Source organism: Micromonospora sp. NPDC049081 (assembly GCF_040648835.1).
GTDB lineage: Bacteria > Actinomycetota > Actinomycetes > Mycobacteriales > Micromonosporaceae > Micromonospora > Micromonospora antibiotica.
Map to the genome: position 1 here is coordinate 165,473 of NZ_JBEZEK010000011.1, position 54,040 is coordinate 219,512.

Below are 54,040 nucleotides of genomic sequence, written 5' to 3' on the forward strand. Positions count from 1 at the left end.
CGCCCATCACGTTGACCTTGTCCTCGGGGATGCCGAGCTGCCGGTACGACGGGATCACCTGGGCGGCGAACGCCTCGTTGATCTCGACCAGGTCGACGTCGTCGACGGTCATCCCGGCCCGGCGCAGCGCCTGCCGGGACGCCTCGACCGGGCCGAGGCCCATGATCTCCGGCGACAGGGCGGTGACGCCGGTGGAGACGATCCGGGCCAGCGGGGTCAGCCCCAGCTCGTCGGCCCGCTGGGCGCTCATCACCACCACGGCGGCGGCCCCGTCGTTGAGCGGGCAGCAGTTGCCGGCGGTGATCCGGCCGTCCGGGCGGAAGACCGGCTTCAGCCCGGCCACCGCCTCCAGGGTGACCCCGGCGCGCGGGCCGTCGTCGGTGTCGACCACGCTGCCGTCGGGGGTGGTGACCGGGGTGATCTCGCGGGCCCAGAAGCCGTCGGCGATGGCCTTCTCGGCGAGGTTCTGGCTGCGGACGCCGAACGCGTCCATCTCCTCCCGGGTGACGTCGTACACCTGGGCCAGGTTCTCCGCCGTCTGCCCCATCGCCAGGTAGATGTCGGGGAGCTGCCCGGCGTCGCGCGGGTCGGTCCACACCTCGGCGTCGCCCTGCGCGCGGGCCACCGACCGCTGCCGGGCCTCGGCGAAGCGCGGGTTCTCCCAGCCACCGCCGACCAGCGCCTGCGCCTCGGGTGGCAGGGTGTCGGAGTTGCCCCGGGCGTACCGGGAGACCATCTCGACCCCGGCGGAGACGAAGGCGTCGCCCTCACCGGCCCGGATCGCGTGCATCGCCATCCGGGTGGTCTGCAACGACGACGCGCAGTAGCGGGTGAGGGTGGCACCGGGCAGCCCGTCCAGGCCCATCAGGGTGGCGACCACCCGGGCCAGGTTGAAGCCCTGCTCGCCGCCGGGCAGCCCGCACCCGAGGTAGAGGTCGTCGATGGTGGTCGGGTCGAGCCCGGGAACCTTGTCCAGCGCGGCCTGGACGATGGTGGCGGCGAGGTCGTCCGGGCGGACCTCGCGCAGCGAACCCTTGAACGCGCGGCCGATGGGGGACCGGGCGGTGGCGACGATGACGGCGTCGCGGGACGACTCAATCGGCATGAACCAACGTTAACTTGACGGTAACTTGGCGCGGAAGCAGCCCCACCAGCGGGAAATGTCACCCGGGCGGTACGCCGGCGGCGGCGTCGACCCCGCCGGCAGCCCGGACCCGCCGGCCCCGGGCCACGCCGGCCGGGGTAAGCCGGACCGCCGGGGCACGCCGGACCGCCGGGGCACGCCCGGCCGCCGGGCGGGTACGCCGGACCGTCGGGCCGGGTCCGGGGCCGGTCAGTGCCGGGAGGCGACGTTCGCGGCGGCGACCACCGCCGGCAGCAGGGCGTGCGCCCACACCCGGTAACCGTCGGCGGACGGGTGGAAGCCGTCGTGACACAGCGTCCCGGCGTCGGCCCGGAACACCGGCCCGGTCTCCGTACCCAGGTCGACGACCGTGCCCCCGGCGTCCAGCACGGCGGCGGTCTGTGCCCTCGCGACCCGCCGGCCCGACCACCCGATCACCTGCCGCAGCGGCGGGGCCACCGCGCGCACCGCCCCCAGGTCCGGGCAGGTGCCGACGACGACCTCGACCCGGGCCTCCCGCAGCCGGCGCACCGCCGAGGCGAGGTACGCCGCCGCCTCCAACGGCCGGCTCATCGCCGTGGCGTCGTTCGCCCCGATCAGCACCACCGCCACGTCCGGCCGGTCCCCGAGCAGCGCCCGCGCCACCTGGGTGGACAGATCGGTGGAGCGGGAGCCGGAGACCCCCACGCTGGACAGGTGCACCCGACGACCGGTCGGCCCCTCGGCCAGCAGGTGGGCGAGTTGACCGCCGACCGTCTCGTCGAAGCGGCCCACCCCGACACCGAGCGCCGAGGAGTCCCCGAGCAGCACCAGCCGCAGCGGTGGGGCACCGGCCCGGCCGACCGTGGCCCGCAGCGCCAGGCCCAGTTCGGGCTGGGCGTAGTCGCGGTTGCGGGCCGCCACCGCCTGGCCGGCGAGCACCGCCGCCCCGCCGATCGTCCCGGCGACCAGGGAGACCGCCGCGGCCTTACCGAGGCGTACGGCGAGCTCGCCGCCCACGGACCGGCCGGTCATGGCGTCACCGTCGGCAGGTGCACGTCGATGCCGACCGGCGCGGCGTGGCATTCGTGGCACCCGGTGGTTCGCTCGCTGTGCTCGCTCATGCCAGTTCCTCCAGTTGGGGTGAGTCGGCGGCGGCACCGGACTGCGGCACCGCGCCGACGCCGAAGAAGGCCCGCCGCCGCAGTTGCGCCCAGCGGCCGGCGGGGCCGCGCTCCCGACCCCGGACCTGCGCGCCGCTGACCTCCGTGCCGGCGTGCCGGGCTGCTTCCTGGGCGGCCTCGGGCAGCGACCGCACGCCGTCGCTCCGGCCCGGGGCGGGTCGGCGTTCCCCGCCGCCGAGCGCCGACAGTACGGTCGGCAGGAGCGCGGCGGCGGCCATCGCGTACCCCTCGGCGGACGGGTGGAACCGGTCCGAGGCGAACATCCGGGTCGGTTCGGCGGAGAACCGGGGGCCGAGCAGGTCACCGAGGGAGACCGTCCAGCCGCCCGCCTCGACCACCGCGACCGTCTGGGCGGCGGCGAGCTGCCGGCTCCACCGGCGGGCCAACCAGCGCAGCGGGGGTTGGATCGGCTGGATCGCGCCCAGGTCGGGGCAGGTCCCGACGACCACCTCGCAGCCGGCGGCGCGCAGCGCGCGGACCGCGTCGACCAGGTGCCGGACCGCCACGGAGTATGGCGACCGGTTGGTGACGTCGTTGCCGCCGACCATGATCACCGCGATGTCCGGCGCGCATTCCAGGGCGGCCTCGACCTGCGGCCGGAGCCCGGCGGAGAGCGCGCCGACCACGGCGAAGCGGTGCACCCGTACGGCCCGGTGCAGTCGCCGGGACAGCCCGGTGGCCAGCAGCGAACCCAGGGTCTCCCGCCGCCGCAGCACCCCGTAACTGGCGGCGGAGGAGTCGCCGAGGATCACCATGGTCAGCGGTGTCCCGGGGATCTTGGCGCCGTAGACGCCGTCGCAGCGCGGCGGTGGGGCCTGCGCCATCGGGATGGTGCGTCGGGCCTGCCGCGCCTGGCCGAGCAGCACCCCGCCGGTCGCGGCGACGGCCGCCGCGGTGGCGCCCGTGCCGATCGCCGCCAGCCGGGCGACCTGTCGGGCGCGATGCCAGCGCGGAACCACCGGTACGACGGAACCAGCCACCCCCATACAGCGACATTATCGCGCCGCGACGGCCCCCCGCTTCCGTCGGGACGGTCGGTTTCCCGGCTGGGCCGCGACGATTCTGGGTACCTGATCCGGTGGCGGGGCCCACCTGCGGTCGCCCCGCCGCAGGTGGCGACGGCTTGCGCCGGACAGTCACGCTGGTCGGTGGAGAGGGGCTGGATGAGATGGGTAGGACATTGAAGCGGACCGCGGCCTTCACGGCGTTGGCCCGGTCGCTGGCGGCGGGTGCCCGGGGTGGCCCGTCGTTGGGCGCCCGGCTGGCGGCGCTGCCGCGGATGATCCGGGCGACCGCCCGGGGCGAGTACGACGGCGGGCTGCGGCTGGCGATGATGACGGCGGCGACGGTCTACGTCGTGTCGCCTGTCGACCTGGTGCCGGAGCTGTTCCTGACCGTGCTCGGTCTGGTGGACGACGCCGTGATGGTCACCTGGCTGGCCGGCAGCGTGCTGTCGGAGACCGAGCGCTTCCTGGAGTGGGAGGCGCGTCGGGCCTCCGTCATCCCCGGTCATGTGACGCTCTGAGGGCACGTACCCTGAGCGACGAAGGACCGTCTGCCAGGCCGCCGTCGCCGGCGCCGCAACGAAGGGCACAACGAGGTGCAGTACTACGACAACGTCGTCGACCTGATCGGCAACACCCCGCTGGTACGACTGCGCAACGTCACCGAGGGCATCAGCGCGACCGTGCTGGCGAAGGTGGAATACCTCAACCCCGGCGGCTCGGTCAAGGACCGGATCGCGCTGCGGATGGTGGAGGACGCCGAGGCTGCCGGACTGCTCAGGCCCGGTGGCACCATCGTCGAGCCGACCAGCGGCAACACCGGTGTCGGGCTGGCCCTGGTGGCCCAGCTCAAGGGCTACCACTGCGTCTTCGTCTGCCCCGACAAGGTCAGCCAGGACAAGCAGGACGTGCTGCGCGCGTACGGGGCGGAGGTGGTGGTCTGCCCGACCGCCGTCGCCCCGGAGGACCCCCGCTCCTACTACAACGTCTCCGACCGGCTGGCCCGGGAGATCCCCGGCGCGTGGAAGCCCGACCAGTACAGCAACCCGGCCAACCCGCGCTCGCACTACGAGACCACCGGTCCGGAGCTGTGGAAGCAGACCGGGGGCGGGCTCACCCACTTCGTCACCGGGGTCGGCACCGGCGGCACCATCACCGGCATCGGGCGTTACCTCAAGGAGGCGTCCGAGGGGCGGGTCAGGGTGATCGGGGCGGACCCGGAGGGCTCGGTCTACTCCGGGGGCACCGGCCGGCCGTACCTGGTCGAGGGTGTCGGTGAGGACTTCTGGCCGGCGACGTACGACCGGGAGGTCGCCGACGAGATCATCGAGGTGTCCGACAAGGCGTCCTTCGAGATGACCCGGCGGCTGGCCCGCGAGGAGGGGCTGCTCGTCGGCGGCTCCTGCGGGATGGCCGTGGTGGCGGCGCTGGAGGTGGCCCGTGCCGCCGGCCCGGACGACGTGGTCGTGGTGCTGCTGCCGGACAGCGGCAAGGGCTACCTGTCCAAGATTTTCAACGACCGGTGGATGGCCCGGTACGGCTTCCTCGACCACCCCGGCACCGAGCCGACCGTCGCCGACGCGCTGGCCGGTAAGCCGGGTGGCCTGCCCGAACTGGTGCACGTCCACCCGACCGAGACGGTCCGCGACGCCATCGACTACATGCGTGAGTACGGCGTCTCCCAGCTCCCGGTGCTCAAGGCCGAGCCGCCGGTGGTCACCGGCGAGGTGGCCGGCTCGATCGCCGAGCGGGACCTGCTGGACGCCCTGTTCACCGGTCAGGCCCACCTGCACGACACCATCGAGCGGCACATGGGTGACCCGCTGCCGATGGTCGGTGGCGGTCAGCCGGTGAGCGAGGCGGTGGGCCTGCTGGAGAAGTCCGATGCGGCGTTGGTGCTGGTCGACGGCAAGCCCAAGGGCGTGCTGACCCGTCAGGACCTGCTCGCTCACCTCGGCGCACGCTGATCCGACGCCGCTGCGGGGCCCCTTCCGACGGGAGGGGCCCCGCAGCGTGTCCGGGCCGGGTCGCCGTGGGGGCGACCATTCACAGCACGGGCACAGGGGCAGCACAGAGGGCATCCGAGCAGCCTCCCTACGGTCGGGGTGAGCCGAGAGGCACCGACCACGGGAGGAACGACATGCGACACGACCTGGACCACCACGAGGGGCAGCGGGTCAGCCGTCGGCGGCTGATCGCGGGGGTCGGCTCGATCGGGTTGGCCGGCCTGCTCGCGGCCTGCGGCCGGGATAGCGGCACGGTCACCACGTCGACCGGCCAGACCGTGTCCCCCCAGGCGACCGCCAGCACGTCGGCCGACCTGGCCGCGCTGTTCGGCGCGGCGAACACCTGCACGTTGACCGCGAGCACCACGCAGGGCCCGTACTACTTCGACGCCGACAAGATCCGCAACGACATCCGGGAGGACCGGGCGGGCACCCGGCTGCGGGTGGCGATCCGGGTGCAGGACAGCGAGCAGTGCGGACCGTTGGCCAACGCCGTCGTGGAGATCTGGCACTGTGACGCGGCCGGCCTCTACTCGGGGGCCGAGGCCCAGTCGTCCGGGGCCTCGGGCGGCGGCGCTGCGCCCGGCGGCAATCCGCCCGGCGGCGCGTCGGGTGGCACCCCGCCCACCGGCACCCCGCCAGGCGGTGGGGCGGCCCCGGGTGGCGGCGGCGCGGGGTCGGCGGCGGACCTGACGCCGACCGACGACAAGCGCTACCTGCGCGGCGCCCAGGTCACCAACGCCGACGGGATCGTCGAGTTCACCACCATCTGGCCGGGCTGGTACCGGGGCCGCACCACGCACATCCACGCGATGGTGCACCTGGGCGACGACCGGGTGCTCACCACCCAGATGATGTTCGACGAGGCGCTCAACACCCGGGTGTACGCCGACGCGCCGTACGCCGCGCACACCGGGCGGGACACCTTCAACGACAACGACAACATCTTTGCCGAGAGCATGCTGATGAAGGTGGTCGAGGACGGCGACGGGTATCTATCGGTGATCAACTTCTCGGTCGACGCGGACCAGGACGGCACCTGACGGTCAGCAGCCGGGCAGCTGCCGGGCGTAGCGCAGCTGCGGGGTGCGGGCGGGGCCGATCCGTTCCTCCCGACGATCGCCGGTGGCCCGCCAGCCGCCGCGCTCGTAGAAGTGCCGGGCCGCGGCGTTGCTCTCCAGCACCCACAGCACCGCCCGCCGCCAGCCCCGGGCCCGCATGGTGTCCAACGCGTCCACCATCAGCGCCCGGCCGGTGCCCCGGCCCCGCTCGGCCGGGTCGAGGTGGATGGCGTTGAGCAGCCCGGTCGCCGGGTCGCCCCCGTCGTCGGGGCCGAGGTAGCTGAACCCGACCAGCCGGCCGTCCCGCTCGGCCACGGTCATCAGGTGCTCGTCGCGTTCCCACGTCCACCGCTCGACCCAGTACGCCCCCATCGCCTCGGGCGTCGGGTCGGCCAACGCCTCGGGCGGCAGGAACGACGAGTAGGCCGCGATCCGGGACCGCTGGTGCAGGGCGCCCACCGGCACCAGGTCGTCGGCGACGGCGGGACGGAGCGTGACGGTCACCCGGCCGAGGCTACCCGCCGGGGCGGGACCGGCACGGTGGTCAGGTCCTCGGCGATCACCAGTTCCCCGGTGAAGTGCTCGCGGGCCTCGTCGTGGAAGCGGCGCGGGTCGGCGTACCGCTGGGAGAAGTGGGTGAGCACCAGGGTGCGTACCCCGGACTCGGTGGCGACCCGGGCGGCCTGGCCGGCGGTCAGGTGGCCGACCTCGGCGGCGAGCGCGGCCTCCGACGCCAGGAACGTCGACTCGATGACCAGCAGGTCGGCGTGTTCGGCGAGGGCGTACACCCCGTCGCAGAGACCGGTGTCCATCACGAAGGCGAACCGCTGCCCCGGCCGGACCACGCTCACCTCGTCCCGGGTGACGCGGCGTCCGCCGACGTCCAGGTGCCCGACGCGCAGCAGCTCGCCGACCGCCGGCCCACCGATGCCGTACGCGGACAGCCGCTCCGGCAGCATCCGGCAGCCGTCCGGCTCGACCAGCCGGTAGCCGTACGTCTCGACGGGGTGCCGCAGCCGGCGGGCCTCCAGCGTGCCGACGCCCAGGGTGATCCGTTGCCCGTCGGCGGTGATCGGCTCGACGGCCAGCTCGGCGGTCTCGTGGAAGCTGCTGGCGTGCCGCAACCGGGCGAAGTATTCCGCGCCTCCGGCGGGGAAGTGCACCGCCACCGGGTGCGGTACCCGGTCGAGGGAGAGCCGTTGGATGGTGCCGGGCAGGCCGAGGCAGTGGTCGCCGTGGAAGTGGGTGACGCAGATCCGGGTGAGGTCGGTGGCGGTGACCCCGGTGTGCAGGAGTTGGCGCTGGCTGCCCTCGCCCGGGTCGAAGAGGATCACCTCGTCGTCCCAGCGCAGCACGTAGCCGTTGTGGTTGCGCAGCCGGGTGGGGGTCTGGCTGGCCGTGCCGAGCACCGTCAGCTCGCGCATGGACACCGCCGGCCTCCTCCGGAGACGAAGCGACCCCCGGGGCTTCCGTGCTCGCGCACGGGCCGACTGGACTGGGTCGGCACCCCGGGGGTCGGGTGGCTGTCGTGGTTTCGCCGCACCGCTGCCACACGGTCTCGACGATCATGCTTGGTCGTTCACTGTCGAGGACAGCGGCTAGCGGACAGCCACCTCACGAGTCCGATTGCTATACAAGTCTGGACCACCTCCTTTCCCGTGTACCGCCACGCTACCCACTGCACCCCGGGTGTCGGTAGTGATTTTTTGCGCGATCCCGCAGACGGCGTCATGCCGGCCGGGGAGGGTCGTCGGCCGGCGACTTTTGCTCAATTCGGCGAAAGTTCGTGCTCGTCTGGCCTATCTTTCGCCTGAAGTGAGCATTACTCTCTGCCCCACAGTGGCCACGTCACGCCGCTGCCGCCCGAGTCGTCCCCTCGGTCGCTCCCCCCGTGAGGTGAACCATGCCCGTTTCGTCCACCACCCGCAGGAACACCCGACGATGTCTCACCCTCGGCCTGGTCGGTGCGCTGGCCGTCGCCACCGGCCCGGTCCACCCGGCGACCGCAGCCGCCCCGACCACGCCCCGGCCGTCCACCGCCACCGGCGCGACCGTGGCGAACCCGGTGGTCGCCGGGCCGATCGCCCGGACCACCCCGGTCGGCGACCCCGGCCACGGCTACCCGTTCCTCGCCACCGACGTCAACCTGGCCGCCGCCGGCTACGTCGAGGAGGAGTTCTTCCTCTTCGGCACCGCCACCCGGTACGCCGTGCAGGGCACCCAGAACGCGACCACCCTCGGCACCGACCAGCCGTACGGCACCCGGCTGGTGGTCCGCCGGCCGGCCAACACCACGAAGTTCAACGGTGTCGTCATCGCCGAGTGGAACAACGTCAGCAACCAGTGGGACCAGGAGGTCGACTGGTTCCAGTCGCACGAACACCTGATCCGCTCCGGCTACGCCTGGGTCGGGGTCTCCGCCCAGCGGGCCGGGCTGCACTCCGCCACCGGGCTCAAGGCGTGGAGCCCCACCCGGTACGGCCCCCTGGACGTCACCGTCGGCGGCACCGTCACCGACGACAGCCTCTCGTACGACATCTTCAGCCAGGCGGTGAAGGCGGTCCGCAACCCGACCGGCGTCGACCCGCTGGGCAAGCTGCCCGCCCCGCAGTACGTGATCGCCACCGGCCACTCGCAGTCGGCCGGCCGCCTCGCCAACTACTACAACGGCGTCCAGCAGTCGGCGAACGTCCTCGACGCGGTCGTCCTGCACGGCGGTGGCGGGGTGTTGCGCACCGACCTGACCACACCGGTGTTCCGGATCAACTCCGAGGGGGACGTGGCCAGCGGCATCCTGCCCGCGGCGGCCCGCGCCCAGGCCGACTCGCCCGTCCTGCGCTCCTGGGAGGTGGCCGGCGCGTCGCACGGCGACTGGAAGCTGATCACCGACTACGGGCCGCTGCGCAAGCGGGACATCGGCAGCTACCCGGGCGGCTACCCGGGCGAACCGCAGACCTGCACGCTGCCCTCGCTGTCGCGCGTCCCGCAGCACATGGTGCAGAACGCCGTCTACGACCACACCGTCGCCTGGGTCGCCCGGCAGGTGGCCCCGCCGAGCGCCCCGCCGATCCAGACGACCACCACGACCCCGCCGGCCATCGCCCGCGACGACCTAGGGCTCGCCCTCGGCGGCATCCGGCTCGCCCAGCACCAGGTGCCGCTGCGGGTCAACAGCGGCAGCAACACCGGACCCGGCTTCTGCTTCCTCGACGGCAGTTCGGTGCCGCTGACCGACGCGCAACTCGCCACCCGCTACCCGACCGTCGGGTCGTACGTGGACGCCAGCGTCGCGGCCACCCTCGCCGCCGCCGACGCCGGTTACCTGCCGGCGTCGTTCACCCGCGACCCCGCCTGGTACTCCGACCTGCGGTACCTGATCGCGGAGTACGTCGCCGCCGGCCGGATCACCGAGTACGTGGCGGCCCGGCTGACCGACCGGCTCCAGCGGGCCGAGCAGGCCGGCACCGCCGGCAACGCGGCCCGCGCCGGTGAACTGCTGGCGCAGCTGGCCGACCGGGCGCGGCAGCGGATCACCGGTGACCCGGCAGCCCGGGACGCGGTGCTGCGACCGACCGAGGCGCTGATCGCGCTCCTGCACGCGGCGGACCGCCGCAACCGGTGACCCGGCCGGGGTGGCCGGTGCGAAGGCGTCGGCCACCCGCCGGGGAACGATCGACCCGGCCGGTGGGTGGCGGGCGCGACGCGGGGCGTCGGCCCGCCACCCACCGGCGACGTGACCGCCGGCCGGGCCGGTGGTCAGGGCTGCGCGGAGCCGGTCAGTCGATGCCGATCGGGCCCTCACGAGGGCCGTCCTCGTTGGCCGGCTGCACCGCCAGCGACGGGAAGTCGGCCAGGTCGCCCTCCGGCTCGGCGTCCCACTCGGGAAAGACCAGGTCGCTCTGGAGGTAGAGGCAGAGCAACTGGGTCAGGTGGGCCAGGCCGTCCAGATGGGTGCGCTCGTGGCCGTGGGTGGCGTCCACCCCGAAACCGAGCAGCGCCACCCGGGCGTGCGCGCCCGCCTCGACCGCCGCCGCCACGTCCGAGCGGTAGTAGTCGAAGACGTCGCGGACCAGGTCCACCCCGTGTTCCCGGGCGATGGTGGCCAGGTTGCGGGTCAGGTGGTAGTCGAACGGGCCGACCCCGTCGCCCATCGCCAGGGTCGCCGCGTTCTCCCGGGACTGCTGGCCCGGCGCGACCACCGCCGCGTCCACCGAGACGATCTCGGCGACGTCCGGGTCCAGGCCGTGGCTGGCCCCGTGGCCGATCTCCTCGGTGACGGTGACCAGCAGGTGGGCGGTGACGGTGGGGGTGATGCCGGCGTCCACCACCGCCTTGAACGCGGTCAGCACCGCCGCCACCCCGGCCTTGTCGTCCAGGTGCCGGGACTTCACGTACCCGGACGGGGTGACCATCGGGTTCGGCAGGAACGCCACGAAGTCGCCCGCGTCGATGCCCAGCGCCCGCAGGCCGGCGATGTCCTCGACCGGCTCGTCAACGCGTACCTCGACGTGCTGCCAACCGACGCCCTGCAGGTCGACGTCGTCGTTGTAGCGGTGCCCGCTGGCCTTCAACGGCAACACCTGCCCGGTGACCACCCGGTCCAGGTCGTCGGTGAAGATCCGCACGTGCGCGCCCTCGGCGAACCGGGCCGAGTGGGTGCCGATGGTCTTCAGCTCCAGCCGACCGTTCTCCTTGAGCCGCTTGACCATCCCGCCGATGGTGTCGGTGTGCACCACGATCGCCCGGTCGGCGCCGGTCTGCCGGGGGCCGGGCAGGCAGGCGCTGAGCGCCCCCCGCCGGGTCAGCGTGGACGGGATGCCCAGCGCGGACAGGCGTTCCCCCACGTACTGCTGCACGTGGTCGGTACGCCCCGACGGGCTGGGGATGTCCAGCAACTCCACCAGCACCTGGCGGAGGTAGTCCAGGTCGATCTCCAGGGGCTTGAGGCTCACGCGACCCCTCCGGGCCCGGCCGGGCTCCAGAGGCGCTGCGGGGCCCGGGTGCCCGGGAAGAGCAGGTCCACGAAGCGCTCGGCGGTCGGCTGGGGCTCGTGGTTGGCCAGCCCCGGCCGCTCGTTCGCCTCGATGAACACGTGCTCGGGCTGGTCGGGGGCGGGGACCAGCAGGTCCAGCCCGGTCACCGGGATGTCCAGGGCCCGGCTCGCCGCCACGCAGGCGGTGGCGATCGTCGGGTGCAGTTCGGCCGTCACGTCGTGGATTGTGCCACCGGTGTGGAGGTTCGCCGTCCGGCGCACCGCCAGCACCCGCCCCTCGGGCAGCACGTCGTCCATCCGGTGCCCGGCCTCGGCCACCACCTCGCGGGTCATCTCGTCGACCGGGATGCGGGACTCCCCGCCGGTGGCGGCGGCCCGGCGTCGGCTCTGCCGCTCGATCAGCGCGGTGACGTCGTGCACGCCGTCACCGGTGATCTGCGCCGGTCGACGTACGGCGGCGGCCACCACCTCGTGGTCGATCACGATCACCCGCAGGTCCTCGCCCGCGCGCAGCTCCTCGATCAGCACGTCGGGGCAGAACCGGCGGGCCAGCTCGACGGCCGTGGCCAACGCCTCGGCGGTGCGTACCCCGACGGTGATGCCGTTGCCCTGCTCGCCCCGGGCCGGCTTGACCACCACCGGCCCGACGTCGGTGAGGAAGGCCAGGTCGTCGGCGTCGCCGGTGGCGGTCCGGCCGCGCGGCACCGACAGGCCCGCCTCGGTGAGGATGCGCCGGGTGACCCGCTTGTCGTCGCAGCGGCTCATCGCCACCGCCGAGGTCAGCTCGGACAGCGACTCGCGGGTGACGATCGTCCGGCCGCCGTTGGTCAGCCGCAGCTCACCCCAGTGCGCGTCGGTGACCTCCACCCGGATGCCGCGTCGCATCGCCTCGTCGGCGACGATCCTCGCGTACGGGTTCAGTTCGTCGTAGCCCGCCGGGGTGGCCGGTAGGAACAGCCGTTCGTTGATCGGGTTCTTCCGCTTGACGCAGAGCGTGCCGGTGCGGTGGAAACCCAACCGCTCGTAGAGCCGGATCGCGCCGGAGTTCTCGGCCAGCACCGACAGGTCGACGAACGCCCGGCCCCGCTCGTCGAGCCGGTCGGCCAGCTCGGTGAGCAGGGCCTGACCGGTGCCGGGCGGGGCGGTGTTGAAGTCCACGGTCAGGCACCACAGGCTCGCGCCGTTCTCCCGGTCGCCGAAGACCGCCACGTGGTCGACGCCGGTGATGGTGCCGACGATCTCCCCGGTGCTCGCCTCGGCCACCAGGTGCAGGAACCGGTCGGTGCCGGCGTTGTCGACGAGCACCTCCACCGGCGCGGTGACCATGCCGTTGCGGGCGTAGATCCGGTTCACCGCGTCCGCGTCGTCGGCGTCGCGCAGCGGCCGGACGACCAGCCCCGGGATCTCCATCCGCCCGGTGGCCTCCGGACGGCGCTCACCCAGCGGCAGCCGGTAGGTCAGCGACGGGTCGATGAACAGCTCGTCGGGCAGCCGGGACACCAGCACGTGCGGGTCGCGCAGGTAGATGCAGATGTCCCGGGCGCCGGCCGCCTCGGACCGCAGCACATGGGCCACCGCCACCTGCTCGTGGAAGGTCTGGCCGAACACCAGCCGCCCCCAGCCGCAGTCCAGGACCACGTCGGACGGCCCGGCCGGTTCCCGGCGCGGCTCCGGTGCGGTGGCCGGCGCGACCGGGTCACCGCCGGGGCCGATGCGTTCCCGGCGGCGGCCGAGCACCCGCTCCCGGTCGGTTCGGGCCGTGCCGGTCGCGAGGGTCTCGTTCACGGTCAGTCGATTCCGTGGCTCTGGAGCCACATTTCCAGGAGTCCCAGTTGCCACAGTTTGTTTCCGTTCAACGGGGTCAGTTCGGCGTTCGGGTCGGCGAGCAGCGCATTGACGTAGTCGGCACGGAACAGGTCGCGGCGGCGGGCCTGCGGCGCGGTGAGCGCGTCGCGGACCCGGTCGAGGAGCTTGCCCTCCAGGTGGGTCAAGCCGGGCACCGGGAAGTAGCCCTTGGGGCGGTCGATCACCTCGTGCGGCAGGACCCGGCGGCCGATCTCCTTGAGCACACCCTTGCCGCCCTGGGCCAGCTTCAGCTCGGGCGGGCAGCTCGCCGCCAGCTCCACGAACTCGTGGTCGAGGAACGGCACCCGGGCCTCCAGGCCGTGCGCCATGGTCATGTTGTCGACCCGCTTCACCGGGTCGTCGGTGAGCATGACCTGGGTGTCGATCCGCAGGCCGGCGTCGACGGCGGTCTGCGCCCCGGCCCGGCCCAGGTGGGCGGCGACGAACTCGCGCGCCGGGTCGCCGTCGGCCAGCCACGTCGGGTTGAGCACCCGGGCCAGCCCGGCCGCGTCCCGGTCGAAGAACGCCTTCGCGTACGAGTCGAGGGCCTGCTCCCGGTCGATGCCGGCCAGCGGCGGGTACCAGTGGTAGCCGCCGAGGATCTCGTCCGCGCCCTGACCGGACTGGACCACCTTGACGTGCTTGGAGACCTCCTGGCTCAGCAGGTAGAAGGCGACGCAGTCGTGGCTGACCATCGGCTCGCTCATCGCGGCCACCGCCGCCTCCAGCGGCGGCACCAGGTCACCGGCGGCCACCTTGAGCTGGTGGTGGTCGGTGCCGAACGTCTTGGCCACCAGGTCGGAATAGACGAACTCGTCGCCCTCCCGCCCGCCGACGGCGTCGAAGCCGATCGAGAAGGTGGACAGCCCGGAGCGGGTCTGCCCCTCGCCGGCCAGCAGCGCCACCACCAGGCTGGAGTCCAGGCCGCCGGAGAGCAGCACGCCCACCGGCACGTCGGCGACCATCCGCCGGCGTACGGCGGTGGTCAGCGACTCCAGCAGGGCGTCCTCCCAGTCCCGGGCCGACCAGTCGGCGCGCGACGCGTCCCGGGTGAACGACGGGTCCCAGTAGACCCGCTCGTGGGTGCGGCCGTCGGGCTCGTAGACCCGGACGGTGGCCGGGGGGAGCTTGGCCACGCCACGCAGGATGGTGCGCGGCGGCGGCACGATGCTGTGGAAGCTGAGATAGTGCGACAGCGCCACCGGGTCGATGGTGGTGTCGATCCCGCCGCCGGCCAGCAGGGCGGGCAGGGTGCTGGCGAACCGCACCACGCCCGGCGTCTCGGCCAGATAGAGCGGCTTGATGCCGAGCCGGTCCCGGGCCAGCACCAGCCGGCCGGTGTCCCGCTCGGTGATCGCGACGGCGAACATGCCGATCAGGTGGTCGACGAAGTCGAGCCCCCACTCGGCGTACGCCTTGACCACCACCTCGCTGTCGCCGGAGGAGAAGAAGTGGTGTCCCTTGCCCTGCAACTCCTGCCGCAGCTCGCGGTAGTTGTAGATGCAACCGTTGAACACTCCGGTGAGCCCGGCGGCCGGGTCGACGATCGGTTGCCCGCTGGCGGCGGAGAGGTCGATGATCTTCAAGCGGCGGTGCCCGAGAGCGGTGGCCCCCTGTGACCACACTCCGCTGTCGTCGGGCCCCCGGTCACTCATCGTGGCCGCCATGCGTTCCACCGCCGACACATCGGCCCGGGAACCGTCACGCCGGAACTCTCCCGCAAGTCCGCACATGCCAGCCAATGCTGCCAGAGGTTGTTGCACTTCGCCTGTTGAGCTGATGTCGATGGTGTTACGCCGTTGCTACGATGCGCACCGCACGCCGTCGTACGCCGGGTGGGTGAGGTTTTCCTACCCCCGACCACCGTGCTGCCCGGATGCGGCCGGGCCTGCAGTGTGACAATTCCCGCAGGCCGTCGCTGATCCGGGTTGGGCGGGTCGCTGCTGATCGGCCAAACGGCCACGTACGAGCGGCGCTGGCGTGACCACGCCTGGCTGCGCGCGGAGGTCACCCGGCTGAGCTGACCGTTTATGACCATAAAGTTCTCTCACTGAGCGTGCTGATGCAGTTTCTTTAAGCGAAAATTGATCGACGACAACTGTTGTTCAATGGCATCGAAGGTTGTTACATTCTGCGGCGGCACCCACGGGGGGCGCTGAACCGACTCATTCCCAGAGCCTTGGTCGCGGTGTCTGGCGCGCAGTTGCGCGCCGATTCTCCATCTCGCGGCGTCACGAGCGGCACGTCACGTGCCGGGATCCATCGCGCCCATTTTTCGTGCTCTCCGCGTGGAGGACTACGCATGCACTCACGCCATACCCGCCATCTGCTCGCGGCGGCGATCGCTGCCGTTCTGGTGGTCTCCGGCGCACCGGCCCAAGCCCGGCCGCCGAGCGACGGCAAACCCACACCCCGCCCCGGCACGGTGCTCCGCCCGCCCTCGGCCAAGGGCCGCGATGTGTCGACGACCCCGCCCGGCCCGGCCCAGGTGCTGCCGTCGGTGGCCCGGCCGGTGGCGGCCACCGCGATGCCCGCGCCCCGGCGGGTCCGCGAGTTGACCGACCGCCGCACCGCGACCACGAAGGTCTTCCAACTCGCGGACGGCCGGACCCAGGCCGAGGTCAGCCGCGAGCCGGTGCACTACCGCGACGGTAAGGGACGCTGGCAGGACATCCAGCCTGCGGTCAGCGCCGCGACCACCGCGGGTTTTCCGTACGCCGCCACCCGCAATTCGTTCGTCGGCCGGTTCGGTGACCGCAGCGACCGGGTCCTGTCGTACTCGACCGGCGGCCACGGGCTGACCCTGGGGTTGGCCGGTGCGCCACGTTCCCTGCAGCCGACGGTGCGCGGCACCCGGGTCACCTACCCGCGCGCGGCCGGCGACGCCGACCTCGTCTACGAGGTGACGCGCTCGGCGGTCAAGGAGCAGATCGTGCTCGCCGCCCCGCCGAGCGGACCGGCGACGTGGTCGTTCACGCTCGACGCCGACAAGGTGCGGCCGGTTCCGCAGACCGACGGCTCGGTGTCGTTCTACGCCACGGACCGCGAGGGCCCGGCGCTGTTCACCATGCCGCGTCCGTACATGTACGACAGCGCGGACGACCCGGACTCGGTGGTCGGCAAGAAGGTGAGCTACCAGGTCAGCCAGCGGGTCGGCCAGCAGGACGGCCGGACCACGGTGACGGTGACCGCCGACGGTGACTGGCTGCGCAGCCCGGACCGGAAGTACCCGGTGGTCATCGACCCGACGATCAAGGTCCAGCCGACGCTGAGCCAGGCCCAGGACGTCATGCTCGCCTCCGGCGGCCCGGACGAGAACTTCGACAGCACGTGGAAGCTCTCCGCGGGCGCGTCGACGGGTGGCACGTTCCGGTCGCTGACCAAGTTCGACCTGTCGAAGGTGCCGGCGAACACGACGCTCGACTCGGCCCAGCTGGAGATGTACTTCGACCAGACCCACGGTGGCGCGGACGACGCGTCGATGAACTTCGAGGCGCGTCGGGTCACCTCGGCGTGGACCGAGAGCACCGCGACGTGGAACAGCATGAGCGGCAAGTTCGCCGAGGTGGGCGAGAACCGCGAGCAGGTCGACGAGGCGGACGCCGCGAAGGTCACCGCCTCCGGCGAGTGGGTGGGCGCCACCGGCACGGATCGCAGCCAGGCGCTCAACGGCGCGTACCGCTACAACGCCGACGCCACCACCGGGCAGACGTTCACCTGGGTGCCGAGGCTGACCGAGACCGGCCAGTACGAGGTGTTCGTGCACTACGTGCCGGGTAGCAATCGGGCGACGAACGCGCCGTACACCGTCTACTACGACGGCGGGTCAGTGGTGAAGCCGGTCAACCAGACCACCGGCTCCGGCAACGGCTCCTGGGTGTCGATCGGCTCGTACGCCTTCAAGGCCGGCACCACGCACAAGGTGGTCCTCGGCGACGTGGCCAACAAGACCGTCGTCGCGGACGGGGTGCGCTTCGTCAAGCGTGCCGAGGTGACCAAGCCGCTGCACCAGACCAACGCCTGGCACAGCTACAGCGTCCGGTCGATCGTGCAGGGCTGGCTGGCCGACCAGAGCACCAACCACGGCTTCATGATCAAGGGCAAGGACGAGTCGAACAAGAACGGCGGCCCGCGCTATGAGTCGGGCGACTTCTCCTACGGCGGCGAGGACGACCACGGCCCGAAGCTGGTGCTGACCTGGGGACGCCCCGGGGTCGCGCTGAAACCGGTGGACACCATCCGGGCGACCGGTGCCGACCTGTCCTGGTCGACCTACGCGGACCCGTCCTCGTCACCCGACGACGACCTGCTCGAGTACCAGGTGCACGCCAGCCGGACACAGGACTTCATGCCGAGCGCGGCGACGCTCGTCGCGCCGGTCCGTCCGGGGCGCACCACCTATTCGGATACCCACGCCACGCCGACCCCGGCGAACTCGACGAGCCAGTTCGGCGACGCCTTCTTCTACATGGTCGCCGCGCGGCTGCGGGACGGGACGGTCCTGCCGGCGCAGACGCAGATGGTGCGGCTGCCCAAGGCCGGCCAGGTGATCAAGTTCTTCACCGGTGCCGACGACAACACGCTGACCAGTGCAAAGCCGACGAGCAACTGGGACACGCTGGATGCCGGCGGTGAACTCCAGGTCGGCAACAAGGGCTCGATCTACGGCACCAGCCGGGCCGTGCTCAAGTTCCCCACGGTGACCGGGCTGCCGGCGAAGACCAAGGTGATCAACGCTCAGGTCGGGCTCTGGGGCTGGTACACCGAGGGCACCGGCATCGGCCAGCAGCAGTTCCAGCTACGCGGGCTGACCCGCGACTTCAATGAGACCACCTCGACCTGGAACAGCGCCCAGTCCGGCGTCGCCTGGACCACGCCGGGCGGGGACGCCGAGTCGACCGTGCAGTCCACGGTCGGTTCCCTCAACGGCGACCCGGGCTGGACCAACTGGGAGGCCGGGCCACTGGTGCAGCGGTGGATCGACACCCCCAACACCAACAAGGGCGTGCTGATCCGGCAGGCCGACGAGGCCGGCGCGGAGCAGCGCATGTTGTTCCTCTCCGCCGAGGCGGCGGAGCCGTCGCTGCGCCCCCGGCTGCGGGTCATCTTCACCGCGCCGACCAGCGAGAGCACCTACTACGCGCCGAACACGCCGGGCCGGATGGTCCCCGGTGACCAGTACCTGGTCCCGGTGACCGTCACGAACACGACAGCGTCGGTGTGGTCGCCGTCGGACTGGGTGCTGTCCTACCACTGGACGCGTCGGGACGGCACCGACGTCACCACCGCAGGCAACCCGATCGAGACGCCCCTGCCGTCCGCGCAGGCGCCGGGTGGCGTGGTCACGATCAACGGCACGGTCAAGGCGCCGACGTCCGGCAGCGACGGTGACCGCCGGGAACCGTACGTGCTGAAGTGGGAGCTGCGGAACAAGACCACCGGCCAGTGGCTGTCGCAGAGCGCGCAGATCGAGCCGCTGGACCAGTCGGTCGCGGTCGAGGACCCCACCTCCGACCAGCTCGGCCTGGAGAAGTTCTACCAGTACACCGGCGGCAGCGTCGGTTCCGGCGCCTCGCTGATGGTCAACCAGTTCTCCGGCAACGCGGTCGTGGGCTACAACCCGCTGTCCAACCCGAGCCGCGGTGTGTCGACCTTCGTGAGGCTGACCTACAACAGCCAGGACACGTCCACCTCGTCGATGGGTCAGGGCTGGTCGCTGTCCACGTCGAGCGCGGTGCGGCTCGGCTCGCCGCTGCAGTTCCGGGGCGGCGACGCGACCTGGCCGCAGCAGGTGGCGATGACCGACGGGGACGGCACCACCCACCTGTTCAACCTGGACAAGCACGGCAGCGGCAATCCGGCCGACTGGCGGTACGTGCAGCCCGCCGGGGTCCACTTGTACCTGCAACGCACCAACAGCGGTGACACCAGTCAGTCCTGGACGATGACCCGGCCGGACCGCAGCCAGTTCGTCTTCGACGAGCAGGGCTACCAGAGCGCCGTGCGGGACCGGAACGGCAACCAGTTGCTGTTCACGTACGAGCGGATGCGGGTCGACAACCGGGACACCTCGGTCCTGCGCTACCTGACCGACCCGGACAACCGGCGGACGCTGAGCCTGGACTACTACGCCGCCGGTGACAGCTATACCGCGTTCGTCAACGGCACGAAGCAGTCCCTGACAAACCTGCAGAACCCGCGCATCATCGACCAGGTCCGGTCGATCACGGACGTGAGCGGCCGGGTGCTGTCCCTGGTGTACAGCGACAGCGGTCTGCTGCGCGAGGTGACCGACGGGTCCGGCACCGCCGAGGCCAAGGTGTTCGGCTTCGCCTACGACGAGACGCAGGGCCCGCAGAACGCCCGTCTGAATCGGATCACCGACCCCCGCACCCCCGCCGGCAGCACGAAGGTCGCCTACAACGATCTCGGTGACGCCTTCCTGCAGGGCAAGGTGAACACGGTCACCGATCGGCTGAACAAGGTCACCTACGTCGACTACCAGAACCCGGACGGCGACGACAGCAACGCGGTGATCACGACGGTGACCGACCCCAAGGGGCGAGCCACCGAGAGCATGATCGACGGCTTCGGCCGGGCCACCCGGATCACCAACGCCAAGAACCAGGCGACCATTCTCGGTTGGGACGCCGACAACAACGTCGCCCGGCTGGAGGAGGCCGGCGGCGCGGTCAGCACCTGGCGGTTCGACCAGGTGACCGGCTACCCCCTGGAGATCAAGGATCCGGAGGCCAACAAGAACAACACCGCCGGTCTGCGGATGGACTACCGGTACGGGCTGTCCGGGCACACCGCCGAGCTGACCGACAAGTACTCGCCGGAGGGCCGGCACTGGAGCTTCGGCTACGACGCGGTCGGCAACCTGACCTCGGTGACCGACCCGAAGGGCACCGCCACGACCGCCGTCGGTGACTACATGTCGAGCTACGCGTACGACACGGTCGGGCGGATGACCACGGCGACGGACGCCAACGACCACGTCACCCGCTACGCCGACTACGACCCCGTCGGCTACCCGAGGACGATCACCGACGCGCGGACCAAGGTCACGACGTACACGTACTCGGCGATCGGCGGCGTGCTCACCGTCACCGACCCGAACCAGCACACCGCGACCTACACGTACGACAGCCTCGGGCGGCCGTTGACCCAACGGGTGCCGAAGGACGCGGCGAACGGCGTCTACATCACCACCCCGGCGCCGGTCTACGACAAGAACGACAACGTCACCCAGCAGACCACGCCCACCGGGGCGGTGACCACCGCGGTCTACGACGCGCTGGACCGGCCGAGCACGGTCACCACCGCGAAGGACACGACGAACGCCGACGCGTCGACCACGAAGTACGAGTACGACCAGGTCGGCAACGTCGTCAAGGTGACCGAGCCGAAGGGCATGCTGACCCCGGGCGACATCACCGACTACACGACCGTCTACGTCTACGACGAGCTGAACCGGCCGACCGAGGCCACCGACGCGCTCACCGGCCGGGTCACCATCGACTACGACCTGGCCGGCAACGTCAGGCAGCAGACCGACCAGCGCAAGAACGCGACCCCGCAGACCAACGACTGGACCGCCCAGTTCCTCTACGACCTCAACCACCGGATCAAGACGAGCATCGACGCCAAGAACAACACCACAGGCGTCGAGTACGACCGGGACGGCAACCCGACCGTCTCGATCGACCAGGACGGCAACCGGGCGGTGATGACGTACGACGAGCGGTCGGCGCTGACCGAGGAGAAGGTGCCGTACCGGTCGGTCAGCGGCACGATCACCCACCGCACCACCAAGTACGAGTACGACGAGGTCGGCAACCTCTCCCGGCAGATCAGCCCGCGGGGTGTGGACACCACCGACGATCCGGACGACTTCGCGACCGTCACGCTCTACGACGAGCTGAACCGGGTCCGTGAGGTCCAGCAGCCGTACGACCGGGACGACGAGCGGTTCACCACGCCGCCGGTTACCACGTACACCTACGACGCGGTGGGCAACCTCGAACGCATCTCCGCCCCGCCGTCGAAGGACCAGTCGACCCGCAACGACACGGTGCAGACGTTCTTCGACAACGGCTGGATCCGCACCTCGAAGGATGTCGGCTGGAACATCACCACCAGCTACGGCTACGACGACAACGGCGCCCAGACGTCACGGTCGGTCGTCGGCGCCAGCGGCACGCCCCGCCAGATGAACTGGACGTACTTCCCGGACGGGAAGAAGAAGAGCCAGACCGACAACGGCGCCGGCTCCGGCACGCCCAGCAAGAACTTCGCCTACGAGTACGACGTCAACGCCAACCTCACCAAGATGCTGGACACCAGCACCGGGGCGGCCATCGACAACTACGTCGTGTCCTACGACCTGCTCAACCGCGTCGCCAGCGTGGAGGAGAAGAAGAGCACGACGGTCAAGAACACCACGACGTTCGAGTACGAGCCGAACGACCTGCTCAAGAAGCGCACCCACGACACGCAGATCTCGGAGTACACGTACGAGGCCGAACGGGACCTGGCGACCGAGATCAAGAACATGACGTCGCCGACCGACCCGAAGCCCAAGTACACCCGCTACAGCTACACCAAGCGCGGGCAGACGGCTACGGAGACCAAGGGCAACGGCAACGTCGTCACCACCGACTACTTCCTCAACGGCTCGACCCAGAGCCAGGTGGAGAAGAAATCCGGCGGCGCGGTGGTCAACCAGCACACCTACGAGTACACGGCCAACGGGCAGAAGTCGAAGGACGTCTCGCACAAGCAGAACGCGGACAACCGCACCGCGTACGTCGACACCACGAGAACCTTCGTCTACGACCCGCAGGACCGCGTCCGGTCGGTGACCAAGACCGGCAGCGGCGCCGGCACCGAGAGCTACGTGCACGACGCCAACAGCAACGTGGTCGACCAGACCGTCGGGGGGGTCCAAACCACCTTCGAGTACGACAAGAACCGGCTGACGACGGCCACCGCCACCACAGCCGGGGTGTCGGCGAGTTCGAGCTATGCCTACGACCCGTACGGCCGGCTCAAGACGGTCACCTCGGCCGGCACCACGTTGGAGAGCTACACCTACGACGGCTTCGACCACGTCGTCAGCAACACCAAGAATCCGGGCAGCAAGACCACCACCTACACGTACGACCCGCTGGATCGCCAGGCGACCCGCACCTACGGCGGCAAGACCACCACGTACGCGTACCTCGGGCTGACCGGTGACATCTCCGCCGAGTTGGAGGGCACCAAGGTCGTCAAGTCCTACCAGCGGGGCCCGGGCGGTGATCTGTTATCCCAGGTCAAGACCAACACCGACAACACCCAGGAGGACTCGTACGCCGGTTACGACGGTTCCTCCGACATCGGGCAGATCACCGACGACAAGGGCGACGGCCGGGCCACCTACGGGTACACCGCCTACGGCAAGAACGACGCCGGTCAGTTCACCGGTGTGGACAAGCCGGACGCGGGCAACCCGGAGAACCCGGACAAGGTCCCGTACAACTCCTACCGGTTCCAGTCCAAGCGGTTCGACCAGGCCACCGGCGACTACGACATGGGCTTCCGCGACTACGACCCGGGGATCAACCAGTTCCTGTCCCGAGACTCGTACAACGGGGCGCTGGACGACCTGGGACTGGCCGTCGACCCGTACACGGGCAACCGGTACGCGTTCGCCGGCGGTAATCCGATCAGCAACGTGGAGCTGGACGGTCACAACTGGCTCTCGGACGCCGCCGACGAGGTCGGTGACTTCGTCAAGGACGCCGCCTCGGCGATCGGCTCGGACGCCAAGGGGGCTGCCGAGACCATCGCGCAAGTCGGCTACGACACCGCGGTCGGCGGCAACCCGCTGGTCGACAAGGACACCAGCGAGGCGGCCAAGAGCCGAGGCAAGGCCCGCGGCGACGCCGCGAAGAAGACGTTCAGCAACCCCGGCCAGGCCGTCAAGGACTGGTCGGACGGGTTGACCAACGACGTCAAGTCCGGGCATCCCGGCAAGGCCACCGGTCACCTGCTGTTCGACGCCTTCAGCATCGCCGCCGGCGGTCGTGGGGCCGGCGGGGCGAAGGGCGCCACCGGAGCGGGTGCCGCGAAGGAAGCAGGGCAAGCGGGGCCGAAGAGCGGAGCGAATACCGGGGCCAGCGGTGCCGGGAAGCCCGGTTCGGGTGCTACGGGTGGAGGCTGGAGCCCCGACGCTGGCGGGAAGATCCCTGAGGCATGGGGCGCCGGCAGGGCGAACAAGAAGGGCGTGGGTTTCCGCTGGCAGGATCCGAAGAATCAGGGCAATGGAGTTAGGATCGACCAAGGCAATCCGAACTCTCCCTTCCCGAGTCAGCAGGTCGACCATGTCATCGTTCGCTCCGAGGGCAAAGTTGTTGGACGAGATGGCAAGCAAATCTCTGGTGCCATCGATCAAGATCCTACGAACGCCCACATCCCTCTCAGTGAGTGGCGAGGCTGGTCATCCTGGAACAAGCCATGAGTGAGGTTCGGTTCCCCGACCTGAGGAACGAGATAGTTCGGGCCGTCAGAGCCTTGTCAGACCCGGCTTATCAGTGGTCAGCGTGGGTTCGAAGGGAACTGCCGCCCGGTGGGTACGACGAGTTCACCCATCGTGTCCATATCCTTTACGACGACACGCAGGTCCTGGAGGATCCGGACGCCGCGATCGGCATCTACCTGAGGTCTCAGGAGGAAGCTGATGCCATGCGGGGATTGGCGCAGGCCCTCGACTCGCTCTTCGAGGAGAGTGGCACCGAGCTTCCTGACGAAGCCTATCTGCGGGCGCCTGGTTGGCCCGCGGTGGTGGAGGCCGCGAACAGGACGCTGTCCAGCCTCGAGAGTTAGCGCGTAGTCAGGAGAATTCGCGGTCACCGAACAGGCTGTCGAACCGGGTGTGGCCCGGGCGGGGAACGATCCCGGCCCGGGCCGATCCGTTCGCCTCACCTGATCGGCGAACCACCGTCGACCGGGATGATGTGGCCGTGGATGAACGAGGCGTCGGCACTGCGCCGAGCAGGCCATCCGGGTGTAGCGAATTCGATGATTGGAGGGTTTGTGGAGAGAGATGCGAATCTGAAGGAACTGTTGCATCGTCTGGACGATCCCGAATCTCCAGAAATGCCAGCTGATTACGATGCGGCCGATGCCGCAGCTTCGTTCAGCCGTCTGGCTGTGCAGGTTGGTTCTCGCTTCTCTACGCCTTGTGAAATCGACCGAGACATCCAGGATTCCGCGCAGTACGGACGAATCGAAGTGCCGGGGGAAGCTACAGTCTGTGGGACTGGGATTGTTGCCCTGGTGAGCAGGTTCAAGCCCTTGGCAATGGTGGCGGCCGACAACCCTGGAGCGTTCTTGGGTACGGATGAAGCGCAGGCTGAAGGTGAGCTCGACGCGAATGACCTTGAGAAGGTGGAGCAAGTTCTCGCTGAATCGGGGTACATCACGATTCCGGAAGAACTTCTTGCAAGAAGCTATGATGGGCCCACTCGCTTGCGTTTCCACGCTTCTGAGGAGCCGAGTTGGTGGGACCGGTTCTTCGGTTCTTTCTGATGGGTCTCAAGCATCGGGTTCCGTAACGTCGGCTCTCATGAGCCGCATGGGTTTCGTTACTTGATTCGACCAAGCGGCGCCATGAGAAGGGCCATGCAGTGGCAAAGATCGGCACCGCCGAGCGGTGCTTGGCGGGGCTGATCTGGCGTTTGACGGCAGTAGTTGACGGCAACGTCGGCGGACGGGGGCGGCGCAGGGTGGCGGTTCATCGCCGCCGGAGCGGGGCGCCTCTGTGGTCTCCCGGCTGCCGAGAGCGGTGTGGCAAGTTGCCGCATGGCTTCAGCGCTGGACAGGGCCTCCAGAGTCTCCTCCAAAGCCGCGCATCGTCGGCATAGATGAGCACCGCGGCCGTGCTTGGTGATCTCTATCCGCTCGTGGGTCGAGGTCACCTCGTCGATGAGTTCCGAGAGGCGGTTGCGGGCATCGGTGAACGGCACGACAGCCATGTTCGAATGTAGGCAGTAACTGGCGCGAAGTCTGTCCAGAATCTTGAGGATCGGCGGCGCAGGCCACCGGGCCGTAAGCCCGGTGGCCTGCGGTTCTAGGCGGTCTTGGCCACGCCAACGGGACAAGTCATGCCATTGGGGCCGTGGTTGCAGTAGCCGTTCGGGTTCTTCGTCGGGGCCAAATACTGCTGGTGATAGTCCTCGGCGAAGTAGTAGTCGCCCAGCGGGGCGATCTCGGTGGTGATCTCACCCTTGCCGGCCCGCGCCACGATCGGCGCGAACGCGTCCCGGGACGCCTGCGCGGTGGCCAGCTGCTCGTCGCTGGTGGTGTAGATCGTCGAGCGGTACTGGCTGCCGACGTCGTTGCCCTGACGCATGCCCTGGGTCGGGTCGTGGTTCTCCCAGAACACCTTGAGCAGGTCCTCGTAGCTGATCACGGTGGGCTCGTAGACCACCTGGACCACCTCGGCGTGCCCGGTCATCCCCGAACACACCTCCTCGTACGTCGGGTTGGCGCTGTAGCCGCCCGCGTAGCCGGCCGACGTGGTCAGCACCCCCGGGAGGGTCCAGAACAGCCGCTCGGCGCCCCAGAAGCAGCCCATGCCGAAGACGGCGACCTGGGCACCCTCCGGGAACGGGCCCTTCAGCGACGACGGCAGCACCTCGTGCCGGTCCCCGATCGGCATCGCGATCGGGCGGCCGGGCAGGGCCTGGTCGGGGCTGATCATCTCGGCCTTCATGCGGCGAAGGAACACGGTGGAACTCCTCTCGTACCTCTCCCCGCATGCAACACCGGCGGGCCCGGCTTCCTTACCCGCTGCGTCCCGGCTCTCGCCCTCGGGCCCCGCCGAATGTCGGCGGGTCTCAGGCCAGGGCGGCGGCGACCCGCCCGGCGTAGGAGTCGGCCTCGGCGTCGTCTGCGTAGCGGGTACGCGGCCAGAAGAAGCCGCGCAGGCCGTCGCCCTTGGTCCTCGGCACCACGTGGGTGTGCAGGTGCGGCACCGACTGGGACACCCGGTTGTTCATCGCCACGAAGGTCCCACCGGCCCCCAGACCGGATTCCACGGCCGCCGCCAGGCGCTGCACCAGCCCGAAGTAGCCGGGCAGGTCGGCCGCCGGCAGATCGGTCAGGGTGACCAGGTGGGTGCGGGGCACCACCAGGACGTGCCCCTTGAACACGGGCCGGGTGTCCAGGAACGCCACCCCGTCCGGCTCGTCGGCCACCCGGAACGCCGGCACCTCCCCGGTCACGATCTGACAGAACACACACCCGCTCACCCGCGCAGCCTAAAGCCCTGCGCGCCCGCCCACCACGCGGAGCGGACGCCGCCGGGGCGCGGCGCGGGATGAGCGGGGGTGGGTTCCGCCCGGCGGGCGGGGCGGAGCGGACTAACGTCTGCGGGATGAGTCACGGCTTCGAGACGCTCGCCATCCACGCCGGCCAGGACCCGGAGGCCCGCACCGGCGCGGTGATCCCCCCGATCTACCAGACCAGCACGTACGCCCAGGACGCCGTCGGAGCGCCCCGGCAGGGCTACGAGTACAGCCGCTCCGGCAACCCCACCCGCGACGCCCTCCAGGAGTGCCTGGCCGCGCTGGAGGGGGGTCGGGTCGGGCTCGCCTTCGCCAGCGGCCTGGCCGCCGAGGACACCCTGCTGCGGACGGTCTGCTCGCCCGGCGACCACGTGGTGATCCCCGACGACGCGTACGGCGGCACCTACCGGCTGTTCGCCCGGGTCGCCGAGCGGTGGGGGCTGACGTACACGCCGGCGAAGGTCTCCGACGTCGACGCGGTCCGGGCCGCGATCCGCCCCGAGACGAAGATCGTCTGGGTGGAGACGCCGACGAACCCGCTGCTCGGCATCGCCGACATCGCCGCCCTGGCCGGGATCGCGCACGAGGCCGGGGCGCTGCTGGCGGTCGACAACACGTTCGCCTCGCCGTACCTGCAGCAGCCGCTCGCGCACGGCGCGGACGTGGTGGTGCACTCCACCACCAAGTACGTCGGCGGGCACTCCGACGTGGTCGGTGGCGCGTTGATCGTCGCCGATCCGACCCTCGGCGACGAGCTGCGTTACCACCAGAACGCGATGGGCGCGATCAACGGCCCGTTCGACGCCTGGCTGACCCTGCGCGGCATCAAGACCCTCGGGGTACGGATGGACCGGCACTGCGACAACGCCGAACGGATCGCCGCCTTCCTCGACGGGCACGCCAAGGTCGCCCAGGTCATCTACCCGGGCCTGCCGTCGCACCCCGGACACGAGGTGGCCGCCAAGCAGATGCGCCGGTTCGGCGGGATGATCTCCTTCCGGGCCGCCGGGGGCGAGGAACACGCCGTGCAGGTCTGCAACCGGGCCCGGCTGTTCGTCCTCGCCGAGTCGCTCGGCGGGGTGGAGTCCCTGATCGAGCACCCGGGCCGGATGACACACGCAAGTGCTGCCGGCTCGCCGCTTGAAGTTCCCGGCGATCTCGTGCGACTGTCTGTCGGCATCGAGACGGTCGACGACCTGCTCGCCGATCTGGAGCAGGCGCTGGGCTGACCGCGGGCTGGGAAGAGGTGGCCGTGCAGGACATCATGCCGACCTGGGTGGGGGCGACCGCCAAGCAGATCGCCCGGGGCGTACGCCGGGGCGACGTCTCCGCCACCCAGGTCGTCGCCGACCACCTGGACCACGTCGGGCGGGTCGACGGCGCCCTCTCCGCGTTCCGGGTGGTCCGGGGCGGCGAGGCGATCACCGAGGCGGAGAAGGTCGACGAGCAGGAGGAGCTGGCGAACCTCCCGCTCGCCGGGGTGCCGGTGGCGGTCAAGGAGAACACCCCGGTCGCCGGCCTGCCCACCTGGAACGGGTCGGTCGCCGCGCGTACCCCGGTGGCGGAGGCCGACCACGAGGTGGTGCGCCGGTTGCGCGGCGCGGGTGCGGTGATCCTCGGGGTGACCCGGATGCCGGAGCTGGGACTCTGGGCGATCACCGACGACGCGACCGCCGTCACCCGTAACCCGTGGGACCTGCGGCGTACCCCCGGGGGGTCCTCCGGCGGGGCCGCCGCGGCGGTCGCGGCCGGGCTGGTGCCGATCGCGCACGGCAACGACGGGCTGGGCTCGATCCGCATCCCGGCCGCCTGCTGCGGCCTGGTCGGGCTCAAGCCCGGCCGGGGTGTGGTCCCGTGCCAGCTCGGCGCGGAGGACTGGTTCGGGCTGACCGAGCACGGCATGCTCACCACCACGGTCGCCGATGCCGCCGTCGGCTTCCAGGTGCTCGCCGGGCGTCGCCCGGACAAGCTGGTCCCCCCGCCCCGGCTGCGGGTCGGCGTGTCGCTGCGCTCGCCGGTGCGCGGCGTGTCGCCGGACGCGCCCAACCGGGACGCGGTGGCCGCCGCCGGCCGGCTGCTCGCCGCCGCCGGCCACGACACCGTGCCCGCCGACCCGGTCTACCCGACCTCGCTCGGCCTGCAGGGCATCGCCACCTGGCTCGCCGCCGCCGCGGCCGACGTGCGGGCCGCCGGCATCGACCGGCGCGGCCTGCAACGGCGCAGCCGCCGGCACGTCGCGTTGGGGGAGTGGGCGCAACGCCGGGGGTACGTGCGGGAGGCCGACCGGGCCGCCTGGCGCGACCGCTCCGTCGGTTTCTTCACCGACCACGCGGTCGACCTGCTGCTCACCCCGGCGCTGGCCGGGCCGCCGCCGGAGGCCACCTCCTGGTCCGGCCGGTCCTGGCTGGCGAACATGAGGACCAACATCCGGTACGCCCCTTTCGCCGCCCCGTGGAACGTCGCGGGCCTGCCGTCGATCGTGGTGCCGGTGGGCCGCCGCCCGGACGGCCTGCCGGTCGCCGCGCAACTGGTCGGCCCGCCCGGGTCGGAACTGCTGCTGCTCGGTGTCGCCGGGCAGTTCGAGATGCAGGCCCCCTGGACCCGGCACGCCCCCGGCTATCCCCGGGTCGACACGGGCTCCCCGGCAGTCGCCTGACCCGCCCGCCTGACCCGTCCGCCTGACCGTCCCGTGCCGGGCCGTCGGTGCCGGGCGGGCCCACCTGGTCCGGGGCGTCGGCCGGCTGACCCCGGCGAGACCACCAGCGGTCGGTGAGCGCGTCGTCGCCGCTGGTGGCGGGCGGTGTCGCCGCCGGTGCCGCCGGGGGCGGGTGGCACGATCGGGGCATGACGGAACTGGTCGACCTCGCCGACGTACGGGCCGCCCGGGAACTGCTCACCGGGGTCACCCGGACCACCCCGTTGGAGCCGTCCCGGCCGCTGAGCGCGGCGCTGGCCGGCCCGGTCTGGCTCAAGTGCGAGAACATGCAGCGCGCCGGCTCCTACAAGGTGCGCGGCGCGTACGTGCGGATCTCCCGGCTGTCGGCGCAGGAGCGGGAGCAGGGTGTGGTCGCGGCCAGTGCCGGCAACCACGCCCAGGGGGTGGCCCTCGCCGCCGGCCTGGTCGGCACCCACGCCACCGTCTTCATGCCGGTCAACGCCCCGCTGCCCAAGGTGGCCGCCACCAAGGGGTACGGCGCCCGCATCGAGCTGGTCGGCAACACCGTGGACGAGTCGTTGGTGGCCGCGCAGACCTTCGCCGAGCGCACCGGCGCGGTGTTCATCCACCCGTTCGACCACCCGGACGTGATCGCCGGCCAGGGCACCGTCGCCCTGGAGATCCTCGAACAGTGCCCCGAGGTGCGGACGATCATCACCGGGGTCGGTGGCGGTGGCCTGATCTCCGGGATGGCGGTGGCCGCGAAGGCGCTGCGACCCGACGTGCGGATCATCGGCGTGCAGGCGGCCAGCGCCGCCGCGTTCCCGCCCTCGCTGGCCGCCGGGGAACCGGTCCGGCTGCCGGCGTTCGCCACCATCGCCGACGGCATCGCGGTCGGCCGGCCAGGTGAGATCACTTTCAGTCACGTCCGTACGCTCGTCGACGAGATGGTCACCGTCAGCGAGGAGGACATCTCCCGGGCGCTGCTGATGCTGCTGGAGCGGGGCAAGCAGGTGGTCGAGCCGGCCGGTGCGGTCGGGGTGGCCGCGCTGCTGGCCGGCGTCGTGCAGGTGGACACCCCCACGGTCGCGGTGCTCTCCGGCGGCAACATCGACCCGCTGCTGATGATGCGGGTGATCGAACACGGTCTCGCCGCAGCGGGCCGATACCTGCGGGTCACCGTGCGCTGCTCGGACCGGCCGGGTCAGCTCGCCTCACTGCTCACCGAGATCGCCGGGCACCGGGCGAACGTGGTCGACGTGGAACACCAGCGGGCCAATCCGCACCTGCGGCTCGGTGAGGTGGAGGTGGCCCTGTCGGTGGAGACCCGGGGCGTCGAGCACTCCGACACCCTGATCAGTGCCCTACGGGCCAGTGGCTACCAGGTGGTCCTGACGACCGAGGCGTGACACCCCGGCGGGTGCCACGCCTCGGTCGTACCGATGGATCGTCGTCGGGTCGCGCGGACCCGGCGGCGGTGCGGCTCAGCCGGAGAACGGCTCGAAGCTGACGATCGTCACCTTGATGTCCGCGCCGCTGGGCGCGGTGTAGGTGCAGGCCTGGCCGGGTCGACCGCCCAGGATGGCCCTGCCCAGCGCCGACTCCGGGCTGTAGACCGTCAGGTCGGTGGTGGCGGCGATCTCCCGCGACCCGAGCAGGAACGTCTCGGTGTCGTCCTTGTCGTCGTCGAAGTAGATCGTCACGACCATGCCGGGCGACACCACGTCGGCCGTCGGCGCCTCGCCCACCTGGGCGGTGCGCAGCAGCTCCTTGAGGTAGAGGATCCGGCCCTCGGCCTTGCCCTGCTCCTCGCGGGCGGCGTGGTAGCCACCGTTCTCCCGCAGGTCGCCCTCTTCCCGCCGGGCGTTGATCTCGGCGGCGATGACCGGCCGGTTGGCGATCAGCTCGTCGAGCTCGGCCTGGAGGCGGTCGTGCGCGTCCTGGGACAGCCAGGTGGCGGGCGCCTTGTTGTCATTGGTGGACACAGGCGTACTCCTCGGATGTGCGTGCTGGCTGACAGGTGACTTACCAACCTACCAGTGGCCGGCACGTGTGGGCGTCGTTGATCAGCCGGTCGGGTGGGAGCAGCGTGCCGCCCGCCCGCCGTGGCGTCGCCGCGCCCTGGTCAACCGTGGTGTTCAGCCCGCCGGACGGCAGCGGACCACTTCGCCGATGAACGGACGCTCGGTGGTCGCCACCCGGTGCCGGGCGGTGACGTGCCGCTGGCCGGGGGACGCGGTTACGGTGACCTCCTCGTGCCCCACCTCGACGCCGGCGTGCGAGCGGGCCCGCACCAGACACACCGCCGAGCCGCCCTCGGGCACGGTCACCCGGAAGTCGACCCGCACGCCGGTGTCGCTGGCATCGGTGTAGGTGATCACCTCGGGCCGGTATTCCGGGTCGCCGTAGCGCTGGTAGAGCTGCGTCGCGGCTAGGACCAACCCGGCGATCAGCACGGCCACCAGTGCCCAGCTCAGCGCCGGGCGTCGACGCCCGGGCTCCCGCCGGCGGCCGTACCGGCCGGGCGGGAACACCGGCGCGGCCGAGGGAACTGTGGCGTGCGTCTCGGTCACCGGCGGGCATCTCCTGGCGTTGTTGTCGGTCGCGTCGGCAAGAATGACAGGGTCCATCTTCCCAGCCCGCGGCCGGGCCCGGAACGGCAGGTCGGCAGCCGCGCCGACAGGTCACCGCGGCGGGTCGGGCGAGCGACCCGGACCGGGCCGCCGGCGGGCACAGACGAGGAGCGCCCACGTTGGCAGAGAAGCTGCGGCTCATGGCCGTGCACGCACACCCGGACGACGAGTCCAGCAAGGGTGCCGCCACCATGGCGAAATACGTCGCCGAGGGGGTGGACGTGCTGGTCGTGACGTGCACCGGGGGCGAACGCGGCAGCGTGCTCAACCCCAAGCTCGACCGCCCCGACGTGTGGGCCAACATCGGTGAGATCCGGCGGGCCGAAATGGACGCCGCCCGGGCGATCCTCGGCGTCGAGCAGGCCTGGCTGGGCTTCGTCGACTCGGGCCTGCCCGAGGGCGACCCGCTGCCGCCGTTGCCCGAGGGCTGCTTCGCCCTCCAGGACGTCGAGGTGGCGGCCGGGCCGCTGGTCAAGCTGATGCGGGAGTTCCGTCCGCACGTCGTCACCACGTACGACGAGGAGGGCGGCTACCCGCACCCCGACCACATCATGTGCCACAAGGTCAGCGTGGCCGCGTTCGAGGCGGCCGGCGACCCGACCCGGTACCCGGAACTGGGCGCCCCCTGGCAGCCGTTGAAGCTCTACTACGACATCGGCTTCTCCAAGGGCAGGATCCTGGCCCTGCACGAGGGCACCCTGGCCGCGGGCCTCCCCTCACCGTACGAGGACTGGCTCAAGCGCTGGGACGAGCGGCCGGACAAGGGTTCGCGGATCACCACCCGGGTGCAGTGCGCGGAATACTTCCCGGTCCGCGACGACGCGCTGCGCGCCCACGCCACCCAGGTCGACCCGGACGGCTTCTGGTTCCACGTGCCGATGGAGGTCCAGCAGCACGCCTGGCCGACGGAGGACTTCCAACTCGCCCGCTCGACGGTCGACTCCCCGCTGCCCGAGTCCGACCTGTTCGCCGGGGTACGGGAAGCCGCCCATGCCGGGTGACCGGCGGCCGGGGCTACGCTGACACTCCACCGCACATCGGAGAAATGCCATGCTCAACACTGTCCAGGTGCTCGCGGAGAACAACTTCGGGGACACCCGCACGGGTGGTCTGGCCGGGCCGATGGGCCTGTTCCTCATCCTGCTCCTCGGCACCGCCACCGTGCTGCTGATCCGCAACATGAACTCCCGGCTGCGCCGGTTGCCCGAGCGGTTCCCCCAGCAGGGCGGCCCGGTCGGGGCCGACCGGACCGATTCGTCGGCCACCGGTCCGTCGGACGGGACGACCGGGCAGGAATCACGTACGAACCTGCCGAGCGGCCACCAGCAGCCCTGAGTGGGATGACGGGGGCGTGAATCACGCTTATCCGGGTCGTCGACCCCTGTTGCGGCCACCCGGATTGGCTTAGCCTTCCGCCGGGGGACGAAAGTCCCTGAGCCGTGCGCGGGAGGGGGTGCCATGACCGTCGTAGCCGCGTCCGTCCGTCGCGCCGTCGACGGCCCCGCGGACGGAGCCGGGCGGTGACCTCCGGCAGGGCCGGCGCGTCCGACGACGGGCCGGAGCCGCCGGACACCCCGCTGCGGGTACGTGTCCTCACCCTCGCCGTGACCCTGACCGCGTTGGTGGCGGTGGCGCTCGGCCTGCGCCTGCCGACCGTCCTGCCGCCCGACGACCCGCTCCCCGCGGTCGCCCGGTTCGGCATCGTCGTCGCCGTGTTCGCGATGTCCCAACTCGCCCGGTTGCGGTTCCGCACCGCCACCGGGATGGTGAGCATCACCTGGGGCGAGGCGGCCCTGATCGTCTGCCTCTATCTCGCGCCAGCCGGCTGGTTGCCGGCCGCAGCGCTGCTCGGCACCGGTGTGGCCTGGACGACCATGTCACTGGCCGCCGACCGCCGTCCCCCGGTGGAGCTGCTGCGGATCGCCGCCTCGCTGACCGCAGCCACCGCGCTCGCCGTCGCCGTCGCCACCGCCCTCGGTCAGCCGTTGCTGGCCGGCCCCACCCCGGCCCTCGTGCCCGCCCTGGTCGCCGGCGCGGTCACCTACCTACTCACCACCGCCGGGCTGGGCGGGGCCACCCTCGCCCTGCGGCACGGCGTGGCGGTTGGTCCGGCGCTGCTCGTCGCCCTGCGCGGCAAGGTGCTGATGTTCGTCGGCAACGTGGTGGTCGGGCTGGTCGTGGTGGCCCTGCTGGAGGTCGACCCGCGCTGGTTGCTGCTGCTCCCACCGCTGCTCTGGCTGCTCCAGCAGACCTACCGGCACCGGCTGCGCGCCGACCAGGAACAGCGCACCTGGCGGGCCTTCGCCGAGGCCACCGCCGCGCTCAACCAGCTCGACGAGCGCGGGGTGGCCACGGCGGCGGTCACCGGCGCGCTGGCCCTCTTCGGTGCCGAACTGGTTGACGTGGACGTGGCCCGGGGTGACGGCCGCTGGCGGCGCTACCGGGGCGACGCCTCGGGGCAGGTGGCCGACCGGGAGACCGGGCCACCCGCCGGGGCCACCGTGGACACCCACGAACTGGTCCGGCCGCTCGTCGTCGGTGACGTCCAGGTCGGACAGTTGCGGGTCCGGTTCCCCTCCACCGGGCCGCCGAACGACCGGGAACGCGACGCGGTGGCCGCCTACTCCGACGCGTTGGCCGCCGCGCTGCACGACGCGGCGACCCATCGGGAGTTGCGGCTGGTCAGCGCCCGCTCGTCGTACGACGCGGTGCACGACGCGCTGACCGGGCTGGTCAACCGGACGGCCATGCTGACCAAGGGCGACCAGGCGTTGCGGCAGCTCGTCCACGATCATCCGGTGGCCCTGCTGCTGCTCGACATCGACCAGTTCAAAGAGGTCAACGACACCCTCGGGCACGCGGCCGGCGACCAGCTGCTGCGGCTCACCGGCAACCGGCTGGGCACCCTGACCCGCCCCGGCGACCTACTCGCCCGGCTCGGCGGCGACGAGTTCGCCCTGCTGCTGACGTCGGTCCCGGTGATCGGCGACCGGGCCGCCCCGATGGCGTACGCGCTGCGGCAGGCCCGGGAGATCGCCGAGCGGCTGGCCGCGCCGACCGAGGTGGCCGGGGTGCGGATGTCGGTCGAGGTGTCGGTGGGGGTGGTGGTGGCCGGTGCGGGCACCGCCGACCTGACCGAGCTGCTGCGCCGGGCCGACATCGCCATGTACCAGGCGAAGGAGGGCGGCGGCAGCGTCGCCGCGTACGACAGCACCCGGGACGCGGCCAGCACCGACCAGTTGGCCCTGCTGGCCGAACTGCGGGAGGCGTTGCAGGCCGACGACCAGCTGGTGCTGGCCCTGCAACCGGCGGTCGACCTGGCCACCGGCGCACCGACCGGGGTGGAGGCGCTGATCCGCTGGCGGCATCCCCGGCGGGGCTGGCTCAGCCCGGCCGACTTCATCCGCCCGGTGGAAAACAGCGAGCAGCTCGGCACGTTCACCCGGTACGTGCTGGACAAGGCGCTGTCGGTGGCCGCCGAGTGGGCCCGCGACGGGCTGGACGTGCCGATCTCGGTGAACCTCTCGGCCCGCAGCCTGCTCGATCCCCGGTTGCCGGCGGAGATCGCCGACGCCCTGCGTCGCCACCAGGTGCCGCCGCACCGGTTGGTCCTGGAGATCACCGAGACGGTGGTGATGAGCGAGCTGGAGGTGATCGACGAGGTGTTGGCGAACCTGCGGTCGATGGGCGTCCAGTTGGCCGTCGACGACTTCGGCACCGGGTTCTCGTCGCTGTCGTTCGTGACCCGGATCGCGGTCGACGAGTTGAAGGTGGACCGGTCCTTCGTGATCCGGATGGCCGACTCACCGGAGGCGGCGGCGATCGTCCGGGCCACCGTCGGCCTCGCCCACGAGTTGGGGTTGCGGGTGGTCGCCGAGGGCGTGGAGACGGCTGAGCAGCGGGCCGCACTGGTGGCGTTGGGCTGCACCGCCGCCCAGGGCTACCACTTCTTCAAGCCGATGCCGGCCGACAAGATCGGCGCGGTGCTCGGCTCGCTGCGCGACTCCGCCGAGTCGAACGTCTTCCCCCTGCGCGCCGACGGCGCCTCCTGACCCCACAACCCCACCCCTCCTCGGGCGCGTGCCGACGCCCGTCCTCGGGCGTGTGGCGATGTCCGTCCTCGGGCGTGTGGCGACGCCTGTCCTCGGGCGTGTGGCGACGCCTGTCCTCGGGCGTGTGGCGATGCCCGTCCTCGGGCGTGTGGCGACGGCATGATCGTGCTCGATCCACGATGTAGTGGTCTCGGCGGTTTCTGAGGCCACTACAACCAGGATCAAGCACGATCTTGCGGCGGGCGGCGGGCGGCGGGCGGCGGGCGGCGGGCGGCGGGCGGCGCGGCGGGGCGGGGCGGGGCGGGGACGGGGTGGCCCGCGTGCCTACGTCGGAACGCGGGCCACCCTGGCGGTGGGCGGGTCAGCCTCTGGGGAGGACCTCGCCGACCACCGTCGGCAGTGCGGCCCAGTCGGCGGAGGCGACGCTGGCGTGGGCGGCGGCGAGCTGCGCGAGGCGGGCGCGGGCGGCCACCGGATCGGTGTTGCCGACCGCCGGGGGGACGTTCTGCGCGTCGGTCATCACCAGCAGGTAGTGGTTGGTGTCGTACCAGGAGGTGTCGATGCCGCCGGTGACGTAGGCCGACGCGTCGCCGTCGAACAGGACGAACCACGGGCGCAGGCTGGTGTCGGCGTACCGGCTGCGGGGGTCGCCGGTCTGGGCCCGGTGCACCGCCGGGAACGCCTGCGCCTGGCCGAGGGTGCCCGCCGCCGCCAGGCCGGCCAGGTGCTGGGCGTACTCGATGTCGGTCCACAGGGTGTCGGTGGGGTTGCCCTCCTCGACGGTGCCGGGGATCAGCTCCACGATCACCTTCCCGGCGAGCTGCCCCCGGGTCGGCCAGGCGTTCGCGCGGGCGGCGGCGTCCAGGGTGGCGTACCCGCCGCGCAGGTCGGCGGGGCGGAACACCCGGCTGCCGAGGCGGGCGGCGAGCACCGCGTCGAGCTGGACGGGCCCCTGCCCGGTACGGCTGCTGAAGCCGGTCTTCAACTCCAGTTTGAGTTGGAGCGGACCGGCGTCGGGGTGGGCGTCGAACCAGAGCCGGATGTCGTCGAGGCAGTGTTCCAGGTTCTTGTTGCGGGTGCCGGTGTAGAGCTGCGCGGGGGTGCTGGCGGCGACGCAGTTGTTGTCGTTGCCCAGTGGGTTGGAGTGGCTGACCCGCCACTGCTTGGTGATGATGTCCGGCCAGACGTCCAGTTCGATCATTCCGGGGCGGGCGTCGAGCGCCTGCGCCAGATAGGTGTACGTCCCGCGTTCGTACGCGTTGTGCGTGCCGACCACGGTGGTCGCCGAGACCCGGGTGCCGGGGTCCACGGCGGCCGAGGCGGGGGCGGCGGTGCTGAACACCGCTGTGGCCACCACGACCGACGTGAGCGCCGACAGGAGACGGGAACCGCGCATGGGGGTACCTCCTCGCGGGCCGGTGCCGATCACCGCACCCGCACAGATCAAAGACGATGAATGTGAACGGGGGAAGGCCCGGTTTCGGCGGGACGGGTGCGCCCGGGGGTGGATAGGGTCGTCGGGTGAATCGACTCGCCCAGGCCACCTCGCCGTACCTGCTCCAGCACGCCGACAATCCGGTCGACTGGTGGCCGTGGTGCGACGAGGCGTTCGCCGAGGCGAAGCGGCGGGACGTCCCGGTGCTGATCTCGGTGGGCTACGCCGCCTGCCACTGGTGCCACGTGATGGCCCACGAGTCGTTCGAGGACGAGACGGTCGGCGCGCTGGTCAACGCCGGTTTCGTGGCGATCAAGGTGGACCGGGAGGAGCGGCCCGACGTCGACGCCGTCTACATGACCGCCACCCAGGCGATGACCGGCCAGGGCGGGTGGCCGATGACGGTCTTCGCCACGCCCGACGGCACCCCGTTCTTCTGCGGCACGTACTTCCCGAAGCCCAACTTCGTCCGGCTGCTGGAGTCGGTGGGCACCGCGTGGCGGGAGCAGCGGGAGGCCGTACTGCGGCAGGGTGCGGCGGTGGTCGAGGCGATCGGCGGCGCCCAGGCCGTCGGCGGCCCCACCGCCCCGCTCACCGCCGACCTGCTCGACGCCGCTGCCACCCAACTCGCCACCGAGTACGACGAGACCAACGGCGGTTTCGGCGGCGCACCGAAGTTCCCGCCGCACATGAACCTGCTGTTCCTGCTCCGGCACCACCGGCGCACCGGGTCGACGCGCAGCCTGGAGATCGTCCGGCACACCGCCGAGGCGATGGCCCGGGGCGGCCTGTACGACCAGCTCGCCGGGGGGTTCGCCCGCTACTCGGTGGACGCCCACTGGACGGTGCCGCACTTCGAGAAGATGCTCTACGACAACGCCCTGCTGCTGCGGGTCTACACCCAGCTGTGGCGGCTCACCGGCGACCGGCTGGCCCGCCGGGTGGCCCGGGACACCGCCCGGTTCCTCGCCGACGAGCTGCACCGCCCCGGTGACGGTTTCGCCTCCGCGCTCGACGCCGACACCGACGGGGTGGAGGGCCTCACCTACGCCTGGACCCCGGCCCAGCTCGTCGAGGCGCTCGGCGAGGACGACGGCCGCTGGGCCGCCGACCTGTTCGACGTCACCGGGGCGGGCACCTTCGAGCACGGCACGAGCGTGCTGCGGCTGGCCCGGGACGTCGACGACGCCGACCCGCAGATCCGGGACCGGTGGCGCAGCGTGGTGGGCCGGCTGCTGGCCGCCCGGGACACCCGCCCCCAACCGGCCCGCGACGACAAGGTGGTGGCCGCCTGGAACGGCCTGGCGGTCACCGCGCTCGTCGAGTTCGTCCAGGTCGCCGCGCTCTACGCCGACCCCGACGACGAGGACGCCAACCTGATGGACGGGGTCGCCATCGTCGCCGACGGGGCGCTGCGCGACGCCGCCGAACACCTGGCCGGTGTGCACCTGGTCGACGGCCGGCTCCGCCGGGCCTCCCGGGACCGCACGGTCGGCGAGCCGGCCGGTGTGCTGGAGGACTACGGCTGCGTGGCCGAGGCGTTCTGCGCGGTGCACCAGCTCACCGGCGAGGGCCGCTGGCTGGAGCTGGCCGGTGGCCTGCTGGATGTGGCGCTGGCCCGGTTCGCCGCCTCCGACGGCGGTTTCTACGACACCGCCGACGACGCCGAACGGCTGGTCACCCGGCCGGCCGACCCGACCGACAACGCCACCCCGTCGGGCCGGTCGGCGATCGTGGCGGCGCTGAGCGCGTACGCGGCGTTGAGCGGGGAGACCCGCTACCGGGAGGCGGCGGAGGCGGCCCTGTCGACCGTCGCACCGATCGTCGGCCGGCACGCCCGGTTCACCGGGTACGCGGCGTCCGCCGGTGAGGCGCTGCTGTCCGGGCCGTACGAGATCGCGGTGGTCACCGACGACCCGGCCGGGGACCCGCTGGTCGCCGCCGCGCACCGGCACGCCCCACCCGGTGCGGTGGTGGTCGCCGGCCGGCCCGACCAGCCCGGGGTGCCGCTGCTCGCCGACCGGCCGCTGGTCGACGGGCGGCCCACCGCGTACGTCTGCCGGGGGTTCGTCTGCCAACGGCCGGTGACCTCGGTCGAGGACCTGGTCGCCCAGCTCACCTGACTGATCCGCCCTGCCCCGGCGGGCCGTCGGCTGCCGGACGGGCCTGCGTCGTCCGGCGGCCGTTCCCGGCCGATGATCCACCTGACCCCGGTCCGCCCGGGCTCCGGGCTGGCGGGTGGACGGCCACCGGCCAGGGACGGGTGGCCCTCGGGTCGGCCGGCGCTGCGGCCCGGATAGGCTGGTGGCGCTATGGATTCCCGTACCGGTCTGCCCGTCGTCGGCATGGTGGGTGGCGGCCAACTGGCCCGGATGACCCACCAGGCCGCCATCGCCCTCGGCCAGTCACTGCGCGTGCTGGCGCTCGCCCCCGACGACGGTGCCGCGCTCGTCGCCACCGACGTGCAGTACGGCGACCACACCGACCTCGCCGCGCTGCGTACCTTCGCCAAGGGCTGCGACGTGGTCACCTTCGACCACGAGCACGTCCCGACGGAGCACATCCGCACCCTCGCCGCCGAGGGCGTGAAGCTCTTCCCGCCCGCCGAGGCGTTGTTGCACGCCCAGGACAAGCGGGTGATGCGGGAACGGCTCGGTGCGTTGGGCGCTCCCAACCCGGCGTGGCGGCCGGTGGACGCCCCTGCGGACCTGCTCGCCTTCGGTGCGGAGCAGGGCTGGCCGGTGGTGCTCAAGGCGGCCCGGGGCGGCTACGACGGGCGCGGCGTGTGGCTGGTCGACGATGCCGGGCAGGCCGCCGGGTTGGCCGCCACCCTGCTCGCCGGGGGCACCTCGCTGATCGTCGAGGAGCGGGTGGCGCTGCGTCGGGAGCTGGCCGTGCAGGTGGCCCGCTCACCGTTCGGGCAGGTCGCCGCGTACCCGGTGGTGGAGACGGTGCAGCGGGACGGGATCTGCGTCGAGGTCCTCGCCCCCGCCCCCGACCTGGCGGAGGAGTTGGCGGTCGCCGCCCAGCAGCTCGCCATCGACCTGGCCACCGCGCTCGGTGTGGTCGGCCTGCTGGCGGTGGAGCTGTTCCAGACCGACACCGGGCTGGTCGTCAACGAGCTGGCGATGCGCCCGCACAACTCCGGGCACTGGACCATCGAGGGGGCCCAGACCTCGCAGTTCGAGCAGCACCTGCGGGCGGTGCTCGACTACCCGATGGGGGACACCGCGCTGACCGCCCCGGTGGTGGTGATGGCGAACGTGCTCGGCGGTGAGCCGGGCGGGATCTCCCTCGACGAGCGGCTGCACCACCTCTTCGCCGCCGAACCGGGTGCCCGGGTCCACCTGTACGGCAAGCAGGTCCGACCCGGCCGTAAGATCGGGCACGTCACGGTGCTCGGCAACGACCTGGATGACGTACGGGCGCGGGCCGCACGGGCCGCCCGTTGGCTGCGGGAGGGGCACGGGTGAGCACCGTCGGGCTGATCATGGGCAGCGACTCGGACTGGCCGGTGATGAGAGCCGCCGCCGACACGCTCGACGAGTTCGAGGTGCCGTACGAGGTGGCGGTGATCTCCGCGCACCGCACCCCGGTCAAGATGATCGAGTACGGCCGGGACGCCGCCGACCGGGGACTCCAGGTGATCATCGCCGGGGCGGGGGGTGCCGCCGCGCTGCCCGGCATGGTGGCCTCGGTCACCCCGCTGCCGGTGATCGGCGTACCGGTGCCGCTCAAGCACCTGGACGGAATGGACTCGCTGCTGTCCATCGTGCAGATGCCGGCCGGGATCCCGGTGGCCACCGTGTCGATCGGCAACGCCCGCAACGCCGGCCTGCTCGCGGTCCGCATCCTCGCGGCCACCGACCCGGCCCTGCGCGCCCGGATGGTCGCCTTCCAGGCCGACCTGGAGGACCTGGTCGCCGAGAAGGACGCCGCCCTCCGCGCCTCCCTGACCTGACCGACGCATCCGCCCCACCGACCCGGGGCTGCCCCGCCCGACGCTGCCGGGCGGGGCAGCCTTCGCAGTGGGGGTGGTACTGCGGCATCCAGTCGTCGCCGACACCGCAAACTCGTCCAATTGAGTCGATCAGCAAGCCACGCCACCCGGACGCCCGCGACCACCCGGCCCACTCAGCCCAGCCACCGGTCCGGACCCTGCCGTGACCCTCCGATTCATCTCATGGAGCGCAGGGCGGTCTGGAGCCGGTCCTGGGCGCGGCGGCGACGTTCGTTGCTCGCCCCGAGCACCAGCAGGACCAGGCCGACCGGGATGAGCACCAGCCACGGGCCGAGGCTGAACAGGGCGTGTACCGCCGCGATCGCGGTCACCGCCGCGCCGACGATCACCGGGGCCTGCTGCCGGCTGGTCGAGCCGAAGACGAGCACCGCCACCGCGCCGAGCAGCAGCAGCACCTGGCGCAGCATGCTGGAGTCGGTGGCCAGCACGATCGCCAGGGTCGGCACGAACGCCGCGACGAGTGCCGGGCCGTACGCCACCCAGCTGGACAGGTCGGGGCGGTGGCGCAACTCCAACATGCCGACCAGCAGGGCGAGCGCCGCGAACGGCAGCGTGTACGCCTCGGGCAGCGCCACGTCGGCGACCCGCATCAGGATCCACCAGGCGACGATCTCGCAGGCGACCACCGCCCAGAAGAGGATCCGCCGCTCCACCGGTCGCCGGCCCGGCCGGACGGCGGCCACCCCCAGCACGGCACCCCAGGCGGCGAGCAGGGCGGCGATGTGCCGGGGGGAGTCGAACGCCAGGGCCAGGGCGATGAGCGCGGCGGCGTACCCGCTCCACTCGACGGTGGCGGCCTCCCGGTGCGCCTCGGGCCGCCGTAGCCGGGGCAGCGTCGCGGCGAATACCTGCAACGCCGCGCCCACGGCGAGCACCCCGAACGCCGACCAGACGGCGGGGAAACCGGCCACCAGCCCGGCGGTGAGCACGAAGAGCTGCGCCATCAGCGAGGCGAACAGCCAGCCGAGGATGCGGGCCCGCCCGGTGGTGCCGAAGAACGCGGCGACGGCCCCGACGCCGACGGCGCCGCCCAGGGTGAACAGGGTCAGCCCCTCACTGGCCAGGCTGCCGGCCAGCCCCGCGCCACCGCCGGCGAGCCCGATGACGAAGACCAGCACCCGGGCCAACCGCAGCGACCGGGCGCGCTCCGCCAGCGGGGGTGGCGGGGTCAACGCGAGGCCCAGCATCGAGATGGTGAACACGGCGAGGGCGGCCAGGGCGTTCTGCGGCCAGGCCATGCCCAGGGCGATCGGGGTGATCAGCAGCGTCACCGCCAGGCCGGGCAGCACCACCGGCACCGCCCGGGACCGACGCCCACCGGACAGGCCGGTGGCGGCCAGCGCGGCGGTGCCGGTGAGCAGCAGCGCGGTGAGCACGTGCGTCGGGTCGACCAGTTCCGGTGGCGGGGTACGCAGCTGCGGCGGTGGGCCCTGCCAGATGTGGGCGAGCATCCGGTGCGGCTCGACCAGCGCCACGAAGAGCAGCGGTGCGAGGGAGATCAGGGCCAGCACGGTGGGCACGGCCGCTGCGGCCAGCGCCCCGGCGGCGGGGTCGACCCGCCAGCGTCGTTGCGTACCGTCGTCGGGCAGCCGGCGCAGCGCCCCGTCCAGCAGGACCGTCCAGCGGCGGGTCGGCTGGGCGGACCCGACCGGTGGCACGGTCGCCGCCCGGACCAGTTCGGCGAGCACCCCGAGCAGTGCGGCTGCGGCGGCGAACACCCCGGACGGCAGGTCGACGAAGATGGCGGCCAGCGCGCTGACGGTGGCTCCACCGGCGATCGCCGCGCTCGCGTACGGCAGGTACTGCGGCACCTGGCGGCGGACGGCGGCCACGGCGGCGAGGCCGAAGCTGGACGCGGCCAACGCGGCGGTCAGCACCACCTGCGACCCGTGGCCGAACTCGGCGGCGAGGGCGGCCACCGCACCGGGGAGCGTGAGCAGCGCGGCGGCGGTCGCCAGGCCACCGATCTGCACCAGGTGGGGCGGCATCCCCTCGGTCTCGACGTCGTCCACCAGGGAGGGGGCGACGGACCGGGCCACCGCCGCCACGGCCAGACCGATCAACGCGATGCCGCCCAGGGCGAGCGCGGTGGTCCACGGGCGCACCAGCCCGGCTCCGGCGGCGTGCAACGCGACCACCCCGGCGACGGTGGCCCGGGACAGCCCGGCGCGCGGGTCGGCGGACGCCACGGCGGCCATGGCGAAGACGGTGGCGACGGTCAACCCCACCAGGACCGGTGACCACCAGGGCAGGTCGAAGGCGGCCGGGACGCCGATGGTGGCGAGCACCGCGCCGATGCCCGCCACGTCGTACTTCCAGGGGGTGGGGAGCAGGATCGCGGCGGCCAGCGCGAGCAGCGCCAGCGCGACCGGTGCCTGCCAGGCCGAGCCGCCGGTGGGTGCGGCCGGCCAGGCGGTGAGGTCGCCGGCCCAGATGGGGCCGGGGGTGGCCAGCACGCCCACCCCGCCGCGCAGCGTGGACCAGCCGGCCAGTACCCCGATCAGGGCGGCGCCGACGGCGATGCCGAGCACCGGGCCGCGCCGCCACTCCTCGGGCATCGCCCGGGCGGCGACGGCGACCACCAGCACCAGTACGGCGGCGACCGCGAGCTGCCCGCCGGGGGAGATCACCGCGGTGATCCGGGCCAGGGTGGCGATCAGTGCGGCGGTGACGGCGGCGGCGGCCAGGTCCGCGCCGTCCAGCGCCAGGTCGGAACGCCGACCCGCGTCGATCCGGCCGGCGAACAGCAGCAGCAGGGTGGCGATCAGCACCAGCCCACCGAGCCAGGCGTCGGCGGCGGTGCGCCCCGGGGCGAAGAAGGCGGCCCCGACCACCGCCAACGCGCCCAGCCCCGTGCCGACGGCGTGCGGCAGGCTCAGGTGCCGCTGCGACACCTGCATCATCGCCGCGTAGCCGAGGGTGACGCAGACGGCCAGGAAGCCCGCCGCGAGGATCGGCACCGTCAGTTCCCGCAGCACCGCCGGGGTGAGCGCCGGCCCGGACGGCTCGGTGGCCGCCACGAACGCGGTGACCGCGCCGGGCAGCGCGAACGCCGCCCCACCGGCCGCCCAGCCGGACAGGACGTCGGCGGCGGCCGGGGCGATGCGTACCCGGGGCGCGAGCGCCACCAGCACGCCCGCCAGCATCAGCACGGCCAGTGCGGCGGCGGCCACCGACGGCCGGCTCAGGGCGGCACCGGCCCCGACGAACCCGACGACGGTGGCGGTGCCGGCGTGCACCACGGCCGCCCGGGTCGTGCCGGCGGAGATCCCGGCGACGCCGATCGCGACCGCCGCCAGCACCATCGGCCAGGGGGCCGCCACCCAACCCAGACCCAGTGAGGCGGGTACGGCCAGCGCGGTCAGGCCCGCGCCGACCACCGCGAACTCGCGGCGGATCTCCGGCGGCAGGGCCAGCACCGCCGCGACGGTGAGCAGCAGGGCGCTGGCGGCGAGCTGCCCGGCGGACGGCCCGGCCGTCGCGGCCACCTCGCCAGGGAACGCGGACAGGTCGGCCCGCCAGGCCGGCAGCGCCGCCTGGACCGGGGCCAGCCCGGCCCGCAGCGCACCGCCGGCCACGACCAGGCCGCTGACGGTCAGCGCCGCGGCGGAGGCGAGCTGCGGCCCCCGTCGGGCTGCTTCCGGTACGGCCCGCACGGCCAGCCCGGTCAACGTGATGACGGCGGCGATCAGCAGCAACGCCCGGTCCGGGAAGGCCACCGAGGCGATCCGCCCGAGCGCGCCGATCACGGCCAGGGTGAGGATGCCGGCTCCCACGTCCGGCAGCGGCGGGCGGCGCAGCAGCAGGGTGCCGGCCAGGGCCACCGCCGCGGCCAGCAGCAGCGCCGCACCCGCCCCGGTGGCTGCCGGTACGGTCTGCACCCGCAGCAGGGCGGTGACCGCGTACGCCAGGGCGAGCGCCACCGCCACCCCGTGCAGCAGCCAGGTCGCCTCGGGTAGCCCTGGTACCGGTCGGGCGGGCCCGGTCGGGGTGGCCGCCGAGCCGTCGAGGATCTCGCCCGTCTCCTCGGGTGCGCCCTCCGGCCGGCCGTCCGGGGTGACCCGCTGCCGGGGCGGGGCGGTGGTGCCGGCGGTCGCGGGTTCCGGTGGGGCCGGTCGTTCCCGCATGATGCCGGAGCGCACCAGCCCGAGGTCGAGCACGGCCACCACGGTGAACACCACCGCCCAGCCGGTCGGGCCGCTGATCCACCCGTACGCCAGCAGCGGCACCACGGGTTGGGCGGCCAGCACCGCCGCGAACCGGGGGGCCCGCAGGCCGGTGCCGACGGCGTAGGCGAGGGCGACCCCGGTGGTCAGCGCGAAGATCATCCCGGAGAAGACCGCGCCGGACGCGCCGATCCGGTCCACCGCCCACAGCGCGTACCCGGCCAGCGGCACCAGCAGCAGGCCGACCGTGGAGATCGTCTCGGCGGTGGAGGTCAGACCCCGTTTGGCCAGCACCGGCGGGGCGAGCAGCAGCAGGACGGTGGCGACCAGCAGGATGCCGAGTCGGGCCAGGGCGTCCATCGAGCTGGTCGCGACGGCGGCGAAGACCACCGCGGCCACCGCCAGCACCAGTGCGCCCAGCCCGAGGGGGATGTTCTGCACCTCCCGGGAGGAGGCCTCGGCCGGGTGTTCCGGGTTGTCCGCGCCCAGCCAGGTGGCGGTCCGGTACGGCGGTGGGAGCGGGGGTTCGTCCGGACCGGCCGGGGTGCCCTGCCGGGGCACCCGGGGTGGTGCTCCGGTGGCGGCGGTCGGCGGTCGACGGCCCGGCTTGCGGCGCAGCACCCGGCGCGGGCGGGTGGCCTGCTTGACGCGTTCGTCACCGGCGTGGGCGAGGATGTCCCGCTGGAAGAGGGCGGCCTGCATCTTCGCGGCGATCTGTCGTTGTTCGCGGGCGATCTCGGCGTCGCGTGCCTTCATCTCCGCGATGGAGCGTTCGATGTCGGCCAGGTGTTCGCGCCACTGCGGTTGCTCGGCCCCGCAGTTGGGGCAGCGGGCCGCCGCCTTCATCTGCCGCCCGCACGAGGAGCACTGGAAGTTCTCCACGACATCCCTCCACCCGGCCGGCCGCACTGTGGACGCCGTCCCCACGCAGCATGCCCTGAGCGGGCGTGGATTTCGACACCTGCCGCTCCGTTAGGGGCACAAAAAACGCGTCGGTGCGGGAGTGTCACCTCCCGCACCGACGCGTTCCGGCGTCGTCAGGGGCGGCCCATGCCCCGGTATTCCCAGCCCGCCTGGGTCCACAGTGCCGCGTCGAGGCAGTTGCGGCCGTCCACGACCTTGCGCCCGGCGGCCAGTTCGCCGAGGGCCACCGGGTCGGCGTTGCGGAAGTCGGCCCACTCGGTGAGTACGCAGACCAGGTCGGCCCCGGAGACCGCGTCGTTCACGCTGTCCTCGAAGACCAGTTCCGGGGCGACCCGGCGGGCGTTCTCGGTGCCCTGCGGGTCGTACACGTGCACGTCGGCGCCGGCCTTGGCGAGCAGCGCGGCGACGGCGAGGGCCGGGGCGTCGCGGACGTCGTCGGTGTTGGGTTTGAAGGTCGCGCCGAGCACGGCGATGCGGGTGCCGGAGAAGTCCGGGCCGGCCGGGCCGGAGCGGCGGCCGAGCAGGTCGGCGGCGAGCTGGAGGACCCGGGTGCGGCGGCGCAGGTTGATCAGGTCGACCTCGTGCAGGAACCGCAGCGCCTCGCCGGCACCCAGCTCCTGGGCACGGGCCTGGAAGGCGCGGATGTCCTTGGGCAGGCAGGCGCCGCCGAAGCCGAGGCCGGCCTGGAGGAACCGGTTGCCGATCCGGGGGTCGTAGCCGATGGCGCGGGCGAGCTGGGTGACGTCGCCGCCGCTGGCCTCGCAGACCTCGGCCATCGCGTTGATGAAGGAGATCTTGGTGGCCAGGAAGGCGTTCGCGGCGACCTTGACCAGTTCGGCGGTGGCGAAGTCGGTGACCACCAGCGGGACCTCCCGGTCCTCGGTGGCGGCCAGGTCGAAGACGCCCTTGTGGGCGGCGTAGAGCATGGCGTTGGCCCACTCGCTCTTGACCCCGACCACGATCCGGTTGGGGCGCAGCACGTCGTCGACGGCGAAGCCCTCCTGGAGGAACTCGGGGCTCCAGGCCACCTCGACGCCCAGGTCGGTCGGGGTGTGCTTGCCGACGAGCTGCTCCACCCACTCGGCGGTGCCGACCGGGACGGTGGACTTGCCGACGATCAGCGCCTTGCGGGTGAGCTGCTGGGCCAGGGCGGTCACCGACGCCTCGACGTACGACAGGTCGGCGCCCATGCCGTCGGCGCGCTGCGGGGTGCCGACGCAGATGAAGTGCACGTCGCCGAAGTCGGCGGTCTCGGCGATGTCGGTCGAGAACCGCAGCCGGCCGGCGGCCAGGTTACGCCGCAGCAGCTCGTCGAGGCCCGGTTCGTGGATCGGCACCTCGCCCGCGTTCAGCTTGGCGATCTTGTCGGCGTCGACGTCGAAGCCGAGCACCTCGTAGCCCAGTTCGGCATAGCAGATGGCGTACGTCGCGCCGAGGTAGCCGGTGCCCAGGAAGGTCACCCGGGGGCGGGGCGCACCCGAGGGGGGCGTCACCGGGGAGATGGTCGGCGCCGGCTGGATGTTCGGGTACGGGATCGTCACGCCTGTCTTCTCCGCTCGCGCTGGCGGCGCTTCACTGCGTCGCAATCGGCTGCGGCGCCTGGCCGGGCACCGATGGAAAAACCTGTCGTTCGGTCAGCGTAGTTGTGCGCTCTCGGGGGCCGTGCGGCGTGATCCTACCTGTCGGTAACATGACGGGGGTCGCGATGGCTATTCTTCAACCGCGGCAGTCGGCGGCCTGAGGGACGTCACAGACTGCGCATGATAGCCGTGAAATGGGAGGGTCGACATGGCCGCAGAGCAGACGTTCGACGTCTACCGGTTGCCCGAGGAGCACGACGCGGTCCGCGAGGCGGTCCGCGACGTCTGCGCCGCCAAGGTGGCCCCGCACGCGGCCGAGGCCGACGAGACCGGTGAGTTCCCCCAGTCGTCGTACGACGCGCTGCGGGCCGCCGACTTCCACGCCCCGCACATCCCCGTGGAGTACGGCGGTGCCGGCGCGGACGCCCTGGCCACCGCGATCGTCATCGAGGAGGTCGCGCGGGTCTGCGCGTCGTCGTCGTTGATCCCGGCGGTGAACAAGCTCGGCTCGATGCCGTTGATCCTGGCCGGGTCCGAGGAGTTGAAGCAGCGTTACCTGACCCGGGTGGCCGCTGGTGAGGGGATGTTCTCGTACTGTCTGTCGGAGCCGGAGGCGGGCAGTGACGCGGCGTCGATGACGACACGGGCGGTGCGTGATGGTGATCACTGGGTGCTCAACGGGGTGAAGCGGTGGATCACCAACGCCGGCGTCTCCGAGTTCTACACGGTGTTCGCGGTGACCGATCCGGCGGCGCGGTCGCGGGGGATCTCCGCGTTCGTGGTGGAGAAGTCCGACCCGGGGGTCAGTTTCGGTGCTCCGGAGAAGAAGCTCGGCATCAAGGGCTCCCCGACCCGGGAGGTCTACCTGGACAACGTGCGCATCCCGGCGGACCGGATCATCGGTGAGCCGGGGACCGGGTTCGGTACCGCGATGCGGACCCTGGACCACACCCGGGTGACGATCGCCGCGCAGGCGGTCGGGATCGCCCAGGGGGCCCTGGACTACGCCAAGGGCTACGTGCGGGAGCGCAAGCAGTTCGGTAAGGCGGTCGCGGAGTTCCAGGGGGTGCAGTTCATGCTCGCCGACATGGGCATGAAGCTGGAGGCAGCCCGCCAGTTGACCTACGCGGCGGCCGGGAAGTCCGAGCGTGGCGACGCCGACCTGACCTATTTCGGGGCGGCGGCGAAGTGTTTCGCCTCGGACGCGGCGATGGAGATCACCACCGACGCGGTGCAGTTGCTGGGCGGCTACGGCTACACCCGCGACTACCCGGTCGAGCGGATGATGCGCGACGCCAAGATCACCCAGATCTACGAGGGCACCAACCAGGTGCAGCGGATCGTGATGGCGAGGCAGCTCCTCAAGGACTGACGAGGGACTGTTTCGGACGCCCACTTCGCACCCGACTGGCAGCGTGCGAAGTGGGCGTCAAGCTCCGGGAGTAGCCGTCGACCTCGGTCTGCGGCTTCCGGCGGGTCAGCGGCGCGGCGGCAGCCGCCGCGCGTCCGGGAGCGCGCGTCCGGACGCGCCGTCGGCGCGGTGTGTCTGATTCATTCGTAGTGGTAGCGGCACTGCGCAATCTGCACCGTGTCTTCCACGATCCGATACACCAGGCGGTGTTCCTGGTCGATGCGCCTCGACCAGAACCCCGACCAGTTGCCCCGGAGCTGCTCCGGCTTGCCGATTCCCTGGTGGCCGTTGCGTCGAATGTCCTCGATCACTCGTCTACGAGTTGCCCGTCGATCCCTGGTCACCGCCCGAGGGGGCCGAGCCGTCCTGACAACGGATCGGCCGTGAAGAAGCCGTACCGGATGATCGGGTGGGCCGGTCGTGCCGGCCCACCCGCCAACGGTCAACGATTGTCGGGGCTGTTTTCCGGCTTGGCCCCGTAGCGTGGCGGGGCGGACCACGGCGACTCCGTCCCGGCCCGCCGGGGCAGCGGCTCGGTGGGGGTGTCCAGATCGGGGTAGCCGAGGGTGAGCGGCGCGGTGTCCGGCTCGCTGCGGGCGGGCGGACCGGCCGGCGGCCAGTCGCTCGTGGCATAGCTGGGCGGTGGCGGGTCGTCGTAGTCGGCCGGGGCCGATTCCGTCCCGGTCGCCGGCTGCGGCCAGCGCCGCCACCGCTGGACGCTGAACACGGCCATCAGCAGCAACACGCCGATCAGGAACAGGGTGCCGTTCTGCACCGGCTGGTGCAGCGGCAGCGGGTCGCCGAGCACCTTCCAGCCGCTCGGGATCCAGTCGAGCACGGTGAACGGGGCGATGAACATCCCGACGTACGGGGTGACCAGCAGCAGCCCGGCGACGAGCGGGCCGAGCGGCGAGGTGCGCAGCGTGCCGACCAGGCCGAGCAGGATGCCGGCGACGCCGAGGTAGACGGTCGGCTCGATCAGGTTGGCCGTGTTGTACGTGCCGATCTCCACCCAGCGGTCCACGGTCCGGCCCGACCCGTCCTGCCCGAGGGTGATCAGCACCCACGTGACGGGTGCCACCACCAGCCCGGCGAGGAAGCTCCAGAGATGTCGCATTGGCGCACCGTACCGTTTCTGCCATGACCGAGCACCCCACCACCCCTCCCGGCAAGCCGACGTCGTACTCCCGGGTCACGCTGAGTCGCATCATGACCGCTGTCGATGTCAACCTGTACGGAACCGTGCACGGTGGGGTGTTGATGAAGTTCGTCGACGACGTGGCCGGGGCGGCGGCGGCCCGGCACAGCGGCGGCACGGCGGTGACCGCCTCCATCGACGAGATCATCTTTTCCGAGCCCGTCCGGGTGGGTGACCTGGTGCACGCCCACGCCCAGGTCAACTGGACCGGCAACACCTCGATGGAGGTGGGGGTGAAGGTGGTCGCCGAGCGCTGGGACTCGGCCGAGGACGAACCCGTCCGGGTGGCCACCGCCTACCTGGTCTTCGTCGGGGTGGACGTGGCCGGCGCACCCCGCCCGGTCCGCCCCGTACTCCCGGAGACCCCCGACGATCACCGCCGCTACAAGGAGGCCGAGATCCGCCGCGCCCACCGCCTGGCCAAACGCCGCGCCATCCAAGCCCACCGCGCCTCCTAACCCCCTCCCTCCCACCCCTCCCCCCAGCTCCCCCTTCCCACCCCTCCTCCCCCCCAGCACCCCCTCCCGCCCCGGTGATCAAGAGATTTACGTCAGCTCCGCGCCCAGTCCTGCCCCAAACCTCTTGATCACCACCCCAGCCCCTCGGCTGCACCCGGCATTGGGCGTCCCAGCCCGGTGATCAAGAGGTTTGCGTCAGGTATCGGCTCAATGTTGACGCAAACCTCTTGATCACCGGCTCCAGCCCATCGCTGCGGCCGGGGTGGAATGTGCCGGTGCGGTGATCAAGAGGTATGCGTCAGGTTCGGGCTGGAATTTGACCCGAACCTCTTGATCAACGGGGTCTGGTCGAATGGGATCAGCCGGATCGGCGGGTTGAGGCGGGCTCGGCGGGTTGAGGCGGGCTCGGCGGTGGGGTGGGGTGAGCGGGGGTGGGGACGGATTGTGTGCGCGGGGCACGTTTCCGTGGTAGGCCCCGGTGTGGATGATGGCGCTGCGAGGTAGGCAAGATGGCGGTATGGCCGGGCACAGTGCCGTGTGGGCCTCAGGGAGGGTGGAGCGGTGGGTGACGTGCTGTGGACGCCGCCGGCGGACGTACGCGAGCGGTCCCGGATCGGTGGCTACCTGCGGTGGCTGCGGGAGCACCGGGGGTTGGACTTCGCCGACTACGACGCGCTGTGGCAGTGGTCGGTCACCGACCTGGACGCCTTCTGGCGCTCGATCTGGGACCACTTCGAGGTGGTGGCGCACACCCCGCCGACGGCGACCCTGACCGATGCGGCGATGCCCGGTGCCCGGTGGTTCCCCGGCGCGACGCTCAACTACGCCGAGAACGTGCTGCGGCTGCCCGGTCGCGCCGATGACGACCCGGTGGTGGTCGCCCACTCCCAGACCCGCCCGCCGGTCACCCTGACCGCCGCCGAACTGCGCGAGCAGGTCCGTCGGGTGGCGGCCGGGCTGCGCCGCCTCGGCGTCGTCGCCGGGGACCGGGTGGCCGCGTACGCACCGAACATCCCCGAGACGTACGTGCTGCTGCTGGCCACCAGCAGCCTCGGGGCGATCTTCTCGTCCTGTGCCCCGGAGTTCGGCACCCGAAGTGTCGTCGACCGTTGGCAGCAGATCGCCCCGAAGGTCCTGGTGGCCGTGGACGGCTACCGGTACGGCGACAAGCCGGTCGACCGGCGCGCCGAGGTGGCCGCGATCCGGGCCGCCCTGCCATCGCTGACCCACACCGTCCACATCCCCTACCTGCACCCGACCGGCCCCGACGGCTCCGCCCCGGCCGGTTCTGACCGCGCTGCCCCTCCGGCCGGTTCCGACGGCGCTGCCCCTCCGGCCGGTTCTGACCGCGCTGCCCCTCCGGCCGGTTCCGACGGCGCTGCCCCGGCATCCGCGCTGCCCGGTGGTCCCGCCGGCGGTGCGGAGGCCGCGCCGGGCGGCGTACCACAGAGCAGCCTGAGCTGGGCCGACCTGGCGGCGGAGACCGACGGGGCGTTGACCTTCACCCCGGTCCCGTTCGACCACCCGCTCTACGTGCTCTACTCCTCGGGCACCACCGGCCTGCCGAAGCCGATCGTGCACGGGCACGGCGGCATCCTGCTCGAACATCTCAAGATGCTCGCCCTGCACCACGATCTCGGCCCGGCCGACCGGTTCTTCTGGTTCACCACCACCGGCTGGATGATGTGGAACTTCCTGGTCTCCGGGCCGGCCGTCGGGGCGACGATCGTGCTGTTCGACGGTAACCCCGGCCACCCCGACCTCGGCGCGCTGTGGCGGCTGGCCGACGAGACCGGTACCACCTATTTCGGCACGTCCGCGCCGTTCCTGCTGGCCTGCCGCAAGGCCGGCCTGGTCCCGAAGGACGTCGCCGACCTGTCCGCGCTGCGCGGGGTCGGCTCCACCGGAGCGCCGCTGCCCGCCGAGGGCTTCACCTGGGTGTACGACACGGTCGGCACCAACCTCCAGCTCCAGTCGCTGTCCGGGGGGACGGACGTCTGCACCGGCTTCGTCGGCGGGGTGCCGCTACTACCGGTGTACGCCGGGGAGATCACCTGCCGGGCACTCGGCGCGAAGGTGGAGGCCCGCTCGGCCGACGGCACCCCCGTCCTCGGCGAACTGGGCGAACTGGTGATCACCGCGCCCATGCCGAGCATGCCGGTGGGCTTCTGGAACGACCCGGACGGTCGCCGCTACACGGAGGCGTACTTCGACGTCTATCCCGGGGTGTGGCGGCACGGCGACTGGATCACCATCAACGAGCGGGGCGGCTGCGTGATCACCGGCCGGTCCGACGCCACCCTCAACCGGGGCGGCGTACGGCTCGGCACGGCCGAGTTCTACTCGGTGGTGGAGGGCCTCGACGAGGTGGTCGACTCGGTCGTGGTGCACCTGGAGGACGACGAGGGTGGGGCGGGGGAGCTGTTGCTGTTCGTGGTGCTCGCCGAGGGCCTCGAACTCGACGACGCGTTGCGCCGCAAGATCGCCCGCGAGCTGCGTACCGCCCTGTCGCCCCGGCACATCCCCGACGAGATTCACCAGGTCAGGGCGGTCCCGCGCACGCTGTCGTCCAAGAAACTGGAAGTCCCGGTCAAGAAGATCCTCACCGGCACTCCGGTCGACTCGGCAGCCGCCCAGGGTGCCCTGGCCAACCCGGAGTCCCTCACCGCCTTCGCCGCCTTCGCCCAAACCCGCCCCACCCCCTAACCCACTCCACCCCTGCCCCGGCTCCGCCCCACCCGTCTCCTGCCTGCCCGCCCGCCCGCTCTACCCGTGGGTCCTGCCCGCCCCGCCCCACCCCTGCCTCCGGCTCCGCCCTGCCCGTGTCCTGCCCGCCCCGCCTCGCCCCGGTGATCAAGAGGTTTACGTCAATCCGCCCCGGCGGGGTCAAGGGGTGAGTGCAATCGTTAGGGGACGATGAGTTGTGCGAGGCGTTGGGCTGGTGTGTTCCAGTCGAGTGTTTCGCGGGGTCGGG

37 protein-coding genes (1 of these 37 only partly in view) are annotated in these 54,040 nt (G+C 72.0%); 19 read left to right on the forward strand and 18 right to left on the reverse strand.

Going from position 1 to position 54,040, the window contains the following annotated elements; all coding sequences use genetic code 11:
• The 3 genes from AB0B63_RS18225 to AB0B63_RS18235 all read right to left on the reverse strand — a co-directional run.
• Window positions 1-1,105: the 5' portion of an acetyl-CoA C-acetyltransferase gene (locus AB0B63_RS18225; RefSeq protein ID WP_357019859.1), read on the reverse strand. The gene continues 158 nt to the left of window position 1, outside the view; only the first 1,105 of its 1,263 coding nucleotides appear in the window; its start codon is at window positions 1,103-1,105; its stop codon lies off the left edge, out of view.
• A gap of 228 nt (window positions 1,106-1,333) precedes the next feature.
• Window positions 1,334-2,137, reverse strand: a complete 804-nt coding sequence (locus tag AB0B63_RS18230; protein WP_357019862.1) for an SGNH/GDSL hydrolase family protein — start codon at window positions 2,135-2,137, stop codon at window positions 1,334-1,336.
• Window positions 2,138-2,222: 85 nt separating this feature from the next.
• On the reverse strand, window positions 2,223-3,272 hold the full coding sequence (locus tag AB0B63_RS18235; protein ID WP_357019865.1) for an SGNH/GDSL hydrolase family protein: 1,050 nt from the start codon (window positions 3,270-3,272) through the stop codon (window positions 2,223-2,225).
• 182 nt (window positions 3,273-3,454) lie between these two features.
• Here AB0B63_RS18235 and AB0B63_RS18240 point away from each other — a divergent pair, with 182 nt between their 5' ends.
• The 3 genes from AB0B63_RS18240 to AB0B63_RS18250 all read left to right on the forward strand — a co-directional run bounded on the left by AB0B63_RS18240 (window position 3,455) and on the right by AB0B63_RS18250 (window position 6,339).
• Window positions 3,455-3,811 carry a YkvA family protein gene (locus tag AB0B63_RS18240; RefSeq protein ID WP_204928292.1) on the forward strand — a complete coding sequence of 119 codons (357 nt, stop codon included), beginning with the start codon at window positions 3,455-3,457 and terminating at the stop codon, window positions 3,809-3,811.
• 75 nt (window positions 3,812-3,886) lie between these two features.
• On the forward strand, window positions 3,887-5,257 hold the full coding sequence (locus tag AB0B63_RS18245; RefSeq protein WP_208568533.1) for a cystathionine beta-synthase: 1,371 nt from the start codon (window positions 3,887-3,889) through the stop codon (window positions 5,255-5,257).
• 173 nt (window positions 5,258-5,430) lie between these two features.
• Window positions 5,431-6,339 (forward strand): hypothetical protein, encoded by a 909-nt coding sequence (locus tag AB0B63_RS18250; protein WP_357019869.1) that lies wholly within the window; start codon window positions 5,431-5,433, stop codon window positions 6,337-6,339.
• Window positions 6,340-6,342: 3 nt separating this feature from the next.
• On the opposite strand, the gene AB0B63_RS18255 is transcribed toward AB0B63_RS18250, so the two are convergent.
• Window positions 6,343-6,861: a GNAT family N-acetyltransferase gene (locus tag AB0B63_RS18255; protein WP_208568531.1), complete on the reverse strand. Its 519-nt coding sequence runs from the start codon at window positions 6,859-6,861 to the stop codon at window positions 6,343-6,345.
• On the reverse strand, window positions 6,858-7,787 hold the full coding sequence (locus AB0B63_RS18260; protein ID WP_208568530.1) for a ribonuclease Z: 930 nt from the start codon (window positions 7,785-7,787) through the stop codon (window positions 6,858-6,860). Before AB0B63_RS18260 ends, AB0B63_RS18255 begins: the two co-directional genes overlap by 4 nt.
• A gap of 473 nt (window positions 7,788-8,260) precedes the next feature.
• Between AB0B63_RS18260 and AB0B63_RS18265 the strand changes: the two genes are divergently transcribed.
• Window positions 8,261-9,979, forward strand: a complete 1,719-nt coding sequence (locus AB0B63_RS18265) for an alpha/beta hydrolase domain-containing protein (protein WP_357019874.1) — start codon at window positions 8,261-8,263, stop codon at window positions 9,977-9,979.
• 154 nt (window positions 9,980-10,133) lie between these two features.
• Here AB0B63_RS18265 and AB0B63_RS18270 read toward each other — a convergent pair whose 3' ends face one another.
• The 3 genes from AB0B63_RS18270 to AB0B63_RS18280 are packed head-to-tail and all read right to left on the reverse strand — an operon-like array spanning window position 10,134 to window position 14,928.
• Window positions 10,134-11,309, reverse strand: a complete 1,176-nt coding sequence (locus tag AB0B63_RS18270; protein ID WP_357019877.1) for an osmoprotectant NAGGN system M42 family peptidase — start codon at window positions 11,307-11,309, stop codon at window positions 10,134-10,136.
• Window positions 11,306-13,135, reverse strand: coding sequence for an N-acetylglutaminylglutamine synthetase (ngg, locus tag AB0B63_RS18275; protein ID WP_357019880.1), 1,830 nt, complete (start codon window positions 13,133-13,135; stop codon window positions 11,306-11,308). Before ngg ends, AB0B63_RS18270 begins: the two co-directional genes overlap by 4 nt.
• Window positions 13,136-13,137: 2 nt before the next feature.
• A complete protein-coding gene (locus AB0B63_RS18280) occupies window positions 13,138-14,928 on the reverse strand; it encodes an N-acetylglutaminylglutamine amidotransferase (RefSeq protein ID WP_357019883.1) in 1,791 nt (596 codons plus the stop codon).
• A gap of 569 nt (window positions 14,929-15,497) precedes the next feature.
• On the opposite strand from AB0B63_RS18280, the gene AB0B63_RS18285 reads away from it, so the two are divergent.
• The 3 genes from AB0B63_RS18285 to AB0B63_RS18295 all read left to right on the forward strand — a co-directional run bounded on the left by AB0B63_RS18285 (window position 15,498) and on the right by AB0B63_RS18295 (window position 24,772).
• Window positions 15,498-23,702: a DNRLRE domain-containing protein gene (locus AB0B63_RS18285; RefSeq protein WP_357019886.1), complete on the forward strand. Its 8,205-nt coding sequence runs from the start codon at window positions 15,498-15,500 to the stop codon at window positions 23,700-23,702.
• Window positions 23,699-24,067 (forward strand): hypothetical protein, encoded by a 369-nt coding sequence (locus tag AB0B63_RS18290; RefSeq protein WP_357019889.1) that lies wholly within the window; start codon window positions 23,699-23,701, stop codon window positions 24,065-24,067. Before AB0B63_RS18285 ends, AB0B63_RS18290 begins: the two co-directional genes overlap by 4 nt.
• Window positions 24,068-24,208: 141 nt before the next feature.
• Window positions 24,209-24,772 carry a hypothetical protein gene (locus AB0B63_RS18295; protein WP_357019892.1) on the forward strand — a complete coding sequence of 188 codons (564 nt, stop codon included), beginning with the start codon at window positions 24,209-24,211 and terminating at the stop codon, window positions 24,770-24,772.
• 56 nt (window positions 24,773-24,828) lie between these two features.
• On the opposite strand, the gene AB0B63_RS18300 is transcribed toward AB0B63_RS18295, so the two are convergent.
• The 3 genes from AB0B63_RS18300 to AB0B63_RS18310 form a co-directional block, all read right to left on the reverse strand.
• A complete protein-coding gene (locus AB0B63_RS18300; protein ID WP_357019894.1) occupies window positions 24,829-25,209 on the reverse strand; it encodes a type II toxin-antitoxin system prevent-host-death family antitoxin in 381 nt (126 codons plus the stop codon).
• A 104-nt stretch (window positions 25,210-25,313) separates the two neighbouring features.
• Window positions 25,314-25,973 (reverse strand): peptide-methionine (S)-S-oxide reductase MsrA, encoded by a 660-nt coding sequence (msrA, locus tag AB0B63_RS18305; protein WP_357019897.1) that lies wholly within the window; start codon window positions 25,971-25,973, stop codon window positions 25,314-25,316.
• A gap of 109 nt (window positions 25,974-26,082) precedes the next feature.
• Window positions 26,083-26,496 (reverse strand): HIT family protein, encoded by a 414-nt coding sequence (locus AB0B63_RS18310; protein WP_357019901.1) that lies wholly within the window; start codon window positions 26,494-26,496, stop codon window positions 26,083-26,085.
• 125 nt (window positions 26,497-26,621) lie between these two features.
• Here AB0B63_RS18310 and AB0B63_RS18315 point away from each other — a divergent pair, with 125 nt between their 5' ends.
• From AB0B63_RS18315 to ilvA, 3 genes are all read left to right on the forward strand, one after another.
• Entirely contained in the window at window positions 26,622-27,761 is a 1,140-nt protein-coding gene (locus AB0B63_RS18315; protein ID WP_357019905.1) for a cystathionine gamma-synthase, read from the forward strand.
• Between the two features lie 17 nt (window positions 27,762-27,778).
• On the forward strand, window positions 27,779-29,188 hold the full coding sequence (locus tag AB0B63_RS18320) for an amidase family protein (protein ID WP_357019908.1): 1,410 nt from the start codon (window positions 27,779-27,781) through the stop codon (window positions 29,186-29,188).
• Between the two features lie 188 nt (window positions 29,189-29,376).
• Window positions 29,377-30,597 (forward strand): threonine ammonia-lyase, encoded by a 1,221-nt coding sequence (gene ilvA, locus AB0B63_RS18325; protein ID WP_219467271.1) that lies wholly within the window; start codon window positions 29,377-29,379, stop codon window positions 30,595-30,597.
• Window positions 30,598-30,672: 75 nt separating this feature from the next.
• Here the strand turns inward: ilvA and greA are convergent, their stop codons facing one another.
• Complete coding sequence (greA, locus tag AB0B63_RS18330) at window positions 30,673-31,173, reverse strand: transcription elongation factor GreA (protein ID WP_208568520.1); 501 nt, start codon at window positions 31,171-31,173, stop codon at window positions 30,673-30,675.
• Window positions 31,174-31,326: 153 nt separating this feature from the next.
• Window positions 31,327-31,761 carry a DUF4307 domain-containing protein gene (locus AB0B63_RS18335; RefSeq protein ID WP_208568519.1) on the reverse strand — a complete coding sequence of 145 codons (435 nt, stop codon included), beginning with the start codon at window positions 31,759-31,761 and terminating at the stop codon, window positions 31,327-31,329.
• A gap of 179 nt (window positions 31,762-31,940) precedes the next feature.
• On the opposite strand from AB0B63_RS18335, the gene mca reads away from it, so the two are divergent.
• The 3 genes from mca (at window position 31,941) to AB0B63_RS18350 (ending at window position 35,873) form a co-directional block, all read left to right on the forward strand.
• Window positions 31,941-32,822 (forward strand): mycothiol conjugate amidase Mca, encoded by an 882-nt coding sequence (mca, locus tag AB0B63_RS18340; RefSeq protein ID WP_357019913.1) that lies wholly within the window; start codon window positions 31,941-31,943, stop codon window positions 32,820-32,822.
• A gap of 49 nt (window positions 32,823-32,871) precedes the next feature.
• A complete protein-coding gene (locus AB0B63_RS18345) occupies window positions 32,872-33,156 on the forward strand; it encodes a hypothetical protein (protein ID WP_208568517.1) in 285 nt (94 codons plus the stop codon).
• Window positions 33,157-33,398: 242 nt separating this feature from the next.
• Complete coding sequence (locus tag AB0B63_RS18350) at window positions 33,399-35,873, forward strand: bifunctional diguanylate cyclase/phosphodiesterase (RefSeq protein WP_244252792.1); 2,475 nt, start codon at window positions 33,399-33,401, stop codon at window positions 35,871-35,873.
• A 361-nt stretch (window positions 35,874-36,234) separates the two neighbouring features.
• On the opposite strand, the gene AB0B63_RS18355 is transcribed toward AB0B63_RS18350, so the two are convergent.
• Window positions 36,235-37,269 carry a phosphatidylinositol-specific phospholipase C domain-containing protein gene (locus tag AB0B63_RS18355; protein ID WP_357019918.1) on the reverse strand — a complete coding sequence of 345 codons (1,035 nt, stop codon included), beginning with the start codon at window positions 37,267-37,269 and terminating at the stop codon, window positions 36,235-36,237.
• A 125-nt stretch (window positions 37,270-37,394) separates the two neighbouring features.
• Here AB0B63_RS18355 and AB0B63_RS18360 point away from each other — a divergent pair, with 125 nt between their 5' ends.
• From AB0B63_RS18360 to purE, 3 genes are all read left to right on the forward strand, one after another.
• Window positions 37,395-39,431 carry a thioredoxin domain-containing protein gene (locus tag AB0B63_RS18360; protein WP_357019921.1) on the forward strand — a complete coding sequence of 679 codons (2,037 nt, stop codon included), beginning with the start codon at window positions 37,395-37,397 and terminating at the stop codon, window positions 39,429-39,431.
• 189 nt (window positions 39,432-39,620) lie between these two features.
• Window positions 39,621-40,781 carry a 5-(carboxyamino)imidazole ribonucleotide synthase gene (locus tag AB0B63_RS18365; protein WP_357019924.1) on the forward strand — a complete coding sequence of 387 codons (1,161 nt, stop codon included), beginning with the start codon at window positions 39,621-39,623 and terminating at the stop codon, window positions 40,779-40,781.
• Window positions 40,778-41,269 carry a 5-(carboxyamino)imidazole ribonucleotide mutase gene (gene purE, locus AB0B63_RS18370; protein WP_208568512.1) on the forward strand — a complete coding sequence of 164 codons (492 nt, stop codon included), beginning with the start codon at window positions 40,778-40,780 and terminating at the stop codon, window positions 41,267-41,269. Before AB0B63_RS18365 ends, purE begins: the two co-directional genes overlap by 4 nt.
• A gap of 215 nt (window positions 41,270-41,484) precedes the next feature.
• On the opposite strand, the gene AB0B63_RS18375 is transcribed toward purE, so the two are convergent.
• Window positions 41,485-46,377, reverse strand: a complete 4,893-nt coding sequence (locus AB0B63_RS18375) for a permease (RefSeq protein WP_357019928.1) — start codon at window positions 46,375-46,377, stop codon at window positions 41,485-41,487.
• Window positions 46,378-46,532: 155 nt separating this feature from the next.
• Window positions 46,533-47,960, reverse strand: coding sequence for a UDP-glucose/GDP-mannose dehydrogenase family protein (locus AB0B63_RS18380; RefSeq protein WP_208568510.1), 1,428 nt, complete (start codon window positions 47,958-47,960; stop codon window positions 46,533-46,535).
• Between the two features lie 247 nt (window positions 47,961-48,207).
• On the opposite strand from AB0B63_RS18380, the gene AB0B63_RS18385 reads away from it, so the two are divergent.
• Complete coding sequence (locus AB0B63_RS18385; protein ID WP_357019933.1) at window positions 48,208-49,371, forward strand: acyl-CoA dehydrogenase family protein; 1,164 nt, start codon at window positions 48,208-48,210, stop codon at window positions 49,369-49,371.
• 179 nt (window positions 49,372-49,550) lie between these two features.
• Here AB0B63_RS18385 and AB0B63_RS18390 read toward each other — a convergent pair whose 3' ends face one another.
• A complete protein-coding gene (locus AB0B63_RS18390) occupies window positions 49,551-49,754 on the reverse strand; it encodes a Txe/YoeB family addiction module toxin (RefSeq protein WP_357019936.1) in 204 nt (67 codons plus the stop codon).
• 98 nt (window positions 49,755-49,852) lie between these two features.
• Entirely contained in the window at window positions 49,853-50,527 is a 675-nt protein-coding gene (locus tag AB0B63_RS18395; protein ID WP_357019939.1) for a hypothetical protein, read from the reverse strand.
• Window positions 50,528-50,550: 23 nt separating this feature from the next.
• Here AB0B63_RS18395 and AB0B63_RS18400 point away from each other — a divergent pair, with 23 nt between their 5' ends.
• On the forward strand, window positions 50,551-51,066 hold the full coding sequence (locus tag AB0B63_RS18400; protein ID WP_208570974.1) for an acyl-CoA thioesterase: 516 nt from the start codon (window positions 50,551-50,553) through the stop codon (window positions 51,064-51,066).
• A 570-nt stretch (window positions 51,067-51,636) separates the two neighbouring features.
• Window positions 51,637-53,772, forward strand: coding sequence for an acetoacetate--CoA ligase (locus tag AB0B63_RS18405; protein WP_357019989.1), 2,136 nt, complete (start codon window positions 51,637-51,639; stop codon window positions 53,770-53,772).
• Window positions 53,773-54,040 lie beyond the last annotated feature (268 nt).

Coding starts and splice junctions, on each gene's coding strand:
- AB0B63_RS18230 (WP_357019862.1), bottom strand. CDS start 2,137: ATGACCGGCCGGTCCGTGGGCGGCGAGCTCGCCGTACGCCTCGGTAAG.
- AB0B63_RS18235 (WP_357019865.1), bottom strand. CDS start 3,272: ATGGGGGTGGCTGGTTCCGTCGTACCGGTGGTTCCGCGCTGGCATCGC.
- AB0B63_RS18240 (WP_204928292.1), top strand. CDS start 3,455: ATGGGTAGGACATTGAAGCGGACCGCGGCCTTCACGGCGTTGGCCCGG.
- AB0B63_RS18250 (WP_357019869.1), top strand. CDS start 5,431: ATGCGACACGACCTGGACCACCACGAGGGGCAGCGGGTCAGCCGTCGG.
- AB0B63_RS18265 (WP_357019874.1), top strand. CDS start 8,261: ATGCCCGTTTCGTCCACCACCCGCAGGAACACCCGACGATGTCTCACC.
- AB0B63_RS18280 (WP_357019883.1), bottom strand. CDS start 14,928: ATGTGCGGACTTGCGGGAGAGTTCCGGCGTGACGGTTCCCGGGCCGAT.
- AB0B63_RS18285 (WP_357019886.1), top strand. CDS start 15,498: ATGCACTCACGCCATACCCGCCATCTGCTCGCGGCGGCGATCGCTGCC.
- AB0B63_RS18290 (WP_357019889.1), top strand. CDS start 23,699: ATGAGTGAGGTTCGGTTCCCCGACCTGAGGAACGAGATAGTTCGGGCC.
- AB0B63_RS18295 (WP_357019892.1), top strand. CDS start 24,209: ATGAACGAGGCGTCGGCACTGCGCCGAGCAGGCCATCCGGGTGTAGCG.
- AB0B63_RS18315 (WP_357019905.1), top strand. CDS start 26,622: ATGAGTCACGGCTTCGAGACGCTCGCCATCCACGCCGGCCAGGACCCG.
- ilvA (WP_219467271.1), top strand. CDS start 29,377: ATGACGGAACTGGTCGACCTCGCCGACGTACGGGCCGCCCGGGAACTG.
- AB0B63_RS18345 (WP_208568517.1), top strand. CDS start 32,872: ATGCTCAACACTGTCCAGGTGCTCGCGGAGAACAACTTCGGGGACACC.
- AB0B63_RS18355 (WP_357019918.1), bottom strand. CDS start 37,269: ATGCGCGGTTCCCGTCTCCTGTCGGCGCTCACGTCGGTCGTGGTGGCC.
- AB0B63_RS18365 (WP_357019924.1), top strand. CDS start 39,621: ATGGATTCCCGTACCGGTCTGCCCGTCGTCGGCATGGTGGGTGGCGGC.
- AB0B63_RS18385 (WP_357019933.1), top strand. CDS start 48,208: ATGGCCGCAGAGCAGACGTTCGACGTCTACCGGTTGCCCGAGGAGCAC.
- AB0B63_RS18395 (WP_357019939.1), bottom strand. CDS start 50,527: ATGCGACATCTCTGGAGCTTCCTCGCCGGGCTGGTGGTGGCACCCGTC.
- AB0B63_RS18400 (WP_208570974.1), top strand. CDS start 50,551: ATGACCGAGCACCCCACCACCCCTCCCGGCAAGCCGACGTCGTACTCC.